The sequence below is a fragment of the Phocaeicola intestinalis genome (assembly GCF_014837065.1).
Classification (GTDB): Bacteria; Bacteroidota; Bacteroidia; order Bacteroidales; family Bacteroidaceae; genus Phocaeicola; species Phocaeicola intestinalis.
In genome coordinates, this window is record NZ_JACSPP010000025.1 from 1 (window position 1) to 47,944 (window position 47,944).

At 50.3% G+C, this 47,944-nt stretch carries 58 protein-coding genes and 1 pseudogene; 21 read left to right on the plus strand and 38 right to left on the minus strand.

Annotated elements, in window-relative coordinates; all coding sequences use genetic code 11:
• The 10 genes from H9625_RS17715 to H9625_RS09195 all read left to right on the plus strand — a co-directional run.
• Positions 1-224, plus strand: a 224-nt coding sequence (locus H9625_RS17715) for a hypothetical protein (protein WP_225226388.1), incomplete at its 5' end; no start/stop codon positions are given.
• An 848-nt stretch (positions 225-1,072) separates the two neighbouring features.
• Complete coding sequence (locus H9625_RS09155; protein ID WP_117681668.1) at positions 1,073-1,408, plus strand: molybdenum ABC transporter ATP-binding protein; 336 nt, start codon at positions 1,073-1,075, stop codon at positions 1,406-1,408.
• A 6-nt stretch (positions 1,409-1,414) separates the two neighbouring features.
• Positions 1,415-1,630: a hypothetical protein gene (locus H9625_RS09160; protein WP_117681667.1), complete on the plus strand. Its 216-nt coding sequence runs from the start codon at positions 1,415-1,417 to the stop codon at positions 1,628-1,630.
• A gap of 11 nt (positions 1,631-1,641) precedes the next feature.
• Entirely contained in the window at positions 1,642-1,863 is a 222-nt protein-coding gene (locus tag H9625_RS09165) for a hypothetical protein (protein ID WP_117681666.1), read from the plus strand.
• Between the two features lie 13 nt (positions 1,864-1,876).
• Positions 1,877-2,302 carry a PcfK-like family protein gene (locus H9625_RS09170; protein WP_117681665.1) on the plus strand — a complete coding sequence of 142 codons (426 nt, stop codon included), beginning with the start codon at positions 1,877-1,879 and terminating at the stop codon, positions 2,300-2,302.
• Positions 2,299-3,582: a PcfJ domain-containing protein gene (locus H9625_RS09175; RefSeq protein WP_117681664.1), complete on the plus strand. Its 1,284-nt coding sequence runs from the start codon at positions 2,299-2,301 to the stop codon at positions 3,580-3,582. The genes H9625_RS09170 and H9625_RS09175 overlap by 4 nt, the downstream gene beginning before the upstream one ends.
• 24 nt (positions 3,583-3,606) lie before the next feature.
• Positions 3,607-3,864, plus strand: coding sequence for a hypothetical protein (locus H9625_RS09180; RefSeq protein WP_117681663.1), 258 nt, complete (start codon positions 3,607-3,609; stop codon positions 3,862-3,864).
• A 12-nt stretch (positions 3,865-3,876) separates the two neighbouring features.
• Positions 3,877-4,107 carry a DUF3873 domain-containing protein gene (locus H9625_RS09185; protein WP_117681662.1) on the plus strand — a complete coding sequence of 77 codons (231 nt, stop codon included), beginning with the start codon at positions 3,877-3,879 and terminating at the stop codon, positions 4,105-4,107.
• Positions 4,104-4,352: a DUF6956 domain-containing protein gene (locus H9625_RS09190; protein WP_117681661.1), complete on the plus strand. Its 249-nt coding sequence runs from the start codon at positions 4,104-4,106 to the stop codon at positions 4,350-4,352. Before H9625_RS09185 ends, H9625_RS09190 begins: the two co-directional genes overlap by 4 nt.
• Positions 4,353-4,405: 53 nt before the next feature.
• On the plus strand, positions 4,406-4,714 hold the full coding sequence (locus H9625_RS09195; protein ID WP_117681660.1) for a hypothetical protein: 309 nt from the start codon (positions 4,406-4,408) through the stop codon (positions 4,712-4,714).
• A 423-nt stretch (positions 4,715-5,137) separates the two neighbouring features.
• Here the strand turns inward: H9625_RS09195 and H9625_RS09200 are convergent, their stop codons facing one another.
• The 20 genes from H9625_RS09200 to H9625_RS09295 all read right to left on the minus strand — a co-directional run bounded on the left by H9625_RS09200 (position 5,138) and on the right by H9625_RS09295 (position 19,425).
• The gene (locus tag H9625_RS09200; protein WP_191764036.1) at positions 5,138-5,665 is read right to left on the minus strand and encodes a glycoside hydrolase family protein; all 528 of its coding nucleotides are present in this window, start codon (positions 5,663-5,665) and stop codon (positions 5,138-5,140) included.
• Positions 5,662-6,168, minus strand: a complete 507-nt coding sequence (locus H9625_RS09205) for a DUF3872 domain-containing protein (protein WP_151878056.1) — start codon at positions 6,166-6,168, stop codon at positions 5,662-5,664. The genes H9625_RS09200 and H9625_RS09205 overlap by 4 nt, the downstream gene beginning before the upstream one ends.
• Positions 6,165-7,070, minus strand: coding sequence for a toprim domain-containing protein (locus H9625_RS09210; RefSeq protein WP_151878055.1), 906 nt, complete (start codon positions 7,068-7,070; stop codon positions 6,165-6,167). The genes H9625_RS09205 and H9625_RS09210 overlap by 4 nt, the downstream gene beginning before the upstream one ends.
• 8 nt (positions 7,071-7,078) lie before the next feature.
• Positions 7,079-7,654, minus strand: a complete 576-nt coding sequence (locus H9625_RS09215; RefSeq protein WP_151878054.1) for a conjugal transfer protein TraO — start codon at positions 7,652-7,654, stop codon at positions 7,079-7,081.
• Positions 7,655-7,656: 2 nt separating this feature from the next.
• Positions 7,657-8,646: a conjugative transposon protein TraN gene (traN, locus tag H9625_RS09220; protein ID WP_151878053.1), complete on the minus strand. Its 990-nt coding sequence runs from the start codon at positions 8,644-8,646 to the stop codon at positions 7,657-7,659.
• Positions 8,647-8,724: 78 nt separating this feature from the next.
• Complete coding sequence (gene traM, locus H9625_RS09225) at positions 8,725-10,083, minus strand: conjugative transposon protein TraM (RefSeq protein WP_191764038.1); 1,359 nt, start codon at positions 10,081-10,083, stop codon at positions 8,725-8,727.
• Complete coding sequence (locus tag H9625_RS09230) at positions 10,064-10,372, minus strand: TraL conjugative transposon family protein (protein WP_151878051.1); 309 nt, start codon at positions 10,370-10,372, stop codon at positions 10,064-10,066. The genes traM and H9625_RS09230 overlap by 20 nt, the downstream gene beginning before the upstream one ends.
• A gap of 5 nt (positions 10,373-10,377) precedes the next feature.
• Positions 10,378-11,001 carry a conjugative transposon protein TraK gene (gene traK, locus H9625_RS09235; RefSeq protein ID WP_151878050.1) on the minus strand — a complete coding sequence of 208 codons (624 nt, stop codon included), beginning with the start codon at positions 10,999-11,001 and terminating at the stop codon, positions 10,378-10,380.
• A 132-nt stretch (positions 11,002-11,133) separates the two neighbouring features.
• Positions 11,134-12,138, minus strand: coding sequence for a conjugative transposon protein TraJ (gene traJ, locus H9625_RS09240; RefSeq protein WP_151878049.1), 1,005 nt, complete (start codon positions 12,136-12,138; stop codon positions 11,134-11,136).
• A 3-nt stretch (positions 12,139-12,141) separates the two neighbouring features.
• On the minus strand, positions 12,142-12,771 hold the full coding sequence (locus H9625_RS09245) for a DUF4141 domain-containing protein (protein WP_151878048.1): 630 nt from the start codon (positions 12,769-12,771) through the stop codon (positions 12,142-12,144).
• Between the two features lie 32 nt (positions 12,772-12,803).
• Positions 12,804-13,187 carry a DUF3876 domain-containing protein gene (locus H9625_RS09250; RefSeq protein WP_151878047.1) on the minus strand — a complete coding sequence of 128 codons (384 nt, stop codon included), beginning with the start codon at positions 13,185-13,187 and terminating at the stop codon, positions 12,804-12,806.
• Positions 13,188-13,252: 65 nt separating this feature from the next.
• Entirely contained in the window at positions 13,253-15,757 is a 2,505-nt protein-coding gene (locus H9625_RS09255) for a TraG family conjugative transposon ATPase (protein WP_151878046.1), read from the minus strand.
• Complete coding sequence (locus H9625_RS09260) at positions 15,754-16,086, minus strand: DUF4133 domain-containing protein (RefSeq protein WP_151878045.1); 333 nt, start codon at positions 16,084-16,086, stop codon at positions 15,754-15,756. The genes H9625_RS09255 and H9625_RS09260 overlap by 4 nt, the downstream gene beginning before the upstream one ends.
• Before the next feature lie 10 nt (positions 16,087-16,096).
• Complete coding sequence (locus H9625_RS09265) at positions 16,097-16,414, minus strand: DUF4134 domain-containing protein (RefSeq protein WP_151878044.1); 318 nt, start codon at positions 16,412-16,414, stop codon at positions 16,097-16,099.
• A gap of 203 nt (positions 16,415-16,617) precedes the next feature.
• Positions 16,618-17,334 (minus strand): conjugal transfer protein TraD, encoded by a 717-nt coding sequence (locus H9625_RS09270; protein WP_151878043.1) that lies wholly within the window; start codon positions 17,332-17,334, stop codon positions 16,618-16,620.
• Entirely contained in the window at positions 17,331-17,570 is a 240-nt protein-coding gene (locus H9625_RS09275; RefSeq protein ID WP_151878042.1) for a DUF3408 domain-containing protein, read from the minus strand. Before H9625_RS09275 ends, H9625_RS09270 begins: the two co-directional genes overlap by 4 nt.
• 18 nt (positions 17,571-17,588) lie before the next feature.
• Positions 17,589-17,936 carry a DUF3408 domain-containing protein gene (locus H9625_RS09280; protein ID WP_151878041.1) on the minus strand — a complete coding sequence of 116 codons (348 nt, stop codon included), beginning with the start codon at positions 17,934-17,936 and terminating at the stop codon, positions 17,589-17,591.
• A 2-nt stretch (positions 17,937-17,938) separates the two neighbouring features.
• Positions 17,939-18,373: a DUF3408 domain-containing protein gene (locus H9625_RS09285; protein WP_151878040.1), complete on the minus strand. Its 435-nt coding sequence runs from the start codon at positions 18,371-18,373 to the stop codon at positions 17,939-17,941.
• Between the two features lie 2 nt (positions 18,374-18,375).
• Positions 18,376-19,137, minus strand: a complete 762-nt coding sequence (locus H9625_RS09290) for a ParA family protein (RefSeq protein ID WP_191764040.1) — start codon at positions 19,135-19,137, stop codon at positions 18,376-18,378.
• Between the two features lie 87 nt (positions 19,138-19,224).
• A complete protein-coding gene (locus tag H9625_RS09295; protein WP_151878038.1) occupies positions 19,225-19,425 on the minus strand; it encodes a hypothetical protein in 201 nt (66 codons plus the stop codon).
• A gap of 422 nt (positions 19,426-19,847) precedes the next feature.
• Here H9625_RS09295 and mobA point away from each other — a divergent pair, with 422 nt between their 5' ends.
• The 3 genes from mobA to mobC are packed head-to-tail and all read left to right on the plus strand — an operon-like array spanning position 19,848 to position 23,626.
• Positions 19,848-20,351, plus strand: a complete 504-nt coding sequence (mobA, locus tag H9625_RS09300; RefSeq protein WP_151878037.1) for a conjugal transfer protein MobA — start codon at positions 19,848-19,850, stop codon at positions 20,349-20,351.
• Complete coding sequence (gene mobB, locus H9625_RS09305; protein ID WP_151878036.1) at positions 20,330-21,580, plus strand: conjugal transfer protein MobB; 1,251 nt, start codon at positions 20,330-20,332, stop codon at positions 21,578-21,580. Before mobA ends, mobB begins: the two co-directional genes overlap by 22 nt.
• A gap of 36 nt (positions 21,581-21,616) precedes the next feature.
• The gene (mobC, locus tag H9625_RS09310; RefSeq protein ID WP_151878035.1) at positions 21,617-23,626 is read left to right on the plus strand and encodes a conjugal transfer protein MobC; all 2,010 of its coding nucleotides are present in this window, start codon (positions 21,617-21,619) and stop codon (positions 23,624-23,626) included.
• Positions 23,627-23,707: 81 nt separating this feature from the next.
• Here the strand turns inward: mobC and H9625_RS09315 are convergent, their stop codons facing one another.
• Both H9625_RS09315 and H9625_RS09320 read right to left on the minus strand, forming a co-directional pair.
• Entirely contained in the window at positions 23,708-24,325 is a 618-nt protein-coding gene (locus H9625_RS09315) for an RteC domain-containing protein (protein ID WP_151878034.1), read from the minus strand.
• Positions 24,326-24,564: 239 nt separating this feature from the next.
• Positions 24,565-24,987, minus strand: a complete 423-nt coding sequence (locus H9625_RS09320) for a dihydrofolate reductase family protein (protein WP_172725565.1) — start codon at positions 24,985-24,987, stop codon at positions 24,565-24,567.
• Positions 24,988-25,615: 628 nt separating this feature from the next.
• On the opposite strand from H9625_RS09320, the gene H9625_RS09325 reads away from it, so the two are divergent.
• Positions 25,616-26,839 (plus strand): site-specific integrase, encoded by a 1,224-nt coding sequence (locus H9625_RS09325; protein ID WP_151940036.1) that lies wholly within the window; start codon positions 25,616-25,618, stop codon positions 26,837-26,839.
• A gap of 20 nt (positions 26,840-26,859) precedes the next feature.
• Positions 26,860-28,185 carry a site-specific integrase gene (locus tag H9625_RS09330; protein WP_151940016.1) on the plus strand — a complete coding sequence of 442 codons (1,326 nt, stop codon included), beginning with the start codon at positions 26,860-26,862 and terminating at the stop codon, positions 28,183-28,185.
• A gap of 25 nt (positions 28,186-28,210) precedes the next feature.
• On the opposite strand, the gene H9625_RS09335 is transcribed toward H9625_RS09330, so the two are convergent.
• The 16 genes from H9625_RS09335 to H9625_RS09410 all read right to left on the minus strand — a co-directional run bounded on the left by H9625_RS09335 (position 28,211) and on the right by H9625_RS09410 (position 43,398).
• Positions 28,211-28,522, minus strand: coding sequence for a helix-turn-helix domain-containing protein (locus tag H9625_RS09335; RefSeq protein ID WP_055301262.1), 312 nt, complete (start codon positions 28,520-28,522; stop codon positions 28,211-28,213).
• Positions 28,519-28,812, minus strand: a complete 294-nt coding sequence (locus tag H9625_RS09340; RefSeq protein WP_055301264.1) for a helix-turn-helix domain-containing protein — start codon at positions 28,810-28,812, stop codon at positions 28,519-28,521. The genes H9625_RS09335 and H9625_RS09340 overlap by 4 nt, the downstream gene beginning before the upstream one ends.
• A 12-nt stretch (positions 28,813-28,824) precedes the next feature.
• The gene (locus tag H9625_RS09345) at positions 28,825-29,148 is read right to left on the minus strand and encodes a helix-turn-helix domain-containing protein (RefSeq protein WP_032944609.1); all 324 of its coding nucleotides are present in this window, start codon (positions 29,146-29,148) and stop codon (positions 28,825-28,827) included.
• 206 nt (positions 29,149-29,354) lie between these two features.
• Entirely contained in the window at positions 29,355-29,771 is a 417-nt protein-coding gene (locus tag H9625_RS09350) for a hypothetical protein (protein WP_032949291.1), read from the minus strand.
• A gap of 318 nt (positions 29,772-30,089) precedes the next feature.
• Positions 30,090-31,397, minus strand: a complete 1,308-nt coding sequence (locus H9625_RS09355; RefSeq protein ID WP_032944527.1) for a sigma-54-dependent transcriptional regulator — start codon at positions 31,395-31,397, stop codon at positions 30,090-30,092.
• Complete coding sequence (locus H9625_RS09360) at positions 31,372-33,744, minus strand: ATP-binding response regulator (RefSeq protein ID WP_070101145.1); 2,373 nt, start codon at positions 33,742-33,744, stop codon at positions 31,372-31,374. The genes H9625_RS09355 and H9625_RS09360 overlap by 26 nt, the downstream gene beginning before the upstream one ends.
• A 491-nt stretch (positions 33,745-34,235) precedes the next feature.
• On the minus strand, positions 34,236-35,024 hold the full coding sequence (locus tag H9625_RS09365; RefSeq protein WP_057281983.1) for a PRTRC system ThiF family protein: 789 nt from the start codon (positions 35,022-35,024) through the stop codon (positions 34,236-34,238).
• Complete coding sequence (locus H9625_RS09370) at positions 35,021-35,722, minus strand: prokaryotic E2 ligase family D protein (RefSeq protein WP_072544877.1); 702 nt, start codon at positions 35,720-35,722, stop codon at positions 35,021-35,023. Before H9625_RS09370 ends, H9625_RS09365 begins: the two co-directional genes overlap by 4 nt.
• 16 nt (positions 35,723-35,738) lie before the next feature.
• Positions 35,739-36,821: a hypothetical protein gene (locus H9625_RS09375; RefSeq protein WP_122119907.1), complete on the minus strand. Its 1,083-nt coding sequence runs from the start codon at positions 36,819-36,821 to the stop codon at positions 35,739-35,741.
• 37 nt (positions 36,822-36,858) lie between these two features.
• Positions 36,859-37,080, minus strand: coding sequence for a PRTRC system protein C (locus H9625_RS09380; RefSeq protein WP_055300447.1), 222 nt, complete (start codon positions 37,078-37,080; stop codon positions 36,859-36,861).
• Positions 37,081-37,083: 3 nt separating this feature from the next.
• Positions 37,084-38,094: a PRTRC system protein E gene (locus H9625_RS09385; RefSeq protein WP_191764042.1), complete on the minus strand. Its 1,011-nt coding sequence runs from the start codon at positions 38,092-38,094 to the stop codon at positions 37,084-37,086.
• Between the two features lie 33 nt (positions 38,095-38,127).
• Positions 38,128-38,343: a hypothetical protein gene (locus tag H9625_RS09390; protein ID WP_122119906.1), complete on the minus strand. Its 216-nt coding sequence runs from the start codon at positions 38,341-38,343 to the stop codon at positions 38,128-38,130.
• A 345-nt stretch (positions 38,344-38,688) separates the two neighbouring features.
• The gene (locus H9625_RS09395; protein WP_118308790.1) at positions 38,689-38,925 is read right to left on the minus strand and encodes a hypothetical protein; all 237 of its coding nucleotides are present in this window, start codon (positions 38,923-38,925) and stop codon (positions 38,689-38,691) included.
• A gap of 195 nt (positions 38,926-39,120) precedes the next feature.
• The gene (locus H9625_RS09400) at positions 39,121-41,220 is read right to left on the minus strand and encodes a type IA DNA topoisomerase (protein ID WP_191764044.1); all 2,100 of its coding nucleotides are present in this window, start codon (positions 41,218-41,220) and stop codon (positions 39,121-39,123) included.
• 94 nt (positions 41,221-41,314) lie between these two features.
• Positions 41,315-41,578: a DUF4099 domain-containing protein gene (locus H9625_RS09405; protein WP_057252920.1), complete on the minus strand. Its 264-nt coding sequence runs from the start codon at positions 41,576-41,578 to the stop codon at positions 41,315-41,317.
• A 47-nt stretch (positions 41,579-41,625) separates the two neighbouring features.
• The gene (locus H9625_RS09410; RefSeq protein ID WP_148330879.1) at positions 41,626-43,398 is read right to left on the minus strand and encodes a DUF3945 domain-containing protein; all 1,773 of its coding nucleotides are present in this window, start codon (positions 43,396-43,398) and stop codon (positions 41,626-41,628) included.
• Positions 43,399-43,559: 161 nt separating this feature from the next.
• Here H9625_RS09410 and H9625_RS09415 point away from each other — a divergent pair, with 161 nt between their 5' ends.
• The 6 genes and pseudogenes from H9625_RS09415 to H9625_RS09440 form a co-directional block, all read left to right on the plus strand.
• The gene (locus H9625_RS09415; RefSeq protein WP_191764046.1) at positions 43,560-43,712 is read left to right on the plus strand and encodes a hypothetical protein; all 153 of its coding nucleotides are present in this window, start codon (positions 43,560-43,562) and stop codon (positions 43,710-43,712) included.
• A 430-nt stretch (positions 43,713-44,142) separates the two neighbouring features.
• A complete protein-coding gene (locus tag H9625_RS09420) occupies positions 44,143-44,958 on the plus strand; it encodes a type IV toxin-antitoxin system AbiEi family antitoxin domain-containing protein (RefSeq protein WP_148330878.1) in 816 nt (271 codons plus the stop codon).
• A complete protein-coding gene (locus H9625_RS09425) occupies positions 44,955-45,749 on the plus strand; it encodes a nucleotidyl transferase AbiEii/AbiGii toxin family protein (RefSeq protein WP_148330877.1) in 795 nt (264 codons plus the stop codon). The genes H9625_RS09420 and H9625_RS09425 overlap by 4 nt, the downstream gene beginning before the upstream one ends.
• A 153-nt stretch (positions 45,750-45,902) precedes the next feature.
• Complete coding sequence (locus tag H9625_RS09430) at positions 45,903-46,271, plus strand: hypothetical protein (protein ID WP_191764048.1); 369 nt, start codon at positions 45,903-45,905, stop codon at positions 46,269-46,271.
• A 1-nt stretch (position 46,272) separates the two neighbouring features.
• Positions 46,273-46,617, plus strand: coding sequence for an IS66 family insertion sequence element accessory protein TnpB (tnpB, locus tag H9625_RS09435; RefSeq protein WP_072530987.1), 345 nt, complete (start codon positions 46,273-46,275; stop codon positions 46,615-46,617).
• Positions 46,618-46,705: 88 nt separating this feature from the next.
• Positions 46,706-47,869, plus strand: a pseudogene (locus H9625_RS09440) (IS66 family transposase); the annotation flags it as partial.
• Positions 47,870-47,944 lie beyond the last annotated feature (75 nt).

Here is a 47,944-nt window from a genome sequence, read left to right on the forward strand (position 1 = left end):
TGACTGACGAAGATATCTATCAGGCTATCATCAACAGGGAGGAAGATATGAAACATATTTGCGACATTTATAGATTAGAAGTTACCAAAAGAGTGTATTCTATTGGAAATGAGCGTGTATTAGTTGCTCATTATGGTAATAGGTTACGAATTAGTAAGTTATCTACTGCATTATTCTTCTGCGCGTTGCGTAACCTTCAAAGAACTCTTCGTATGCAAAGGTAGCGATTTTAATTGGGACTTTTGAAGTATTCCACCTGTTTTTTATTCATATTTTCCGTAAAAGCTGATTTATCCGTCGGCACACCATCGCCCAAAAGAATTTTGAACGAACGTGTGCCTACTACCGCATAAGTTGAGAAAAGGGTTTTGCCTCACGCCTAAACGACTGTTTAGACTGATGAAGCAAGGCCCATTTCTTTTGTACTTATGCCTAAGAGGTGCTTTTACGGGGTTCTGACGATTTTTCTTTTTCGATGTTCCTTTAAGCCGTAAGCGGAAAGCCGTGTCTGACCACCCGATCCATGAATGGAACAGGCCGTCACTCACGGCAGGCAAACCGGGAAGTATGGTTTTATCCATCCGACCAAACACGTTTGGCCAGACAGACAAAACCATACTTCCTTGTAGGTGGTTTGCCCGGTTTCACGCTACCGGCTATGCTCTTTCTTTTTGTCGGAGATTTCTCTTTTCACGGATTTTCTTTTCGAGATTTTCCAGTCTAATCTGCCTCTACTTCCGTTTACCTCCATTTCCGCGCCTTTCAGTGAGCCGCATCAGGCTGTCATTTCCGTTCTGGGCGCAAAGGTAATTACGGGATTGGACGGGAATGCAAGGTCAAGCCTCCTGTTTTCTGGAAAAATCTCCAGCCCTGCGGGTAGTATTTTTCCGAAAAACCTTGCAATCCCTAATCCCTACCTTGTTAAGCACCCGAAACGAAAACGACCGATGCGACAGAAAGACGCATTAAAAAAAATGTCGGATAAACAAGAGGCAGATAAGAAAGTTTGAAACTCAACTCCCTCAGCTCTTGAATCCGCATTAAAAAATAAAAAATCAAAAACAAAACGGATATGAGAACAACAATAGCAACAAAATTCGTGGCTTGGGAAGTGCCGACACTGGAAGCACTGAAAGGCAGTAAGGTTTACATTCTTCGTGAGAAACTGAACAACGGAGGACAGATGAACCGAGAGGAAAAGGATTGGCTCACCGAAAAAGTGAACAGCAACACCTATTTCAAAAGTGCAGTTCCCTTACAAGGCTGGAGGTTTGACTTCTCCGACATTCTCCGAACTTACATCGTAAAGCAGTACGGACATTGGACGGAATATAAGGCAACCGACAAGACCGCACTCCGCAGTTTCCTTTACGGCAGGATTGACAACATCGTGGAACTTGACAAATGAACGTATATGACAGCAACGGCAGACATCAGACAGACAGCGCAGTACATGGGTATTGCTATATGCACCCTAATCATGCGCACCGCCTTTGGGGTGTTCGGCATCCTTTGGAGCATCGTCAAAGAGATAGTAAACGGAGTGTTCCGAGTGGCGATAGGCATAATCGTGGCTATCCTTTCCACAATCGCCTTCTTCGGCTTCATTCTTTGGTTATTCACCCTTTAACCCTTACCGACATGGCAAAGAGAAGCAGCAGGACAGCAGCGCAGCAATGCAGATACTACGAGGTGGACAACATCTTCGAGTATATGGTGGAAACGTACATCAACGGCAACATATCCGTATTCCGTGAACTCTACCACGAACTGAACAAGGACGCACGGAAAGACTTTATGGATTTCCTGTTGAGCGAGGTAGAGCCTACCTATTGGAGAGAGATACTGAAACAGACAATCTAAAAACGAAAGCGATATGAAAGGAACAGACCATTTCAAGAGAACGATACAGATGTATTTGGAGCAACGTGCGGCGGAAGATGTGCTCTTTGCCAAGAACTACCGCAACCCAGCCAAGAACATAGACGATTGTGTTACCTACATTCTGAACTATGTGCAGAAGAGCGGTTGCAACGGCTTCACGGACGGGGAGATTTACGGACAAGCCGTACACTACTATGACGAGAACGAGATAGAGGTGGGCAAGCCTATCCAATGCCAGGTAGCCGTGAACCATGTGGTGGAACTCACCGCAGAGGAAAAGGCGGAAGCACGTCAGAAGGCTATACGGCAATACCAAGAGGAGGAAGTCCGCAGGTTGCAAAACCGCAACAAGCCGAGAACCGCCACCAAAGCGACCGCACAACCTATTCAAGAACCCTCATTATTTGATATGTTATGAAACCGAGGACACGCATACAGAAAGAGGTAGCCAAGTTAATCCGCAGACTGCCCGAACTGACCGAGAAACAGACGGCATACGCATTTGAGCATTGCTTCAAGCACTATGCCCACAGAACGAAAGGCGGCATCCTCACTTGTACCGAGTGCGGACACCGATGGAAAAGCGAACACCCGCTTGCGGAGAGCGTATGCGGTTGCACCTGCCCCCATTGCGGAAAAGAACTTGAAGTGCTTGACACCCGAAAGCGAGTGTTCAAGGATATGGAATACTTCTCCGTCATCACGACCTGCAAGCAGTTCCAAGTAATCCGTTTCTTCGCAGTACATCTTAAACGGAAGGTGTGCCAGCCTGCCAAGTATTACATCAGCGAGGTGGTCCAACGATGGATTGCACCCGACGGCAAGACGGAGACCGTGGCAAGGTTACGTTGTCAGAGCCTTTTCTACTGCGACCTATGGAACGAATGGAGCGATATGGAAATCCGTGGCAACAAGAAATTCGGGGCATACGACATAGACCCTATCTGCACTTATCCGACAACAAGGCTTATCCCCGAACTGAAGCGCAACGGCTTCAAGGGGGACTGCCACAACATCTTGCCCTATGACCTTTTCACGGCTATCCTTTCCGACAGCCGAGCCGAAACGCTTTTGAAGGCAGGACAATATCCCATGTTGCGCCACTACATCCGCAGTTCCTTTGACATGGGGCAGTATTGGAACTCCATCAAGATTTGCATCCGCAACGGCTACACCATTTCGGACGGCTCAATGTGGAAAGACACCATAGACCTTCTGCGACATTTCGGCAAGGACACCAACTGCCCGAAGTATGTTTGCCCCGCCGACCTTAAAGCGGAACACGACAAGTTGGTCGTAAGGCGCAACCGACAAAGGGAGCGTGAGAGAAGCGAGGAAGAACGGAGAAAGATGATAGAGAACGAGAAGAACTATCTGAAAGCCAAAGGAATGTTCTTCGGGCTTGTATTCTCCGACAACCTTATCCTTGTCAAAGTCATAGAGAGCGTGGAGGAAATGGAAACCGAGGGACGGCTGATGCACCATTGCGTGGGTGGCTATCACAATAAGGCAGACTCCCTTATCCTTTCCGCAACCATTGATGGCAAGCGCATAGAAACCGTGGAAGTGTCCTTGAAAACGCTGAAAGTGGTACAGAGCAGAGGGGTGTGCAACTCCAACACCGAGTACCACGACCGCATCATCCGACTTGTGGAGGATAATGCCGGACTGATACAACAACGGATGAACGTGGCATAACATCAACCTATAATACCTAACAATATGGAAGTAAGAATTGAAAGCATGGTAAGCGTATGGGACGACCAAATCCCGATGTTGCTCATCAACCTTGTGAACACAGCCGTGTTCGCAAGGAACGGGAGCGAGTTCAAGACCGCCATACGGCAGTTATCCGAAAACACGGACTTTGACAAGTTCTTCGCCTACGGCTATGGACGCAACCACTTTTGGCTGAAACAACGGCTTGCATCGGATGCAAGCAAACACATGGAGAACAGATTACTGATTGTTGAATTTTAACCCTACACGATTATGACAACAAGAATGACCATCAACGGAGTAAGCACCTGCATAGAGGCAGGAACGGAGAAGTATGAGAAATTCCAAACGGGTATCGGCAGACGCAAGCGGACGCTTGTGCAGTACGACTACCGCCACATGGACGGAGAATTGTTCGCTTGTGTGAAACCCACATTGGACGAGTGCAGAGCCGCACGGGACAAATGGTTGAATAACAAGCAAGGAAAGGAGGACAAGCGATGAATGAAGCAGGCTACCAAACGCTGATAGTCAAGTTCAGCGAACCTATTACAATTTTGGACGGCATATTTGACGATGCCGAAGCGTGGGGCGTTGATACCCTGAAAGGATGGATAGAAGACTACGAGAGCACACGTTTTACCGCCACTGACATCCATACGGCAGTCATAACGAGCGAGTACAACATGGAATGTGTGAAGGAGTGGCTGCAACGGCGGACACCCATTGCCGAAATAACGGAATATTGAATGTGTAGGCGGTGTCCGCACCGCCTACATACCATACCTAAAAGACAACGGACATGATAGCAAAGACAATTTTAGAGCAGATAGGCGGCAGACGCTTTGCCGTCATCACGGGAAGCAAGGACTTCATAGACATGGGCAACGGCTTACGCATGAGCCTTGCGAGGAACAAGACAAGCGCGAACCGCCTTGACATCATTTATGACGGAGGGGCAGACCTCTACAATATGCGTTTCTACCGCAAGACGTTCAGCAAAAAGACATTCGAGAGCAGGACAAAAGACATAGAAACGCATGAGGGGATATATTGCGATATGCTGGAGGACGTATTCACAATGGTAACGGGACTTTACACCCGATTTTAAGAGGTGGGCGGCGAAAAGCCGCCTACTTTCTTTCATGAGCATGATGGCGGGCAAAGAAAGTAGCAAAGAAACCGCTGTTTCAATCTGCGATAATGTATAAAAGAAACAGGGAGTATGCTTGCCTACTCCCTGAAGAATATTCTCTTTTTCAAAATAATGCTATGAAGCCTACAATCAAAGACAGTATGCTAATCACAAGCTACACCTTGTCATAGGGCGAAAAGGATTTTTTTGATTGAGTTTTCTTCTTTTTAGAAAACTCAATCTACAACTTAAATGAAATATCCAATTTCATGATCGCTATATTTTGAGTTTTAGACTGAATTTTTATCGTCCTCGTAGTCATTTTTGGACACTTACGATTAAACAAAAGGCGTGCCAATTTGAATATAGCACGCCTTTTGCAGTCGTTTTGTCAGTCATTTACGGTTCATACAGCAGCGCAAACTCCGCCTTTCTCCGTTTAAGCAGCATGGCGTGGCGTTTGCCCTTGTAGTTGCAGAAAGCGATATACTCGCGGTAAATGTTCCTGTCGCCCGCCTCTAACTTTCGTATCAGCGCACTTTTGTGTATCTTCTTGCTTCCTAAAAGCCGGTACGGACCGACATTGTAGGCAAGCGTGGCAAGGAGCAGACTATCTTTCCCGAATTTGCGGAACATTGCGCAGAACTTCCGAAGGTCTTTCCGCAGGAGCACGTCCGCCTCCCGCTTCGTCATGGTGCGTGCCGAATACCTTTCGCCAGGCAACAGCTTATGCCCGTATCCCACATATGGATGGTGTTTCTCCGAGTGCCAGCCCTCAAAGTATTTGGTACAGCGCACCGCCCTCTCGAATAGTGGCAGCCGATAGATAGCCGCCTGTCCGTCCGTTCCCTTATTGCGGCTGATCTGTGCGGACACAGAACAGACCACCATAAGCGAACAGAGGATAGCCATGAATACACGCATCATCGCATAATGGGTTTGAAATTCCCGATGGGAACAACCGATATAATCCCGTCGTCCTTCACGTTTCGGTTATTGAAGTCAAACTCCAGCTCATAGGAGTTGCCGAAGTTGTCCTCCACCACCACAATGAAGTTGTGAGCCTCGTTCCCCTTTGCCGTATAGTACAGTCGGAACTTCTCGTTTTCGAGCAGATAACGGTCATTGGGCAGGAAGGTGATGCCGTTGTCCATTTCCAGCGTACCGTCTCCCTCAAACTGGAAATACCGGATGGTGTAGAGCGTATTGGCGAAGTCGCCCGTCTTTTTCAGTTCACAGCGTATTTCCACCGTCTGCCCCTTCGTCACCTTGTTAGGCACGGGCATGGTTTCCACCGTAAACGGATAGGATTGCTGGATGTCCATGTCGTCATCACACGATACGACGGTGAGCGACAGGGCGGCGAACAGGCAGAGTGCCAACGCCTTGAAGATTGAGTTTTTCTTGTTTCTGTTGTTCAGTATGTTCATTGTCCTTTGATTTTTGAGTTATTGTTCAATTCTTTTTTCGTTGTCAGTTGCAGGTACTCGTTCAAGTCCTTGCAACCGTCATAGAGTGCGGAACGGTCATTGATACGTTCCTTGTAGTGTCCTTTCAGCGTTTCCAACGTGCGCCGTCCGGATTCGTCATGGTCAAGATAACAGTCGATACACCCGTAACCGTCCAGATCCCTCATTGCCTTTTCCACGTTGGCAACCGAGTTCAGCACAAGGCAGTCGCCCGTTTCCAATCCGAGCGTGGCAGCGGAGAGAAAGTCCATGAAACCCTCGAAGACGCTGCACACGTCAGTCGGAAAGCATTCCGCCTTGACCAGCGACACATCCTTCGGCGGTACGCATCCCTTGAAGAAGCGGCTGCGTATCTCATAACCGCCCGCCACGTTCGGAAAACCGACAGCAAAATACCGTTTGCCACGCACTCCGTAATTCAGTCGGCAGCAGTAGCTTGATGCGACAGCGTAAGGAATGCCCCGTTCCGCCAGATAGTCCGTCAGTGGGGATCGATGCAGTGGGACGGCTTCCACTCCCTCAAAGACAGGTTCGGAAGGTTTAGGCAGGACGGCGGGTTTTCTCACATCGGAAGCAGGCATAGGCATATTGGCGGTTTCCGCTATGAACTTCACTTGTTCCATGAAGTCCCCGCTTCCGATAAACTCCCCGGAAAGCGTGAAGATGTCGCCACCCTTGCCCAAACCGAAGTCATACCATAGTTGTTTTGCCACATTCACGCGGAAAGATGGAGTACGCTCATTGCGATAAGGGGCACAATACCACAGCTCGTTTCCGCTTCTTCGGACAGGTTCATATCCTAACCGTGCAAGAAAGTCTGCCAGGGGTATCTGCCTCATGGCTTCGATTTCCGTCCGTTCCATGCGGTGCGTCAGTTTATGATGAACTTGATACCCAAGCCCCACTGTGTATGAAACTTCTTCGTATCGCCTCCCCACAAACAACGTTCCCGGAGGTTGGCTAGCAGGGCGATACGGTCGGCCACATAAAACTCCATATCAAGCGTCACTGCACCACCATAGATGAAAGCGTCCCGGTCATGAAGCGTGGAGCCGTCATGCAGCACCTTCTCGCCCCAGTTCACCGACTCATATCCGGCAAGAGCCGAAGCACCTGCATAGACAAATACGATTTTGCGGGGGCTGGATAGCACCTTGAAGTAGTAACCACCCTCCGCCGTGAACTGCGCCACGGGTATCTTACCGTCCTTGTAGGGATTGTTCTTCAGCAGGTATTCGCCGCCGAACACCCATTTGTTCCCCTTTTTCGTGTAGGTGGAAAGAGCCGCCCCGAAGCTGTACCCGCCATTGTTGCCGCCGGGCTTGAAGCCGTCCGCCATGTTCGCCCTGACCTCGATGCCCTGCATCTTCGGCAGGCATCGCTGGGCGTGCGCCTGCCCTGCAAAGAGGGCAAGCGACGCGATGATGATTGCGATGTACTTTCTCATGGTCAGCGCACCTGAAGTTCATTGATGGTATTGGCACGTACCAAGTCCTCGTTCTCAATCACAAAAGACTGGTGGCGGCCGCCGTTCTTCTCGTTCAGTTCCACCACAAGACACTTGTCATCGGGAATGGTGAACTTCGCCATCGTGAATACCGTGCGCTCGCTCTTCTTCCCCGGCACGCAGGTGGCGTAGTTCTGCGCACGGAGCGGCAGGATGATCTGCTCCTGCACGGCGGTACGCTTCGCCACCTTCTTGTCCACTATTTTCCATGTGATGTAGTCCACATCGAAAGGCACATTGCTCTGGTTCTTGATTTCCGTGTGGAAATAGAGAAGCCCGTTGTGCGTGTAGATGCCTTTCAGCAGGTATTGGATGCCGAAACGCTTGCAGCCGATATGCTTCACCTCACGCTTGTTCTGCTTGTGGATGGACTTCATGATAAGACGTACCAGCATCGGACTTTCGCTGCCCAGTTCTTTCAGATAGATTTCCTGCGCGTTGTTCGGGCGGTTCACCTTCTCCCCGTCATGGATGAAGTCGCACATCTCCACATTGAGCAGCAACGGTTCGGCGGCATACTTCACGTTGAAGGTGTAGAAACTCCCGTCCTCCGTTATCACGGACATATTCGTTTCATTCGGGAAATTGCGCACGGTGGCCTTCACGCGGATAACATTCTCGGCACCGTCGGCTTTACCCGCAATCAGGTCGGGTGAGCCTAAATCCACGTAGCGCACCTCTGCCGGGAAGATGACATGGACAGTCTTGTCGTAGGTTACCTCCAGCCCGTGCGGGGGTATCATGCGGTCGAAAGTCAGCTTCTTTGTCAGCCCGTGATACAGGTCGCCGTCCGCTTCTTTCTGCGGATAGACTTCCTTTGTCAAGGTCGGTTGTTCCTCACTGCCGTTGTTTTCTCCAACGGTTACTTTCTCCTGCGCGTTGGCAGTTGCGATGCCCATAGCGAGGGCAAACATCATGATTTCTTTTCTCATTTTACTTTGGATTTTAGTGGTAATTGAAAATTTGATTGTGATCGATTTCTTTTGGTTGTTGATTGTCTTTATTGGTTCTCAATCTCTATCTTGGTAGAGCATGACCTTGTACCCGGCTTTTAGATGCACCTTGACCGTGCGCATCTTTTTGGCGATGTACTGGCTCGTACCCTGTATCAACCCCTTGCCCAAATCGGAGGCGAGTTGCGCCCCGGCATTGGTGGAAATATTGATACTGCTGCCCAACGAGCCGCCCATGTTGGCGGCAACCTCCCTGACTGCATTCATCTCCATCGAGTTCGGAATGAAGATGCCGGGCTGTCCGTCCGTGTCATACACCGCCAACTCCACCGGAATGATAGTGCCGTCATATTCCAACGACGTGATGCCGATGTCGAGCCGTTCATCCTGTATCTTTGCCGTGCCGACCACCACCGCGTTGCGGGGAATGATTCTGTCCGCCACTGCCATCGGCTCCAACAGGCGCAATCTGACCGCCTGCCCGTCCGTCACGCTCTGCGCTCCATAGACACACGCCGATATGGTGTTCTTGTCCGATACGGTCGTGCCGCCTATCGCCGTGTTGAAACTGCGGTTACACTCCTGCGAGAAAGATGCGACAAACTCGGCATTACTCATCGGCTGTCCGAGCGAGGACACCACCTGATGCGCCACCTGCCTGACAGGTGCAGCCCTGTTCTTCCCTGCTTTTCCCGCTTTCTGTACGGGAGAAGGCTCTGGTGACTGTACCGTTTCCGGCTTTCCGTTGTTCTGACCGCCCATATACTTCGCCGCCAGTTCGTAGGACTTCTCCATAAGAGCCACTTGGTCATCCATAGAGGACGACTTTCCTTTCTCACTTTCAAGTTCTAATTCCAATGAGGAAATACGTTCCAGCAGTTCGTCCATCTCCGCGTTGTCGTTCTTCGGCTGCTCATAGAAGTTGCCGAGCGTGGCATTGAGGTCACGGTAGGCGGCTGCGGAGGACTGTATGGCCTTCGGTACGGATTTCTCCGCTTCCTCAGTACCTCCGGGATTGGCAAGATCGAAGTCCCTGCCACCGTCCACCTCAGCCACCTCACGGTCGAACATATCGCCCAACTGCTGCATGGCACGGCTGCGGTTCTCCTTCCGTTCCTCCATCGCCCCCTGCTCGTAGGCTTTCACCTTGTCGCCGATAATCTGGCGGTTCGCCTTGTCCGCATCGGGCATCTCCATGTTGTAACCGCCCGTTCCCGGCTGTTGCTTCTTGTCGGAGGACGGTGCGAATATCAGCCACATCGCCCCGATGAACACCAGCACCATAGCGGGCAGCACTATCATCTTCTGACGTTTCAGCCGTTGGGCTTCGGTCAGCGGCTTGCGCTCCTTTTTCGGTTTTTCATTGCCGGGAGCCGCCTTGTTTTCGTTCTTTTGTTCATTCTTCGTCTGTTCCATATAAATGAGGTATTACGTTGTGATTGTTTTCCGGCTTAATGGACAGCTCCACCTGTCCGGCATGGTCTTTCACCAACTGCCTGCCGTCATTTCTGCCGATGTCATAGACGGCTTTGCCGAAGGTGTAGAGAGCAAGCATTGCGAAGGCGGCGAGCATCGTCAGCACGATGCGTTTGCGTGTTTTCGGGGGCAAGCCGTCCAGATAGCCCTTTAGCCTTGATACCAGCATTTTCTTTTTGTCATGGAGTTTCCAATAAGCACTCCAAAATGATTTCCTGATTTTCTTCATGTCCGTTATCTTTTGATGGTCTGTAAATTCTTGTTCTCGATGATGGTGAATCCCTCGATGGTGAAACCGTTGGGATTGTCGTCCGAGCGGGACGAGTTCAAGAGGCGGCACGTGGTCACGAGGCTGCGCTCGGTGACGTTGCTCTGCCGGATGATCTTCTGCGTGGCGTAGGTTGTCGCACGATACGGGTAGCCGTTGAAGTCGCACACCACGCTGTCCACCTTCAGCACTTGGTTGATGTTCCCGGCAATGATGCGGTTGTAATACCCTTTCTCGGCGAAGTCCGAATAGTAGTGGTACACGCTCTTGTCCGCCAGCAGCAACGCCCGTTTCACGTTATGCTCTATCGCGCTCTTTTCGGGCGAGAGCGTGAAGAACAGTTCGTGGAAGCGGCGCACGTGTTCCTTTGCCTCCGCCGGGCGGTTCTGCGACAAATCCTGCGAGAGCGCCAGCATCAGCGACTTGCCGTTGTCCAGCACGTAAATCTTCTCCCGCTGCTTCTCCGCGAAGCGGTAGGAACTCCACACGCTCCATACCGTTATCACGGCGCACAGCGAGAGGAAGACAATACCGAACAGACGTATCTGCCTGAACGATGATTCAATGTTTTTGAGTGATTTGAATTCCATTGTTGTTTATTCGTTTTTTATTGTCAAATATGTTGTCTTACGGATGTTCTGTCAAGGTAGCTACCTTGTGGCGGTCGAGGTAGCTACCTTCAGCCAGTCTTTGCAGCTACCTTGACAATCTCATCCGGATTGTTATTTCAGCAGCTTCCCGGCACGTCCCAGCACATTGCCTGCGGTGGCACCCGCCACGCTTCCGGCGAATCCACCCGCCTTGCCTGCTGTCTGGTTCACATTGCGCCCGTAGCTTCCCATGCCACCGGCCTGGATGATCCAACCCGCCACCGTCGGGATGGTGAAATAGCCGATGATGCCGATAATCATGAATACGATATAGACCCCGTCACTCGAATCCAGCGAGAAGTTCGGGTCTGCCTGCATACGCTCGATGTCGCTTTGCAGCATCAGCACTTGGATTTTCGCCAGTATGGTGCTGAACATGTCCGACACTGGCAGCCACAGATAGACCTGTATGTAGCGGCATATCCATTGCGTGAGCGTGCTTTGGAAACCGTCCCACACCGATATGGCGAAGGCTATCGGACCGAGTATCGCCAGCACCACGAGGAAGAAGGTGCGGATGGTGTCTATCACGAGGGCGGCGGCTTGGAACATCAGTTCCAGTATCTCGCGGAAGAAGTCGCGGATGCCCTTCTTCATGTTGTACATTCCGCGCTCGATATACATCCCCGCCATCGTCACCATATCACCCGGCGACCAGCCTAATTCGTCCAGCTGCTTGTCAAACTCCTCGTTTGACACAAGGTAGGCGGTTTCGGGATTGCGCATCATCGCCTCGTATTCGAGTTTGTCCTTTTGCTCCCGGTATCGGTTCATGTCCAGCGTTTCTGCCTCCAGCATCTTCGCCGTACCCTGCACGACAGGCGACATGATGCTGTTTATCGTACCCAATACCACCGTCGGGAAGAACATGATGCACAGGCCGATTGCGAACGGGCGTAGCATGGGGAACACGTCTATCGGTTCGGCTCTCGCCAGCGATTGCCATACCCGGTAGGCGACGTAGAACAGCGCGCCTAATCCGGCAATACCTTTCGCCACGCCCGCCATGTCCTCGCACAGCGGCATCATCTCCTCGTAGAGTGAGCGAAGTATCTGGTGAAGGTTGTCGAAATCCATAGGCTACCAGTATCTTTCGTTGGCATTCCCGTACAGCCCCATGATGCGGTCAAGGTCGTTTTTCTTCTTCGCACGCAGGTAGCTCACACTGATGTTCTTGTTGGTGTAGTAGCTCACGAGGTTGCGGTAACGCTTCATCTTGGAGTAGCAGCTCTCCACCACGTCCATACGCTCCTTGTCCGTCATGGATAGCGTGGTGATGTTCACCACGTTCTTCAGTTCCGTCAGCACGTCGTTGGATTCCTCTAATAGTTTGGTGTAGCCGAAGGCGATGGCTCCGAGTTCCTCCACCGTGAAATTGTCGTCACGCATCATCTTCTGGAAGCTGGTCACGTAGATGTCGGTGATGTCGCCCACCATCAGGATGGTCTGCTGCACCTTGCGGGCGTCCTTGACCAGATTGTTCACGGATTTCAGAGCGTCGTAATACTTCTTGCCCTGCTCGTAAATCTTCACCGTTTCCTGAAAGTTCTTCACCATATTTTGGGCGGTCGTGGAGGTGTGTACCACGTTCTTGGAGGTGTTCACGATGCTCTGCGCGATGTTGGACGGGTCCACTACCGTCCACTGTGCGCTTGCCTTGCCCGCGACAAGCAGGCAGAGGCAGATAATCATTGTCATTCTTGTTCTCATCTTTCTTTGGATTTAGTGGTTGATATTATTGGTTATTGTTCGTTTACCGGATGTTCCGGCTGCGGTTTCACCCTGATATAGTCCCCGTTGGGCGAAAAGGTCAGGATGTCCGTCGCCTCGTTGTAGGACACGTCGATGCGGAAGCCGGTGTTCATGAACAGGTTGCCGTTCTCTTCTTTCAAAAGATAGGTTTCCGGCTTGAGCTTGCGGCTAAGTCCGCCACGCTTGAAAACCGTTACTTTGTAGGCTTCGCCCTCCTTGTAGATAAGTACGTCGGGCTTTCCCTCCACGCTTTCCCAATTCCCGCACAGCATCGTGCGCGTGTCTTCCGGTTCCGTACAGGCTTGCAGCATCATACTTGCAAGTCCTATCATGCAGCTGCCCATGAGCAGCAGTTGGTTCTTTGTTATCTTCATGTTCTTTTCTTTTTTTGTTGATGAATGATTCTGTCTTACATTGTTTCGTTACATCTGTTTATCGGTTATTCTTTGTTTCTCCTTCTTTCGGCAAGCTGACGGATGGCGGCTTCGATGTCGCCGTCCAGTTGCTCCGCCAGACGGTACACCTCCACCTTTTCTGTTTCCTCGGTGGTGTACGCCAGATACTCCTCCGCGCTCACCTCGGTGGCATAGACTGCCGACTGCGTGCCGCCCAAACCTATCCACACCTCCTTGTAGAGCCTTGACGGGTTGTTAGCCATGTTGATGGAGAGTATCTGCGACTTCTCCTTCTCCGTCAGTCCGAGCAACGCCTGTATCTGGTCAAACTTGTTCATGTACTTCCGCTGGTCGAGAAGAATCTTGCAGTCGGAGTTGTTGATGATGCTCTCCTTGACCACGGGCGAGGAAATGATGTCGTCCACCTCCTGCGTCACCACGATCGCCTCACCGAAATACTTTCGGACGGTCTTGTACATGTAGCGCAGATATTCAGCCATGTTGGCCGATGACAATGCCTTCCAAGCCTCTTCCACGATCAGTTGCTTACGTACGCCTTTCAGACGGCGCATCTTGTTGATGAAGGCTTCCATGATGATGATGGTCACGACCGGGAACAGTTCGCGGTTTTCCTTGATGCTGTCAATCTCGAATACGATGAACCGTTTGCCCAGTAGGTCAATGTTCTCTTCGGAGTTGAGCAGGAAGTCGTAGCGTCCGCCCCGGTAATACTGCCGCATGGTGGTGAGCATATTGTCGATGTTGAAGTCGGACTTCTCCACCTTGATGTCTCGTTGCGCCAGTTCCTTGCGATAATCATCGCGCATATACTCGTAGAAGGTGTTGAACGATGGAACGATGCTCCGGTCCGCCTTGATACGCTCGATGTAGGCACTTACCGCACTGCCCAGTTCGCCGCTTTCCGTCTTCGTCACCTTGTCATCCTCCGACTTCCAGAGTGTCAGCAACAGTGTCTTGATGCTGTCCTTTTTCTCCACGTCAAACACGTAGTCATCAGTGTAGAAGGGGTTGAACGAAATCGGCTTCTCTTCGGTATAGGTGAAATACACGCCGTCAGCCCCGTTTGTCTTGCGCCGTATCATCTCGCACAAGCCCTGATAGGAGTTTCCAGTGTCCACCAGTACCACGTGCGTGCCCTGTTCGTAGTATTGGCGCACAAGGTGGTTCATGAAGAACGACTTGCCGCTGCCCGAAGGACCCAATACGAACTTGTTACGGTTGGTGGTGATGCCCCGCTTCATCGGCAGGTCGCTGATGTCGAGGTGCAGCGGTTTTCCCGTGAGCCTGTCCACCATCTTGATGCCGAAGGGCGAGAGTGAACTTCGGTAGTTGGTTTCCTCCGTGAACAGGCATACAGCCTGCTCGATGAAGGTGTAAAAACTCTCTTCTGCCGGGAAGTCCGCCGCGTTGCCGGGCATCGCCGCCCAGTAGAGTGTCGGGCAGTCGATGGTGTTGTGGCGCGGTACGCACTCCATGCTTGCCAGCTGGCTGCCCACGTCGTTCTTAATGTGCTTCAGTTCCTCCATATCATCGCTCCACGCCATGACGTTGAAGTGTGCCCGTACCGATGTCAGCCCGTAGGAATGGGCTTCGTTCAGGTATTGGTCTATCCACTCGCGGTTGATGCTGTTGCTCCTTGAATAGCGGGAGAGCGACTGCATGTTCCTTGCGGACTTCTCGAACTTCTGAAGGTTCTCCTCGCTGTTGTCGATAATCACATACTGGTTGTAGATGTGGTTGCAGGAGAGCAGCAGCCCCACGGGTGAGGCGAAGGAGAGGCGGCAGTCCGAGCGGTCAGTGGATAGCCGTTCATACCGGGTGTCGGTCGCCACCTTGCCGGGCAGGTCTTCCGCATCGGAGAGGGTGTGCAGGCACAGGCGGTTGTCGCCGATGCGCATTTCCCTTGCCGAGAGGTTGATGTCCTGCAAGGTCGTGTCGCCTTCGGGCATGAGCGAGAAGTAACGTTCTATCAGTCCGGCTGTCTTCTCCGTGCCGACAATCTCGTCGGTGGAGAGACGGCGCAGCCTGACAAGTCCGCTGTCGTTCATGATGCGCTCGAACTGTTCGGCCGCCTCCATGAACTTCCCGGCGGTTTCCTTGTCCAGTTCCTTCGGGATGATATGCCCCCGGCACAGCGTGCTGAAGTTGCTCTGCATCCGGTTACGCTCCTTCGTCGTCTTGGTCAGATAGAGGTAGCAGGTGTGTTTCAGGTAGGGACGCTCGTTGAAGTGACGTTCAAAAGAACGGCTCAAAAAACTCATGTCGTCTTTTTGCAGCTCAGGCTGATAGCGTTCCTTGATGAACCAGTCCTGCTTATGCACGACAGAGAAGTCGGGCAGTACCTTGATTGCCTTGCACCAGCAGCCGTGTACCGCCTCGTACTCTGCGCTTGTCACGGTGTAAAGTTCCGGCAGCTCCACCTCGAAGGCCACCGTGATGTCGGCATCTTTGGAGATGATACAGCCATGCTCCACAGCCAATAGCGGGAACTTGTTTTCCAGTGTTGTCATTTTGGATGTATTCCTCATGTCGTTTCTTCCTTTCGTTGTCGTTTGAATAATCGGGTAATTCGCCGCCGGTTGATCAGGTATCGGGGATGGCTCCGTGCCGCTCCCAACTTCATCAGCCCGTGTTCGCCGTACCGGGCGTTCAGCGCGAAGGTCTGCCATACGAGGACGGAGGACGATACAACGCCGAAGCCGATACATATCCACTGGTCGATACCGACCATGTAGAGGATGACGAACAGGATGAAGAGTGCCAGCAGACCTCCGCAGAAGATGAAGAGGTACTGTGCCTTCAGACCCTTGAACTCTACCGGACGGCCGATCCCCTTGTTTACCGGGTATTCAGCCATACATTGCGTATTAAAGGAAGAATGAGCGCAGGATAGTGGCGGCGACAATCAGAAAGATACAGGCTCCGAACCATGAGGCGGCTGTCTTGCTTGTGTCGGGATCGCCGGACGAGAACTTGCCATACACTTTTACACCTCCGATAAGACCGACCACCGCGCCGATGGCGTAGATGAGTTTCGTGCCGGGGTCAAAATAACTGGTGACCATAGAGGTGGCTTCGTTGATGCCTGCCAGTCCGTTTCCCTGCGCGAAGACGGAGGCGGTTGCGGCGATGACGAGTGCCGTTGAGAGGATTGCTCTTTTGTTTTTCAAGATGTTCTTCTTCATAAACTGTTCTTGTTTTGTGCCGTCGAAAGGGTGGATAGTCCTTTGTCGGGCGGTTGATACTTGATTACTTTACTTTGGTTTAGTGGTTTGCCTGTTTGTTTCCACGGACTCGGGCGTGTCCGTTGCGGGTTGGCTGTACCTTGTACCGCCGTGCGCCTGTGGTGATGTCATTCTACTTTTTCATTTCCTTTCTTTTTTAGTCGTTATACATAGTCGCGGATGTCGAAGTCCTCGATGTTGTCAGGTACGGTAAACTCTTTCTTCGGCTTTTTGAGTCTGACCTCAATCAGTCCCTTGATGCGGATGCTCAGTTCCGTCGAGCCTGACATCAGTTTGTCGTACAGTTCCGTTCCTTCCATATCGGAGAAAACCTTTGCCGCTTTCTCACATTCTTTCTCTGTCGCTTCCGGGTTCTTGGCTGTCCTGACCGCATTGTCAATCTCGTCAAAACTGCTGCCCGAAGCCCGTGGCGAATCCGGTTCACCCTCTTCCGGTTCATCCTCCCCGTACTCCAGTTCCGAAGGCGGAATGCTTGTGAAGGTTTCATCAAGTTTGTCTTCCGGGACTTGTGCCGGGCGTGAGGCGGTTTCCGCGTTTCCGTCGTCAAAAGTAGCGTCTTCCTCCGACAGTTCAATGCCTTTTTCCAAAGTGGCAGTTTGTGGCACCGGTATGGCAGCGGTTGTCCGGGTTGAAGCCATTTTGAAACGGCTCTTGCCGATGATGTCCTGTACTTCTTCGGGCGGCGTTTCTGTTGTCGTTTCCTGCTTTGCCACCTTGCAGTCCAATGCCCGCCACAGTCCGGCAAGATTGCGGAAGAAGCGGACAATCTTAGTGTCCATGATGCGGTCATAGAGCAGCAGGAACAGGAACCAGAGGTTACAGCCGACCGATACGGTCAGGAGAATGATGGTCATGTTCATAGTTCTTTGGGGACAGCGTTCAACATTCGGTTCAGCTCGTCACGGTGTGTACACAGGAACTCGCGTACCACGTTCTCGGTGAAGTCGGCGATTGTAACTTCCCCGTCACCCAACCAGCGGACAAGCATGGCAATCTTGTCATGGGTTTCCTTGCTGATGTACACTTGTTTTCCCTCCCTTGCCTTGAAGCCTGATTTCTTCATGAAGGCTCGATAGTCATTCTTCTTTCTTTTCATGTCTGTTTCTTTTGATGGTTAAAATACTGAATTGTAATTTTGGGCGTACAGGCTCTTTATCGCATCCTCGCATTGCTTGAAGTGATGCGCAAGCACATGGTCGATATAGGCGGACAGCGACAGCCTGTCATGCCCGATCACGCGGGTAATGCGCATGATGCGGTCGTGGAACTCCGGGCGCACATACGCCATCTTTCCCTCACGAGCCTTTACTTCGGGTTCACGGATGAACAGCCGCAGGTAGTCCTTCTCGCCGCATTTGCCGTTTACCGGAATGGGCGACAGGATTTCCACACTCGCCTGCACTTGTGCAAGCATACTCCCGCTATTTTGCTGCGGGCTTCCGTTTTCTTGTTTCTTTTCCATATTCAGATTAAATCTTCACGTTGTTTTTTGTATAATTCGTTTATTTTCTCCTTGTGCTGTTCCAGATGTTGGCGCAGCACGGTGTCCACGTAGCCGCCTACCGAGATTTCCCGTCCGGCGATGTCGTTCACGATTTTCAAGATCTTGCTGTGTACATCGCGGCTGATATAGACACACTGGCGGGTCTTTATCTCGTTGCGGCGGAGGAACATACCGGAATAGTCATCTTCCTGCCGTTTGCGGCGTCCGCTGTCTTTCGGCGGCTTCTCCCTTGACGGCACGGGGGACTGTTCCGTTTCCGGGACGCTTTCCTCTGCGTGGGCAGGTGTGGGCGGCTCCTGCGCACGGTACAGGGTCCCGTCCTGCTTGCGTCTGCCGATGGAGGCTATCAACAGTTCCTCGTCGATGCCTTCGGTGTTCACTTTCCTGCTGCCCATAGTCATTGCGGTTTGATGATGCCGGCAATCTCTTCCGAGAACTCGCGGATGCCGCTGCCTTTCATCAGGGATGCGTCCATCGGGAAGATGGTCGAGCGGAAAACACTCTTGCGCTCTTCCGAGAGGTCGCGCCGGAACTTCTTACTGTCGGGCAGGCGGGTGGACAACACCGACAGCCCCATTTCGGCAATCACATCCTCGTACAAGTCGTACAGGCCGTTCTTCTCCCTGCCGTCCACCATTGTCCAGAACAGGTACAGCCCTTTTGTTTTCGCCTGTCCCGTCGTCATGAGGTTGTCACGGAACATCACGGCGAATTGCAGGGTGCTTTCCACGACGAAGCGGTCGGCACTCATGGGCGCGAAGATGTAGTCCATCTGCGAGAGGGTCTTTACAACCCCGTTGCTTTTCAGCGTTCCCGGCATATCGAAGAACACGATGTCCGGTTTCACTTCTTCTTCGGCAAGCATCCTTTCGGCATCGTCAAGGGCGTTGAGGGCATCGCTTGCAATGACCGGATAGGCGTTCTTTCTTATTTTGCGGAAGTGGTCACACGCGAGTGCCTTGAAATAGAGGCTCTCGTCGATAAGTTTCGTTTCACGTTCACGCAGCTCATGGATGCTGTGCTGCGGGGCGTCGCAATCTATGACGGCGACATTATGACCTTGCATGTTGTGGAGGTAACTGGCGGCAAGTGCCGTGACGGTCGATTTGCCGATGCCTCCCTTTTGTGTTGCGAATGCAACGAAGATTTCATTACTCATTGTTCTATTGTTTTTAATTGTTGATGAATTGTTTTCTTGTTCCTGTACGGGAGCGGTGGCTTACATATCCGCGTCCGCAAATCATTATCAGGGCGGTTCAGCACGTATCCGCTTCAGGGGTGAAGCCCGTATCCGGATAACCGGTGAATGACGGCATTGCGTCATGAAGTCATTGAATGCTTGAATCACCGCATTGTTGTAAGACCGGGTATCCGCTGATGCGGATATTCGGTTTTGCAAACCTCCGCCGAAGCGGTTTGCCGGGTATTTGGAAGTTCCGTTTTTCATATCTTCAAATCGTTTGTTCCTTGAATCATGCTGCAAATAAACAATGATATTTTGGAACTTGTATCACTTCTCCGGCAAGTGGCAGCACGTTGCGCCGGTTGGCACCGATTGTCCGGGTCAAGCCTCTGTCCGACATCGCTTTAAGGGCGTAACTTTGCACCCGAACGGCAGGGTACGCCGCAGGTGGCGCAGCCCGGAGTTTGAAAGGCATTATCCCCAATCCGTCCCCGACGGATTTTTATGTTCACCTGAACATAGCAAGGTATGTTTTCAGCCGCTCAAAACATTTTGAGCATCCCTGAAAACGCCTTGCCCTTGCAGGGGGCGGGCTTACCCTCCGAAGTCGGGAAGCCTCTCAAACCTACGGTGTCTGTGCCATGAAGCGGCGGCTTATGCCGTTAAACCGCTAAATCCAAAGTAATATGAGTGAAAAAAGAAGAAAGAAAGGCGGGAGAAATCCCAAACTCGACCCGGCGGTGTTCCGCTACACCGTCCGTTTCAGCGAGGAGGAACACAACCGTTTCCTCGTCATGTTCGAGAAGTCGGGCGTTTACGCCAAGTCGGTTTTCCTGAAAGCGCACTTCTTCGGGCAACCGTTCAAGGTACTGAAAGTGGACAAGACGCTGGTGGATTATTACACCAGACTGTCCGATTTTCATGCGCAGTTCCGCGCGATAGGCACGAACTACAACCAAGTGGTGAAGGAACTGAGGCTGCATTTTTCCGAGAAAAAGGCGATGGCGTTGCTCTACAAGTTGGAACAACAGACCGTGGAACTCGTGAAACTGAGTCGTAAGATTGTGGAACTTTCAAGAGAACTAAAAGAGCAGCGAGAGCAGAGCCAAACTTGTTTGGACTCTGCCGAGTCGCGTTTGAAGAAGGGTGAAACTCAACTGGAGGCAAAATGGTCGCAAAAATCAGTTTAGGAATTTCATTGTACGGAGCACTTGCCTACAACGGGGAGAAGATCAACGAGGCGAAAGGGCGGCTTCTGACAACCAGCCGCATCTACAATGACGGCACGGGAACGGTGGACATCCATAGGGCGATGGAGGACTTTCTCGCTCTGATGCCCGTGCGGTCGAAGGTGGAAAAACCGGTAGTGCATATCTCGCTCAATCCCCATCCTGACGATGTGCTGACCGATACGGAGCTTCAGGACATCGCACGAGAGTATCTGGAGAAGATGGGCTTCGGTGGTCAGCCTTACCTCGTTTTCAAGCATGAGGACATCGACCGCCACCACCTTCATATCGTGACGGTACGGGTGGACGAAAGCGGCAGGAGCATTGACACCCGAAATAACTTTTACCGGAGTAAGCAGATAACCCGTGAACTGGAACGAAAATACGGACTGCACGATGCGGAACGGAAAAGCCGCCGTACTGATATGCCGCTGCATAAGGTGGATGCTTCGGCTGGCGATGTGAAGAAACAGGTGGGAAATGTGGTTAAGGAACTAAACCGCCGTTACCGCTTCCAGACGATGGGCGAATACCGCGCCCTCCTTTCCTTATATAATATGACGGTGGAGGAAGTGCGGGGCAACGTGCGCGGACGAGAATATAACGGGCTGGTCTATTCCGTTACGGACGACAGGGGCAACAAGGTCGGCAATCCTTTCAAGTCTTCGCTGTTCGGGAAGTCCGTCGGCTATGATGCCGCGCAGCGAAAGTTTGCCCGTTCAAAGGCGGAGATTAAAGACAGAAAACTTGCCGACATGACGAAACGCACCGTCCTTTCCGTGCTGCAAGACACGTATGATAAGGAGAAGTTCATTGATACGCTCAAAGAGAAAGGCATTGACACCGTGCTGCGCTGCACGGAGGAAGGGCGCATTTACGGAGCCACGTTCATCGACCACCGCACGGGATGTGTGCTGAACGGTTCGCGCATGGGCAGGGAACTTTCCGCCAACGCCTTGCAGGAACACTTCACGCTGCCATACGCCGGACAGCAGCCGATTCCGCTTTCCATTACCCCGGAAGGACATGAGGAAACGCCAAGTCTTTCTGTTTCCGAACACGGAAAGGATTGGGACGGCATGGGCTTGTTCACTACCGAAGGCCCGGCGGTGGATGCCGAGGAGGAAGCCTTCATCCGGGCTATGCAGCGCAAGAAGAAAAAGAAGAAGCGCAAAGGCTTGGGAATGTAAGCAATCAAAGTATCAACAATCAAACAATATCAATGTATGTCACAACAAGAAGACGATTTGAGGGCATTGGCGAAAATCATGGATTTTCTGCGTGCCGTGAGTATTATTTTAGTGGTAATGAACGTGTATTGGTTCTGCTATGAAGCCACACGGCTATGGGGCGTGGACATCGGCGTGGTGGACAGGATTCTGATGAACTTCAACCGCACGGCTGGATTGTTCCGTTCCATCCTCTACACGAAACTGTTTGCAGTCCTTCTGCTTGCCCTGTCCTGTTTAGGAACAAAGGGCGTGAAGGGTGAGAAAATCACTTGGGGCAAGATATGGACGGTGCTTGCCGTAGGTTTCGTGCTGTTTTTCCTCAACTGGTGGATATTGGCTCTGCCGTTGCCGGTAGAAGCGGTAACGGGGCTGTATATACTGACTATCGGGACGGGGTATGTCTGTCTGCTGATGGGTGGTCTGTGGATGAGCCGCCTCTTGAAACACAACCTCATGGACGACGTGTTCAACAACGAGAACGAGAGCTTCATGCAGGAAACAAGGCTTATTGAAAGCGAGTATTCGGTCAATCTGCCGACACGGTTCTACTACAAGAAGCGTTGGAACAACGGCTGGATAAATGTGGTGAATCCCTTTCGTGCGTCCATCGTATTAGGCACACCGGGCAGCGGCAAGTCTTACGCAGTGGTAAATAATTTCATCAAGCAGCAGATTGAAAAGGGCTTTTCCATGTATGTGTATGACTTTAAGTTCAGCGACCTTTCTACCATTGCATACAACCATCTGCTTAATCACCCGGAGGGCTACAAGGTGAAGCCGAAGTTTTATGTAATCAACTTCGATGATCCACGACGCTCACACCGTTGCAATCCCATTCATCCGGATTTCATGGAAGATATTACGGATGCCTACGAGAGTGCCTATACCATAATGCTCAATCTCAACAAAACGTGGGTGCAAAAGCAGGGCGACTTCTTTGTGGAATCCCCGATAATTCTGTTTGCCAGTATTATATGGTATCTCAAAATCTACCAAAACGGAAAGTATTGCACGTTTCCCCATGCCATTGAGTTTCTCAACCGCCGTTATGAGGATATTTTTCCCATTCTGACCTCTTACTCGGAATTGGAGAACTACCTTTCACCATTTATGGATGCGTGGCTCGGAGGGGCTGCGGAGCAGTTGATGGGACAGATTGCTTCGGCGAAAATCCCGCTTTCGAGGATGATTTCCCCGCAGCTCTATTGGGTCATGTCGGACAGCGAGTTTACACTGGACATCAACAATCCCGAAGAACCGAAGATTCTTTGCGTGGGCAACAATCCCGACCGTCAGAACATTTACGGCGCGGCACTTGGTCTGTATAACTCCCGTATCGTGAAGCTCATCAACAAGAAAGGGATGCTGAAGTCGTCTGTCATCATTGACGAGTTGCCAACAATCTACTTCAAGGGGCTGGACAACCTTATCGCCACCGCGCGAAGCAACAAGGTCGCTGTGTGTCTGGGCTTTCAGGATTTCTCGCAGTTGGTACGCGACTATGGTGATCGCGAAGCGAAGGTCGTGATGAACACCGTCGGCAATATTTTCTCCGGTCAGGTGGTGGGTGAAACTGCCAAGACGCTTTCAGAACGCTTCGGTAAGGTATTGCAGAAGCGGCAGTCTATTTCCATCAACCGGCAGGATGTTTCCACCTCCATCAACACGCAGATGGACTCGCTTATCCCACCGAGCAAGATTTCTGGCTTGACGCAGGGAATGTTTGTCGGTTCGGTGTCCGACAACTTCAACGAGCGTATCGAGCAGAAGATTTTTCATTGTGAGATTGTCGTGGATGCAGAGAAAGTGAAACGGGAGGAGAAAGCCTACAAGAAGATACCCGTCATTACCGACTTCACGGACGAGGACGGCAACGACTGCATGAAAGAAACGGTGCAGGAGAATTACAGGCGCATCAAGGAGGAGGTGAAGCAGATTGTTAAGGACGAGCTGGAACGGATTGCGAACGACGATAACCTGAAACATCTGTTGCAACAGAAATAACCGGGCAGACGGATGACAAAGGAACCGGGCGGAGCAAGTTTTGACACCTGTTCCGCCCGTTGCTTTTGAGAATTTATGTGTTTATTTTCTCATGCGCTCCAGTTCCTCATCACGTAGCATCTTCTTATTCAGTTTCTCCTGCATCCTATCAAGAAAATAGGTGCGGCTCTCATTCTTTCGGCGTTTGATGTCAATATAGAAGCGGTAACAGTCCTTTGCTTCGACACCGAATATCTTGTAAAGCAGCGGGGCAAGCTGCTTGAGTGGCATTTCACCGTTGTTGATACAGCCCATCTCGTTGATGCCGTAGATCAGTTCCACGAGGTCGATGGCGTTGCCCGTCCATTGCAGTGGTGAGGCAGAGCTTTCTGTTGTGTTCGTTGAGGATGTGTGGATAGGGATTAGTGGTGGCACTTGGGGAGCGGCAAGGAACTTCTGCATTCTCCTCACGAATGAGAGAGCCTTGCTGATATAAGTAGCAATCTCCGTTCTTTCTTCAGAAAGGTTGCGCACGGGATGGTGCTGCAACTCGATTTCTATGTAAGCCAATGCGATGATGGTACGGTTTATATCCGCGTTGCCGTTGCACAGCTCGATCACTTGGGTGGCGAAAGCCGTGTATGCCGTTTCTATGTTGCAGGCACCGGCTTCATTTATCAGACGGAAAAACTCGGTTTCCGCCAGTAGAAAATAATTCATGTCCTGTCATTTTTTGAAATTTTACACTCTGTTTTTGGTATGCGCACATGAATAGTATTGGCAAAAAGCGCGACCAAAAAGCAGAAAATCCGACACAGATTTCTGAATGTGCTGATTTTCAGAGTGATAAAATTTAATATTTTTTATCCGGCATGAATTAAGGCTATCTTAAAATGTTCTTTTTCAGAACATTGTTTCATTAAGCGGAACCTAAAATGTTTGCAGACAGAACAGTTTTGCTACCTCATGACTTCCGTAAGTGTGTAAATGTTACGGGATACCCCGTTAGGATAGCTCTTTTGCGAGGTAAGTGTCCAGCGTGTTTCGGGAAGTGCCGACTTGAAGAAATGCCGCCCTGTCCCGGATATGAAAGGAACTGTATAAAGGATAAACTCATCCACCACACGCATACGCAGCAGTCCGTTTATATAGTCTGCCGTGTCCGGTGTGGCTTCCGCGAGGTAACGGATGTTTGTGCAGTCTTTTCTCCATTCGTGCAGCATTGAAATGGAATAGTCCGGTGTCACACGGTAAAAGGCTTTCTTCCTGATTTCATCAAGACCGCAACGGTCAAGGCACAAATCCTGATGTGCTTTATCATATAACTCTGAAGAAAGACATCCGTCCATCGTCAGTACGGCGAGAATCTGAACTTTACCCATAATCGTTTCCTTTCGTTAGGCAAGGGTAAAAAAGTAGCGTGCAATTCACACTACCTTCAAGCGATGGCTCTGGTAAAGCCTTTACGGAGAGTACGTGAATGCACGCTATGCGTAAGCATAGCATAAGCATCACGCAATCGTCTCCGTAGTTCCAATTTACCAGATTTTCGCTTGAAACGCCTTGCGGTCTTATCCTATATGTTGGCGGCGAAAAGCTCCTGCCAATCGCCGTTTTTCTCAAATGTTATGCAAAGATAGAGAAACTCGCCCGATTTCGGATGGATTAAGGAAGAATAATGTAAACTATTGGGTTTTCAGGGATATATGCAGCATTATTCCACATTCGTAAAAGTGTGCTTTGAAGCCGTTTTTGAATAGTTAAGCAGAAAAATTGCTACCTATCCGTTGCCCATTCCGGTTGCATGGAGTTGTTTGAAAATCCTTCCTGTTCCGACCGTAAAGAACGCAGTTTCATCATTTTGGCTTAACGAAGGTACTTATTTTTTTTGAGATATGAAAAATATAGGTTCTGTAAGTCAATGATGATAACTTTGTCGATGTCTGACGATATTTAACATGCCGATGATCAACTCTGTCTCCATTAATTTTGCAAACAATGGAACAGGTTATGAATCAGACAGATGTAAAGGTTTCGTTCTACCTTAAAAAGAGCGAGGCGGATGCCAGGGGAAACTGTCCCGTGATGGCACGGCTTATTGTCGGCAAGCACTCTGAAACAGCATTCAGTGTCAAGTTTCGTGTGCCACAGTCATTGTGGTCATCCGGACGGGCGTGTGGAAAAAGTGTTGCGGCAAGAGACATAAACAACAGACTGGATGAAATACGAGCTGCCGCGCTCGGCATCTTTGCGGAACAATCTGCAATCCGTGAGGATGTAACAGCAGAGGATGTAAAGCATCAACTTTTGGGTATGGCTTCGGAACAGGAAACCCTATTAAGCTATTTCAGACTTTTCATTAGAAATTTCGAAAAACGTGTTGGGATCAATCGTACGGAAAAGACTTTGAGGGCTTACCGCAATTCTTACAATCATCTGGTACGTTTTTTACAGATGCAATATAAGCTGTCAGATATCCCTTTTGCCGCATTGGACCGTTCCTTCATTGAAAAATATGACTTGTACCTACGTACGGAATGTTGTCTGGCTTCAGGCACAATAGTCAATCTTACCGTCCAACTGAAAACAATTGTCGGAGAAGCTATTGCTGACGGTATAATAACAGTATTCCCGTTTGTCGGATATGAACCGGTACATCCGAAACCGGAACAGAAATATCTCACCTCCGAAGAATTGAATAGGATTATGACAACACCTCTCCATGATCAGATTCTTTATCATGTGAGAGATATGTTCCTGTTTTCCTGTTATACGGGTATTCCCTATAGCGACATGTGTCTGCTGACAAATGAAAATCTTTCTCTCGCGGAAGATGGTACCTGGTGGATCAGGAGTTCTCGCAAGAAAACCGGTGTGGATTTTGAAATACCGCTTATGGAACTGCCGTTCCATATTATTGAAAAATACCGCGATATGGCTCCTGAAGGAAAGCTTCTCCCCATGTATTCCAACAGTTCATTGAATCGTTATTTGAAACGCATCGCCGAAATTTGCGGTATAGGACGTAAGCTGGTCTTCCATGCAGCCCGTCATACCTATGCGACAGAAATTACACTTTCCCATGGCGTACCGCTTGAAACGGTCAGCAAGATGTTGGGGCACAGTCGTATTGAGACCACACAGCATTACGCAAAGGTGACAGACAATAAGATAGATACAGATACGAAAGCATTGGATAAAATAATTGCTGAGCGGTTTTCTGTAGTTATTTGATAATGGCAAAAAATAGGATTATGAAAAGAAATACTGACAATATGGAAATCAAACGTCGCAGTACATTTGCGATACTGTTTTATATAAACCGCACCAAAGTCCGTAAGGATGGAACGTGCCAGTTGCTGTGCAAGATAAGCATAGATGCCAAATGGGAACAGATAGGAACGAAAGTATCCGTCAATCCGGCCATCTGGAATCCTGAAAAAGGACGGGCTGACGGCCGCAGTGAGAATGCCATTACCGTCAATCGGGCTATTGATGATCTGACCAAAGAAATCAAGGAGCATTACAGGCGGATTAAGAACAGTCTGGGATTTATTACGGCAGAGCAGGTAAAGAATGCCGTGATGGGAGTCGGTCAGAAACCGCTAACTCTGCTGGCTCTTTTCAGAGAGCATAACGAGGAGTTTAAGAAACGTATCGGTGTGGATCGTATAAAGGAGAGTTATGATTCCTACTTACGTTCATATAAGCACCTTTCGGCTTTCGTGCAGGAAAAACGCGGCGTAGAGGATGTACTGCTACGTAGTCTTGACCGTGTGTTCTACGATGACTTTGAACTTTTTCTCAGGACGGACAGGAATTTAAGCCCGAAGAGCGTGCATGAACATCTTTACAGGCTGAAGAAGATGACCATGCGGGCTGTCAGCCAGGGAACAATCCGCCGTGATCCGTATTGTCGCCTTCATCCTGAACTGCCCAAACGGAAAAGTCGTCATCTGAAGCTGGAAGATCTGAAGACGCTGCTTACAACACCTGTCGAGAAGCCACAGCTTCAGTTTGTAAGGGATATGTTCATCTTCTCCACTTTTACCGGACTTGCCTATACGGATTTGAAAAAACTGAGGGTAAATGATATTACCCAATCTGAAGACGGTTCATGGTGGATTCATATCCACCGCCAGAAAACAGGAACACTGTCTTCTGTCCGATTGCTGGATATTCCGTTGAAGATAATAGAGAAATATCGGGAACAGAGAAAGGATGACAAGGTCTTCAATCTGTATAGTCGTACGTATTTCATTATGCTCGCCCACCAGTTGGGTGAAGTTTACGGATTTGAACTTACATTTCATAAGGCACGACACAATTTCGGAACCCATATAACCCTTTCATTGGGTGTTCCAATCGAGACAGTCGGCAAAATGATGGGGCACATGCGTATTGAGACCACGCAGCTTTATGCCAAAGTGACTGACAGGAAAGTGGACGAGGACATGAAACGGCTGAAAGCAGCCGGAATGGACCGAACTTTTGGTTTGTACGAAGAAGAGGTTATTGTCAAGAAACGGAGAAGGAAATTCGGATACCAATTGTCCGACAACAAAGAAACGACCTTGTAAAGAGGCCGTTTCTTTTACTTTTGCTTCATACCCATCGCTGTTCTTCCCTGCATCTTTTATATGCGTCGTCAAGAACTTTTTGTATGTCTGACTCTTTGTAAAGGGCTTTTCCCTGTACAAGATAGTAAGGTATCATACCGAGGGTCCGGTATTCCTGCAAGGTACGCCGGCTTACTTTCAACAGTTTTGAAAGTTCCTCGTCCGTGAGGAAATAATCACCGTGGAATGCGGGCCTTGGAGCCGTCCGTATTGCGTCTATCATGCGCTCCATGTTTTCCAGCCCTTTGAAAATAGTATCAATTCTCGGGTCTTTTCTGTTTATAAGATCGTAACTCATGGCTTTCTTTTTTGTGGGTGATAACTTGATTCCAACAGGCTTTGTACATCTTCCGGCTTATAGAAGAACTTGTTCTTGATCCGGGTGAAAGGCAACAGTCCTTTCTCGCGATATACCTGAAGTGTTCTCTTGGATATTCGGAGAATCCCGCATACCTCCTGATTGTCCATCCATTTTTTCAGTGCCGCGTCTTTGGTCTGACTACATATACCGGTGACTTTTTTCTCGATCATGCTGAGACGGACAACCAATTCGTCAAAGGTCTGTTTTTCCATACATATAATTTCCATACCGTCATTTTATTAGGGTTGAAGACCGAGTTCTTTTTTTATTCTCGCCGGCAGCACCTTCCCCTTCCTGTTCAGGAAGTCCTGGACTTCCGAAGCCTTGTAGTAGGTACGCCCGTCAATCATGTAGTATGTGACGAGCTTCTTCTGGCGGTAGCGTGCAAGGGTGCGTTTCGTAACGCCAAGGAGTTCGCACATATCCTGGTTGTCGAGCAGCTTGTCACCCTCAAGGGCGGCCGTCTGCCTGTTCATGCGGTTCAGTCTGTCATCTATCCTGTCAAACCGTTCCATTATCTGGTGGAGCATCATCTGGAATGTCTCCCTGTCTATCTGTATCATAATGAATTCTGTTTTTAGTGTAATAATTCCATTTTTTACACCGTGTTGCGCAACAGGTTTCATTATGATATAGGCCAAAACATGGACCAATGGAGCATATTGCCACATAAAAACATGGCAAGTCGCTGAATAATAGAGAAATAAAAAATCAGCCCCATAAAAACGAGACTGATGGAAGTATTGCAAATGCAAGAGCGTGCAATCTTTTATTGCAATGTTTTGCGATAAGTAAGGCGGCAGATCCCGTTTCTGAATGTTTTTGTCCTGACCAGTTCCCATTTGTCCGTGGAGATATGTTTTGATACGGGAACCGTTTCGGAACTGATTACCGGAAGAAGAAAAATGACCATCTCATCTATCAGGCGGTACAGGGACAGTCCCCGCAGCAGTTCTGCGCCGCTGTCGTCATAGATTTCAGCCAGATATATGTCAGAGGGTGCAGACTGTTCCTTGTCACAGATGAGGTCGACTAGCGGATAGCCCGGATACAACATGCGGGTGGACCGGCCCCGCCAGTAAGGGAAACCGTCATCGCTGTTTTGTATCCATTGCAGCAGGGAATCGTTCCGTGCGGGGACGAAACCGTTCAATGTCATTGCTATCAGAACCTGTAACTTTGCCATACCTTGATACTCCAAATGAAAAGCGTGAGGCTCACGCTATTTCGGATGGAGGCTCTGACAAAGCCCAATACAGAAATTTGCATGAGCTCACGCTATTAGGCATAGCATAAGCTGCACGCAAAAGCCTCTGTATTTTTGAATTTGTCAGATTCCCATCCGAGACGTCTTGCGACTTATGTATAATATCCGGCGAGGCTGTCAGCCCTGTCGGTATTTTCTTATGTTCCTGCTGGCAGTATGTATTCCATATTTTGCCAGACTTATGCAAATGTAGGCATTTTATTCCAGACTGGAAAACATCTCCGGTCTATATTGCCTTTATTTGTCGTTCAGTCCGTATTTCTTCATTTTTCTGTACAACGTAGAAGGATCAATGTGCAGCATCTCCGCCGTCCGTTTCCGGTTGCCCGTGCATATTTTCAAGGCCCTGATGATGGACTGTTTTTCCTGTGTCTCATTTTCCGGAAAAAGGAAGATTTTCTCTTTCTCATCCTCGATTCTTATGTTCAAACAAGCCGTTTCGATTATCGGCTGTTTGGACAGCAGGACGGCTCGTTTGATCTTGTTCTGCAATTCCCGTACATTTCCCGGCCAGCCGTATGAGAGCAGCTGTTGCTCTGCCTCACGGCTGAATCCGTCGGTCTGCCGTTTGAGTTCCCTGGAAAACTTTTCCCTGAAATGTTCGGCAAGCGGAAGTATGTCCTCCGGGCATTCATGCAGGGCCGGCAGGACGATTTCAAATTCCCCCAGACGGTGGTAGAGGTCTTCCCGGAAGCGTCTCTCCCTGATGGCCAGCTGAAGGTCCTCGTTGGTTGCCGCCACTATCCTTACGTCGGAGTGTTTCTCCCGGTTGCTGCCTATAGGGATATAGCTGCCTTCCTGCAAGGTACGCAGGAGCATGCTTTGTACCTCCATGGACAATGTTCCTACTTCGTCAAGGAACAGGGTCCCGCCACGGGCCGTTTCAAAGAAGCCTTCACGGTTTGTGTCCGCCCCCGTAAACGTCCCCTTCACATGCCCGAAAAAGAGCGAGGGCGCAAGCTCTTTGGGAATGACCCCGCAGTTTACTGCCAGGAACGGCTTTTCCCTGCGCTCGCTGGAATAATGGATACGTTGCGCTACGGATTCCTTGCCGGCACCGTTCGGACCAAGAATCAGTACGGAAATGTCAAATGGAGCGACCGTACGAGCTAGATTTTCCACTTCTTTCATCTGTCGGCTGTTCCTGGGAAGGATGCCCTTGTCCTTTCCGTATATGACTGAGCGAGGATGCAGGATGTTCTTTATCAGACTTTGCAGTTCATCCATCTGAACAGGCTTGGCCAGATAGTCTTTTGCCCCCATCTTGATGGCACGGACGGCATCCGACACGGAGGCATATCCGGTCATGATGATGAAGGGAACGTCTATCCGTTCTCTCTGCATCCATTCGAGCAGCGATATGCCGTCCCCCTGCGGAAGACGGACATCGGAAAGGACAAGATCGAAAGGCTCCTTTTTCAGAAGCCGCCTTGCACCGGGTTCGTCTATCGTCGTCACTGCTTCATAGCCGGATTTCTCAAACCATTTCTTTTGTTGTCCGGCCAGCAGGATATTGTCTTCAACTATGAGTATTCTGTGTTTCATCCGTATAGTTCTTTAAGTCAAGTTTTCTGATTTCCGAAAGCAGGTTCTTCGCATCGCCTACCAGCCGGTCTATTCTTCCGATGACCGTCTCTGTATATGTACTGATGGTCAGATCATCGGAAGTATCGTCATGTAGGATTCTGCTGTATGTTTCCAGTTCACAGGCCACTCCCAGCTGTTCCCAGGTGGGATACATGCGGTGCAGGGTGTTTTTCATCCGCTCCGTGTCCGTTTTCATGCTTTCAAGGGCTTTTTTCAGTTCCGTCCTGTTGTCGATCGATTCCTCAATGAAAGCATTGAGCATCCATTCCATATCCCCCGTCTCTGCGGCTAAGGCATTGAAATCCGCCTTCTGTTCCTGCCGCTGGCCCGACCTTTCCATTATGGAGGAAAGGAAAGCCTGCAGCTCGTTCATGGAGAACGGTTTCTGTATGCAGCCGGAAAAGCCGGCTTCAGTATAGCGGCTTTCGTCCACGTCGTTGCGGGCAGTCATGGCGGCAACCGGAATGGTGCGTGAATTTCCGATATTGGAATGACGCAGGAGATATAGCAAGTCAAAACCGCTGGTCCCGTGCATCTGGATGTCTGTCAGCAGTAAGTCGTAGGGTTCTTTCCGCAGTTCGCCCACCACGTCCTTCGCCCCGATGCAGGTACGGCATGATACACCGTTGCGCTCCAGCATCTCCATGACGATGCGCAGTTGTATCGGATCGTCGTCCACAAGGATGATACGCTTTGGAAGGCTGAGCCTTTTCACGGTCGGCATGACGTGGTTCTTTACCGGTTCAGTGGAAATGGCGAGGGGGATTTCCGTGTGGAACAGACTGCCTTCCCCGACATGGCTCGATACGGAAATACTGCCGCCGAGCAGGTTCACAAGTCCCTTGGTTATCGGAAGGCCGAGCCCGAAGCCTTCCGGCGAAATGTCTGGCGCCGCCCGTTCAAACGGTCTGAATATGCGTTCTATCGTTTCCTTGTCCATGCCGATGCCCGAGTCCTCCACCTCCATGGTCATTACCACGTCCTTGTGGCTTACCCGGAAACAGACTGTTCCGTTGCGGGTGAACTTGATAGCGTTAGTCAGCAGGTTGTCCGCCACCTGACGGATACGGTCCGCATCTCCGTATACCACTATGTCGGTGCCTTCTGCTTCCGTTTTGAAGACCAGCCCCTTGTCATTGGCCGCACAGGTGTATTCCTCGTTAATGTCGTCGACGAAGGCTTTCAGGTTGAAAGGTATCCTGTTCAGTGATTCCTTCGCTTCGTCCAGTCTGGAGAGGTCAAGCAGGCTGTTGGCAAGCCTTGTGATATGGCGTGAGGACTTGATGATGTTGTCAAGGTAAGTGTTGCGGCGTTTTCTTTCCCTGGTGTCAATGGCCAGTTCCGCACTGCCGCAGATGGCGTTCAATGGTCCCCTTATGTCATGGGAAAGCGTTACGATGATACGCTTTCTCATTTCGGACAGTTCCCGGTTCTGTTTGAGCGTATCCACCAGTCTGCTGCGGTCATGTTCCTTGCGCCGTATGTCCCTCTGTATGACAAGATGGGATATGATCAGCAGGACAATGGCAACGATGATGGTGGCCGCAAACAGCTTGAATGAAAGTGCCTTTGCCTCCGCAATCCTTGTTTCCCGGTTTTGGAAAGCGGCCTGGACCTGTTCGTCAAGGGCGGTGATGAAGGAGTTCAGTCTTTTGTTCAGTTTCAGGTTTTGCAAACGCAGACTGTCAATATAGAGTCCGATATGTCTGTCATGCTCTTCCTGCATGGTTATCAACTGGCGGTTGAGCTGCCGCAGTTCTGTCGTGGAAGCCGGCACCTGTACGGTTTCCTTCTTGCCAAAGAAACCTGCTATGCCGTTTTTCCGGCGGGTGACCGTGCGTGTACGGGTACTCTTGTCGATGACCTCGGGGAGATGGTTGTAGAGCAGGCTGTCTGATGTCCTCTGCTCCTGAAAAACCGTTGTAAGATGATACAGGCGGCTTTCCTTCTCTTCCAACAGTCGTCGCAATGTGTCTATCTGTTCGTGGCTTACCAGATCCAGGCCGTTGTCTTTCATCCGTTCCAGCAGGCTGTCTATGTGCAGGCGCCTGTTCTGGTATGCTGAGAAGTCCTCGCTGTCCCATCCGATGGCGGATTCCCCCAGCAATGCGATTCCGACAATGTGGCGGCGTATGGCGTTGACTTCATTCCGGATCTCACGTATTTCTGCGGTTCCGTTTGCTATGTCATGCATTTTTTTGCGCTCATGAAGCAGTATGGCAATCATGCTTCCGATGACTGCCAGCAATATCAGATAACCAGCTATGATTTTTGTCTGCAATGAAATTCCACTTAGCTTCCTCATACGCCTTATGATAAAAAAATCCCGAAAGGTTGTGGGGCGCAGTCTTCCGGGACGTGAGTAATTTGGATGTCACCCCGATGCGCTATCCAGTCGTACACAGAATGCACTCCGGCCTTTTATAACCTTGGCGGGCGACGGTTTGCCCGCATGATTCTCCCTTCTGCCGGCAGCTGTCGGCAGAAAATTCTCTGGTTCGGGTATCCAATATCTTGTCCATATTCTTTTTTTTACAGTCAGTCCATATTTCTGTTTCTCCGTATTTTCCGATGCAGGAAAAAATAAGGCCCCCTGTTATAGTCCCGTGTGGAAATGTGGATGGCCCTGTTTTCGTTTGCCTGAATTATGGAAGTTCCGGCAAGACAATACGTTGTCCTATTGTATAATATTCCAAAATACAAATATATACATTTGTTCCTAACTGCAATGAAGTTAATATATGTTTGTCTTGATTTCAAACAAGTTTTAACATGTTATAGGTCATAAAGCCGCGTTCAGACAGGTATCGGATTCATTTTCAAGGTAGAAAGGTTCAGGTACAGCCCGTAATGCTCGATCATGCCGTTGCGGAACATTTTCCACAGGATGTTGCAGCCGAGCTGTGCCAATGTGGAGTTGATGAACAGGTCCTGCTTTTCCAGGGCCTCTGCCAGTGAGCAGCTCGGTCCCGAGTCTTTCTCCTTTACTTTCGCGTATTTCACGTAGCGGGTAATCACTTTCAGTGACTCCACCGTTTCGTACAGCTTGGATTCCGGCTGCCTGATTTTTTTCGGTACGGTTCCGAGGACGACCTGTCCCGTGTCCTGTGTATTCCCAAAGTCCATCCAGTACAGGGGCGTCTCGTGGCTTCTGTATTCCGATACCGGCACGGCTTTCAGTATGTTCCACAGGTCGATACGTGACTTTATGTTGTCCGTGCAGGTGATCGTTATGTTGGCCAGATTATCCCGTCTAGCGTCCTTCAGGGCTGCCGGATAGATGTCCGGTACCGCCTTCCAGTCGTTGCCGAAGAAGTTGTTCATGCGTGTGACAAGACACTGTGCCTTGTTCAGGCCGATGTCCGAGGGGCTGAAGAGCTGTCGCCCGATGTTGGCCTCCGTCACGATGTCGGAATCATACACGGTTATAAACAGCCCGGGGTGTCCGAGTCCCCTCAGTGCCGTGTCAAGTCTGGCCAGGCAGGTAAGTACCTGCGAGCCTGTTCCTCCCGCTCCGATAAGGTTTACCGTTACCGGATGCTGCGGGTTTATGAGATAGTTGTCGATGTAATGTACTCTTTTCATTTCAGTATGTCTTTAAGTTTCATGTTGTTCAGTTGCTTCAGTTCGTCGAGGTTGAAGTCCCTGTCCCGTGCCGCCTTTGTCACCAGCACGAGGTTTGACCTTGTCGGGTTCCCGTTCCCTCCCAGGTGGGTGAATTCCGTCAGCCAGAATTTCCTTTCCCAGTACTGCAGCAGCTTCTCATAGGTCAGGTCCTTCGGCAGCTCTATCCTGGCGTTTCCCAGACATACGCTGGAACCTGTCACGTTGAAGAAGGGCGCGGCGTACAGCACGGTATCCGGTCCGGGAACATTTTCCTTGTAGGCATAGATTCTCATTCCGTGTTCTCCGGCCTCATAGATCACTCCCGGCAGGTAATATTCCGCGTTTTCTATTTTGAGCGCGGGGCTGAAGAACATCATCCTCTTGTGCGGAGGGTTGTACCACACGTATCTCTCGCTGCCCTTGCGCGGGTCGCAATACAACAGGTTGTCGGGTATCTTTCCATATGGAGTGGTGCTGTGTCTTTCCGAATATCCCTTCACGAGCGTGTTCATGAATTCCAGGGTTACCGGTCTTCCTTCCGTCATGTTTCCCCGGTCGTCAATTTCACGGATTTCAAGGAAAAAGTTCCTGTCATTCTCCGAGGCATAGGCAATCAGTGCCGCCCTGGGGTTGAGCGGCGTCTTGATTTTTCTGGTCAGTTCGTTGCTGTCTATCATATGCTTTCAGATTGGTTTATACTGTGATGTTGATGAATTTTTCCGCCCATTTGAAGAAACGTTCCGGATAGTCGTCCATGCGGAACAGTTCCTCCGTTTCCGGAGACAAGTCACAGGTAGTGACCGGAATGATGTCGTATGTCTCCTGGCTGTAGGAGTTGTAATAGTCGGTGAGATATTCCGTTATCATGTCGGTGCAGTTATAGATGACCCGGATCTGCTTGCTGAGATACATGGGCAAAAAGTCCGGTTCTTCCTCGTAGAAGGGATCGTAGCCGTATTCCATGATGCCGTGTTCAGGTGTAAGGAACTCCAGCCCCTCCTTCATGACAGAGAGCAGTGACTGTTCGTACCCGTCCTTCGGCTTATATCGGTCGATTGCCTTCGGCAGATTCTTGTAATAGGATTTGCGTTCCACCCGGCGTAACAGGGCATGTATCCTGCCTTCCTCATAGGAGTGCAGGAGCCGCCGCCTCTTTTTCCGGTCAGATGCCGTTTCACCCGAATCATCCTCAGACATCAGTGTCAGGGCATAGTCCATGTCATCCTCGTCCAGTATGGTGTTTATCCCGTTCGCCTGCATCAGGTTGTGGATGAAGGTGACGGATATGCGTCTCAGTTCCGGTCCGAGCCTTTCCATGAACTTCGTCGGGAAGTAATACAACGTGAGTTCTCCCCATTCATGACATTTCCAGAGACGGAACAGGAGTCTTTCTTCGTCCTGCTCAATGTTGACATTCATGTCATTGCCTACAAGGTTACACATCTCTTCGTGCAGTCTGGCAATGCTTTCGCCGGGCGTTCGTCCCGGTGTATGTACCGCCTCCTTCTTCATGAGGAGTGCATATCTGAAAAAGGAATCACGCAGGTACTCATAGTTTTCCTGCGTGATAAGATTGTGCGGCTTCCCGTCAGTACCGTCCGTGAACAGTTCCGATGGGGATATCGGCAAGAACGTAGCGTTCAGAAAAGAATTACGGCACCGCTGGGTGCCGCAATCCGTTTCTTTCTTTCCGTGCCGTAATGCACCTTCCTTTCTGTTTCCGCAATGATAAGTCTCGCGAGCTGTTCCGCCTGATATCCGTCCAATGGTACACATGATTTCTTCTTTTTTCTGTTGTCCTTTGCCATATCCTTTATCCTTTTGTTCCGATAGTAGTCTTGAACTCATATTCTGTCATGTCCTCCCTGATGACCGGTCCGTGAACGGTAGCCGTCGTCAGTTCCGGGTACATGTTCGAATAGTAGCTCATGACCATGTCCGGCGAGATGTTCGGATCCGGGTCCTGAAGGGTTATATACTCCGTTCCTTTCTTGAATTTGAATGAGCGTGTCATTCCTTTGATTTCGAGTGCCATGTCTTAAACTGTCTGATAAGGTGAATACTTGGGTTCCAGCATGGACTGCGGGAAATCGATGTATTCCTCGTAGTCCTTCTCACTGTATGCGGGGTGTTCCTGATCGGAGAGGTACGGTTGCTGTTCGTCCTCCTGCATGAACCGTTCTTCCTGCCAGTCCTGAATTTCAGGCTGCGGCGGATATTGAGGTTGGGAAGACTGCTGTCCTCCTGTCCGCTGGACATATTGCGCGTGCGGCTGTATCTGCGGTCTTGCCTGCGGCTGTTGTTGCGACGGCCATATTCCTGGCTGTTGCGGATGCTGCGTGTATGCCTGTTGTGGTCTCTGCGGTGCGGGCTGAGCCTGTCCCGGCATCGGTTGTGACGGTCTCCGCGTGTATGTCTGCTGCGGTGCCGGCTGTTGCGGACGTTGCGGTTGCGGATTTCTCTGTTCCGTTGCCTGTGTGTATGCCGGCTGTTGCTGCTGTACAGAAGGTCCCGGCTGTGCTTCCTGTTCCATCAGGTCGAAGAGGCTTCCCCGGTTCATTTCCGTGTCGGCCGCCTTTATCTTCTCCTCGATTTCCTTCAGCTGGGCGGCATTCGCGTGTGCTTTCGCCTGTGTAAACACGCTGACGGCTTCCCGGTGGTTTCTGGCGGCAGTCAGTTCTTCCGCCTTCTTCATCAGTTTCTCGTACTTTTCCCGTTTCTCGCGCTCCTCCTTCGTTTCCTTGGATTTGGCATCCTTGGCGGCCTTGCTGCTTGCGGCGGCTTTGTCCGCCTGAGCCTCGAACTGTGCCATGTTGGAGATCAGCCCGCAGGCTTTCTGTATCGGTCTTGTGACTGCCTGCAGGAATCCGGTGTCAAGTTCCTGCGGCGTTCCCGTAACTGTCAGCGGCACGATGTGGTTCTGGGCCTCGTCCTTGAGTCCGTTCGATTTGGGCAATGTGGAAACGGTCAGTTGTCCGTTTGTCTTGCGGATGACGATCGTGAGGTCCACGCTTTCCGTCATCATCTGGTGGATTGCTGTAAAAAACATAGTTTCAGATATTAAATGATTAGACGATAAATTTCAATATTCGCTGAAAAATTCTGCCAGCAGCCTGTCCCTGTCAGGATGCCTGCATATTTCCAGAACGGGGTTCAGCAGCTTTGAGATGTGAACCGGACCGGTGGTCCCTCTCGGTGGCAGCTTGATTGCCGGTTGCGGGACGTGTACTTTCGGTCTTCTTGTCACGGGCATCCCTATCGGGGCTGGTGACTGTCTTGTGATGATCGCTTGTTGCATATTCTTTAATTTTTAACTGTGAATACCAGGGCTTTGGCAGCCCGTTGAACTACAAGGGCCCAACGGCAAATGCTTCCGGAAAGGCAGGGTTTTCGGGAAAAATACCGGAGCGCAGCGAGGATGATTTTTTCCGAAACCGCTTGCGGCCTGACCTTGCCGTCCGACAAGAAGCGTTTGCCAACTTTGCCCTGTAGTTCTCGGTTTGCCAATGTCTGTGTTTTAGTCCATTTCCTTTTCTTCCCGTGTCATTTCCGGTTGTGACGGATACAAAAAGAGCCGCCCGCTCCCGGACAGCTCCCTTATGCTGCAATGATAAATTCCGTGCATGTTCCATATCGTCAGATTTCAGAAGACCAGAAAACTCAGTATGCACAGAATGATGGCCAGTGCCACGAGAAAACAGGCTACACGGTAGAGGAACCTGAAGAGTCCCCTGAAACAGATGATGGCCACGGCGGTCCATACAGGCGATATGCCGTGGGAATAGAGCCAGCTGAATATGATGGCTGCTGTTACGGCCAGCGCGAGTGTCCTTGCCCATCTGCTGTCCGCTATCTTTCTGATACGTTCTTTTGCTTTCATAATCTTCATTTGTTTGGCGGGAATGCCATTCCCGGTTTCAGGGGCTTTCTTGCAGTCCGCCTCCACAGGCAAGGTTTTCGGGAAAAATACCGGAGCCTCGGGCGAGGATGATTTTTCCCAGAAACCGTCAGGCCCGACCTTGCCGGTGGAAACGGGCGGGCTGCGACCTTTGCCCCGCGAATCGGGATGGCTTCATCATTTCCTTTTCCTGCCGTTCCCGTTTTTGGGGAACGAGAGTGTCAGGGTGAACCCGGCGTCAAAGGTGACCGAAGCGTCGAAGGCCACACCCTTCTTTCCCTTGAATCCCTTGATGAGCCGTGTGGAACCGGAAGAGAAAAGCTGTTCCAGATGCTGGTCCGTCAGTTCCTTGTTCAGGAATCTGCGGTACACGGTCAGTCCGCACCCTTTATTGTCACAGCGGGCACTCTTCTCCCTGACGATGATGTGTCCGGTCTTGCATTTGGGACAGGTGAATGTGCGGGCGGCTGCTGCCGGAAGGCTGAGGTTCAGGATTTCACGGGTAGCCTTGCGGGTGTAGTCCGTGATGGATGCCATGAACGTGTCCGGTCCGAGCGTGTGCCGCTCTATCTGGAGCAGGGTTTTCTCCCAGCTTCCTGTCAGGGAAACATCCGCCACGAGCATGTCCTTCACCGCATCGTAGATATGGAGTCCCTTTTCCGTGGGGACGATGCTCTTGCCGGAGCGGGCGATATAGTCACGTTTGAACAGTGTGGTGATGATGGCGGCTCTTGTGGCGGGCGTGCCGATGCCCAGCTCCTTCACGGCCTCGCGTGCCTGTTCGTCGGCTATCTCCCTGCCGCAGGTCTCCATGGCCGCCAGCAGCGTGGCTTCGGTATAGAGCGGTCTGGGCACGGTCTTCTTCTGGGCCAGTCCGAATCCTGAAACCGGAACCGTGTCCCCTTCGGCAAATACGGCCGTACCCTCGTCGGTTTCCGGCTCGTCATCCTCCCGGTCCTCTTTCCGGCCAAAGATGCCGCGCCATCCCGGGCTGACCACGGTAGAACCCTTCGAGCGGAAGTCCATCCCCTCCAGACGGCACTCCATGAGCAGCATTTCCTTCTCGCAGTAGGGCGAGAACGCCTCCAGCATACGTCCGGCTATCAGCGTATAGACGGCCTCCTCCGCCTCGGAAAGCCCTTCGGGTGCGATGCCGGTCGTGATGAGGGCATGGTGGTCCGTCACTTTCCTGTCGTCCACGCTGCGGGTGTTGAGACGCGCAAAGTCAAGGATTCCGGCACTTGTGGCGAATCCGGGCATGGCCATAATCCTTTCCAGCAGACCGGGCACACAGGCCATCACGTCGTGCGGGATGTAGCGGCTTCCCGTTCTCGGGTAGGAAATGAGCTTCTTCTCGTAGAGCGACTGGGCGATGTCCAGCGTCTTTGCCGCGGGCAGGTCGAGGTGCACGTTGCAGTCCTTCTGGAGTGCCGTCAGGTCGTAGAGCAACGGCGGCTGTTGCAGGGTTTTCCTGCGCTCCACCTTCGTGACCGTCGCCGAAGAATCGGGAGAGAGACTGCGGTAGGCGGCTTCCGCCTTCTGCCTGTCGTCAAAGGTCGCGGGATGGAAGAAGCGGCGGTGTGACGTGCCTCCATTGAGGGTGACATGCAGCTGCCAGTATGGTGTGGATACGAAACTGCGGTTCTCCTTGTAGCGGCTGCATATCATGGCGAGCGTCGGCGTCTGCACACGGCCGATTGAGTTGTTGGACGAGCCGGAGACGATGGCCAGGGCCCGGCTGGCGTTCATGCCCACCAGCCAGTCCGCCTTGGCGCGGCTGTCCGCTGCGGCGTACAGGCTGTCGTATTCCGAGCCGTCCTTCAGTTCCTCCAGACCTTTCCGTATGGCCTCGTCGGTCAGCGAGGAGATCCACAGGCGGCGGAACGGTTTCTTGCAGTCCAGGAGGGCATATATCCAGCGGAAGATAAGTTCCCCTTCGCGACCGGCATCGGTAGCCACGATGATGCTGTCACAGCGGTTGAACACGCTTTCTATGACTTTCAGCTGTTTCGAGGCGGCGATGTCCGTGACCATTCCACTGTCCGTGCGCACCTGTCGGGAGACCAGGCGGAACGGGTCCGGCAGCATCGGCAGGTCCTCCGCCGCTGTTTTCGTGTAACCGTAAGTGTCCGGCATGGCCAGCGACACGAGGTGTCCCAGTGCCCATGTTACCATATATCCGTTGCCGGAACAGTAGCCGTCATTTCTTGTATCAGCCCCGACTACACGGGCTATGTCCATGCCTACACTCGGCTTTTCTGCGATGATTGCTATCATATTGTTAGGATAAAAATTAAGCCGTTTCCCGTTTTCCGTGCGGAAGACAGGAAACGGCGGTAAGACATCGGTTTACTTGATAATTGCTCTCAGGCTATCTGCCCAGCGGTGTCACTCCCTGGATTTCCAGCAGCGGTGCCTCGCCCTTGCGGACCAGCTGCAGGGTGGCGTCCATCACCACGTCCACGCCGAGGAGCACGAGGCTCAGGGACATCACTTTCGTTTTCTCTCCCCTGAGGAGGGTGTCCATTTCGCCGGAGAGTTCCAGCTCGTCCTTCATGATACCGATACCGGAGAGTTCGTCCCAGTTCACTTCATCAGCCTTGAAAGGCATGTCGTTTCCGTTTTCCTTTTTCATATTTCTTTCTTTTTTTGATTCAACATTCATTTTTCAGTAACCTGCCATCAGGCAATGCTCGCACCTTTTGACTTGCGGTTTCCCTGTTCCTGTCGCTGGCTGTTGGCCACCACGTTTCGCTGCGAGGCGTCACGCTTGCGGTCAGGATTCTCGTTGTAGAAGTCCAGACGCCCCTGGTTGAAGTTCGCCTTGACGTACTGCGAGATGGTCTTCCCGTCATATCCCTTTATGCCTTCCACCAGCACGGCCTTTCCGCTCTGCAGGTCCGCACGCTGCTGTCTGGTCAGTTCCACGTCCCATACCTTGGTTGGAATCTTGAAATCCTCGCGCTGCTCGAAACCGTCCGGCGTACGGGAGTAGCTCAGGCGTCCCGTTTCCAAATCGGCCTTGATGAAGGAGGAGAATTCCTCTCCCTTGCGATTCACCATGTCGTTGAGGAAAATCACCTTGCCGTCACGGAGCTGCTGCTGTTCCTCCGCCGTAATCTTCACCCCGTTGATTTCGTTGGGGATATAGATTTCACGTGCGCCCTCCGGGGAGTCCGGGTTGTAGCGGGTGTATGACGGACGGCCTGTCGCCTCGTCCAGCTTCACGTAGGAGGAGAACACCTCGCCGTCCTTGCGCTGCATGCCCTCCACGAAGATGGCTTTCCCGGCGTTCAGGTCTTCAATCTGTTTCTGTGTCAGTTCCACGCCCCCGAGTGTCTGGCGGTTGAAGAGCTTGTCGTTCTCGAAAATGAACTCGACACCCCTGCGTTCGGCATTTACCTGAATGAAGGCGTTGAACTCGTTGCCGGACTTGGCGATCATGCCCTCGACATAGACCTTCTTGCCTTCACGCAGGTCATTCTGCTCCTGCTCTGTCAGTTCCACGCCCTTGATTTCCCTCGGGATGAAGGCATTCTCCGCTTTCATGGCGACCACCTCGTTGGTCAGCTTGTCGATGCTGATGAAGGAAGGGATATATTCCCCGTTGCGTCCTTTCAGTTCCACGACACGTCCCATGTTGCCCGTTTCGAGCAGGTTCTTCTTGTCCTCGTCGGAGAAGATATGTCCGAAATACGGTCGGTCAAGGTCGGGTTTCTGCCGGATACCGTGGATGCCGAGCACCACTTCGCCTGCCATGGACTGCTGGAATGACAGACGTGCGTCCGTTCTCAGTACGGCCGAGCCGAAGTTCATGCTGATGGGTACTACCTGGTTGGTCTTGTATCCCTTGAGCATCTGTTCGAGCAGTCCGCGTTCCTGGAGGTATTCACGGGAGATTCCAAAATTCTTGAGCTGTTCCCAGTTGATCATGGACTCGTTGTAACGGTACTGTGGGGACTGGGTCTGCGGCTGGCTGTCAGCTGCGGCAGCCTGCTGCTGGGTTTCATTTTTCTTTGCCATTTCTTCTTGATTTTTTTGGTTGATACTTTGGTTTTCCTTGTTGCGCGGAACAATCTCGTACTGCTTGAGAAATTCCTCCACGGCTTTTGTCTTTTTTCCTGCGGCGATGTCCTCGATGGCCTGCTGTACGGCAGGGTCGTCCAGCCTGTCTTCCTTGACGGAGAGGATTCCGAAACGTGTCGGGTCTTTCAGCTGGCTCCAGAAGTTCTTAATGAAGTTCTCGAAGGCGTCTGCATAGCGGTCAATCTTCAGGAAGGAGTTCCGGTTCTGCCTGTCGGCGGCTACCGTGTTGAATTTTCCGTCCTGTCCGATTTGCGACACCGCTTCCAGAATCAGTTCCATCTTGTCGAGGATGAACACGATGTCACTCATCTGCTCGTTTTCGGAGACCTGCGGTTTCGGGGGTTCTTCCCTTGCATTTTTCTTTGCCATAATTTTTGATTTTTAGTGTTGATAACTCATGTTGTCACCGCAAATATATAGGAGAAAAATTGATAAATAATTGATTTGCAATGTGTTAGGATATATATTACACCATGTGTCATCACATTACACCGCAGGCCGGAGAAAACGGAGTGAAAAAACGGGGTAAAATGGCAGGAAAAGGAGAAAAAACGAAAGACGGCAAAGGAAAGGGTGGAACAGGCCGGACAGACAAGGGTATGGCGGTACACGCAGCCGCACGGAAGAAAAGGAAAAACTGTAATTATGCAGAGTTGGGAGCGAGCTGCTTTTGTCCCCCTTGATGTGTCCTTTTGTGACAGGAAGCGGAATTCTGTTTACGGGAATAACCGGATGGCGTAATCCATTGGGATGGCATACGGGAGCATGGTTCTCCCGTCGGATTCTTTTTTATTTTGACCTGTATCTATGCGTCGTAGGTCGCTTCGCTTGCTAAGTCCCGGTCCTTTCCCTAACTCGGACGGCAATACCGGAGCGTTTTTTTGGGCGGAAAATTACCGCAGGGAATTTTGTGTCCCGAAAACCGGAGGCTTGAACGTGGAGGTATTCGCCCTCCGAGTTAACTTCTCTGAAGGGACTTATCAAGTGAAGCGTGGCTTATGATGCCATTTTATAGAAATATGGAGAAAAATTCCCTTTCAACACAAAAAATGCAATAAATCTGCGTAAGTAGTCAAAAAATGACTACTTTTGCAATGTCATTGCAACTAAGTTATGAAGAAGCATATAGAAACTTTGTCAGATTGGATTGAAAGCCGGGAAGTAAGGGGATATTACACCTTCACTAAAGAGGATATAGAAAAGCAATTCCCTTCAGCGGGTAAGGTATATATCAAAACCGCATTGTACCGTTTGGCCGCCAAAGCGAAGATTGTTTCTCCCTGGCGTAATTTTTATGTCATTATGCCTGTGGAATATTCGTTAAAAGGCGTAATTCCGCCTGTTTTCTATATGGATCAGCTGATGTCCTATCTTGGGAAAAGATATTATGTTGCTCTTTTGAATGCGGCTTCATTTTATGGCGCGTCACATCAAAGAGTACAGACATTTTCCCTCATGGTGGAACAACCGAGCATGAGGAATACTTCAAAGAGCGGAACATCCATATTGTTCTTTTCCAAGAAGGAAATAAGTATGGAATTTGTAAGGAAGCACAAGACGCAGACAGGTTACATCAATGTTTCTTGTCCTGAACTGACAGCTGTTGACCTGGTGGAAAACGAAAAAAGTGTAGGTGGTCTGAATCGCGTCTGCACCGTGTTGAATGAATTGGCTGAGACAATGAATCTGGACAGCCTCGATGATTCCTTTTTCAAGACATCGGCCATACCGGTCTTTCAACGTCTGGGTTATATTCTGGAACATGTATTGGAAAGAGCGGATTTGGCGGAAACCTTATATTCCAAAATGGAGGTTGCAGGACTGAGATTTAGAAAGATACCGTTTAAGATAAACAAACCGACAGAGGGTTGTGAGGTTGACAAGAAATGGAAAGTAATCATTAACCAGGAAATAGAAATAGACGAATGATACCGGAATTTGCAATCAGAGAATGGAGCGAACATGTTCCATGGACAGAGTCCGAACAGGTCGAACAGGATCTGCTGATATGCAGAGCCTTGACTGAGATATACAAGGATGAATATCTTGCTTCCCATCTGGCTTTTCGCGGAGGGACCGCATTACACAAGTTGTTTCTCTCGCCCCAACCCAGGTACAGTGAAGATATTGACTTGGTACAGATTAATGCAGAACCGATCAAAGAGACCTATGACCATATAAGAGATACACTCGCTTTTCTCGGGGAGCCGAAAGTGAAGCAGAAAAAGCACAACAACACTTTGATTTTCAGGCTGGAATCAGAATCCATACCAGTGGTCCCGATTCATCTGAAAGTGGAAATCAACTGCAAGGAACATTTCAGTGTACTGCCTATGCAACGTATGCCATTTTCAGTGGTCAACAAATGGTATAACGGAAAATGCGATGTCCTGACTTACCAGTTGGATGAACTGGTAGGTACAAAACTGCGTGCCTTGTACCAACGGAGAAAAGGACGTGATTTGTATGATTTGTACAAGGCCTTGACCACATCAGACATCAACATAGACAACGTGCTGGCTTGCTATCAGAAGTATATGGAATTTGTGGTTGACCACATTCCTACTTACAAAGAATTTATTATCAATATGGAAGACAAAATGCAGGATGATGAGTTCTTGGGTGATACCATGCAGTTGCTTCGGCCGGATGAAGAGTTCAATCCGCAGGAAGGCTATGAGGTGGTACGAACGCTCCTGTTAGACAGGTTACAAAAGTGATGAAAGCCCATTTTCTCATTTACCGGGGTAAATGGGCTTTGTAGGATTTTATCTTCAGGTGTGTATGCTCCATCGTAAGCATTCTATTTTCCGCCTTGACGCACATTATTCACAAACCTACCTTTGCGCCATAACCAAATAACAACAATGATTATGGCGAAAGAAAAAGTAAACTATCAGGAGGTATATGACCTCTACCAGTTATGCAGCGAGACCAAGGATCTTCGCGAGTTCTGTGCGGATTATGGAGTAAACTACGACAAGTTCATGAACTGGCAACGTCATCAGCTTTGGAGCGAGAAGTTAGGCAAGACAGTTCTGGTTGATCAGCCCAAGGTTGCTAAAGTCCAGATAACCGGCAAGCCTTGCAACAGTCCGACTGTAAAGATGGAGGTGAAACAGCCTGAAGGCGAACCACCAATAAAATGGGTTAAGTTACAACTGGCGTCTGGAGCGACACTGTTTCTGAGAAACACCAGCGTTCTTGATCTGAGTCTGTTGCTTAATAAAATGATAGGATGATATGCTTGGACTGAGTGCTAACCTGAACTATTACCTGTTCAACGGTAATGTGGATTTACGGAAAGGCATCTTCCGTTTGTGTGAAAGTATAAGGCAAGAGATGTCACTTGACCCTAGTGATGCGTCCAATGTATATATGTTCATGTCCCGTAACCGGAAGGTCGTCAAGATACTTCATTACGAACGCGGTTTTTATGTGCTTTACGAGAAACGTCCTGTCATGGGAAAGTTCAAGAAACCTGTGTTTGACGAGGTGTCAAAATGCTACCGGATACAGTGGTCTGACATGGCTTACCTGACGGAAAGTATCGTAGTCGACAGAATGTATGTAACTCCTAAAGAATGAATAATAAGGCGTTGATTTACAATGGAATAATACAAAAATAATCGATAAAAAGTTTGCGTAACTGCCTGATTTTTCGTACCTTTATATCATGATTGATGAAAGAGCATACGAGTTACTTTGCTGCCAGCTGGGTCTGGCGAATGAGGAAAAAGCAGGGCTTCGCAAACAGAATAAAGAACTGATTGCGAGGCTTGAGTCTATTGAAAAATCCAACAAGGAGAACTCAAAAACTCTGATTGATACAATCAATGACCTCAAAGAATCCCTCGAAAAGCAATCAACCACGGTTGAACATTACAGGAAAGAAATGGAACTTATGAGGAAGCAGCTTGAAGCAAAAGACGAGGTGAACATGATGCTTGCAAACGAGATATCCAATCTCAGACTTCAGCTTGAAGACAGCAGGAAACACCGTTTCGGCCGTACATCTGAGCAAAGAAGGCTGCTGAACAACCGTAACATTGACAAGTCTGCAATGGAGAAGTCCGAATATGACGGTTCTGACAAGAAAGGTGATGATGATAATAAGGCCAATGGTAACGAAGCTGGTGGCAATACCTCTTCCGATAACGCAACAGCACAGAACAGCAAGCCTTCAAGAAGAAAGGAAACCGCACCACGTGCGGAAAAGACCAGGCTGAAGGTGGACAAGGTAGTGGTACATGAAATAGAAGACTATTACCAACTCCCGGATGGTGCAAGGCTTATGAACCGCAACGGAATGGCTGATGTGTGGGAATACAGGTTTATAGAACATGTGCGTGCCCATAACGTGGAACATGTGTACAAGGTGGCAAGGGTAAAGCTTGCAGACGGCACTTTCACTAACACGATGGAGCATCCCTTGAAAAACCTTGGAGGAATCTTCTCTCCTGAACTGCTTGCCCGTCTGCTTTGTCTGAAATATGACTTCAGCATGCCTGAGAACAGACAGATAAGACTGCTTGCAAGAGAAGGCATCCATATAAGCAATACCACGCTGAACAGCTATATCCACAACGGAATCTCCAGGCTTAGGGAGTTTATGGAAGATGTCTTCAAGAAGTTTGTACAACAGGCAAAATACCTTATGGTTGATGAGACTACCGAACTCGTTGGAGTTGAAACACCGGAAGGTAAGGCTTACAGGAGAAAGTACTTATGGGCTTTCTTTGCAAAGCATGTCAAGTTGGTTTATTATCATTACAATAACGGCAGCAGAGCATCTGATGTGGCAAAGACCTTCCTTGATCATTTTATGGGATCTATATCCTTAATTCCGCAACACTATTACAAATATAACTTTTTAAGTACCTGAGCAACAAAAAGTTGCTCAGGATTTTGCCAT

Bases quoted from the DNA above. Each gene is read 5' to 3' on its own strand.
- traN (WP_151878053.1), bottom strand. From the start codon at position 8,646: ATGAGAAAAGAAATCATGATGTTTGCCCTCGCTATGGGCATCGCAACT.
- H9625_RS09425 (WP_148330877.1), top strand. From the start codon at position 44,955: ATGATACCGGAATTTGCAATCAGAGAATGGAGCGAACATGTTCCATGG.
- H9625_RS09180 (WP_117681663.1), top strand. From the start codon at position 3,607: ATGGAAGTAAGAATTGAAAGCATGGTAAGCGTATGGGACGACCAAATC.
- H9625_RS09410 (WP_148330879.1), bottom strand. From the start codon at position 43,398: ATGGCAAAGAAAAATGCAAGGGAAGAACCCCCGAAACCGCAGGTCTCC.
- H9625_RS09395 (WP_118308790.1), bottom strand. From the start codon at position 38,925: ATGAAAGCAAAAGAACGTATCAGAAAGATAGCGGACAGCAGATGGGCA.
- H9625_RS09420 (WP_148330878.1), top strand. From the start codon at position 44,143: ATGAAGAAGCATATAGAAACTTTGTCAGATTGGATTGAAAGCCGGGAA.
- H9625_RS09155 (WP_117681668.1), top strand. From the start codon at position 1,073: ATGAGAACAACAATAGCAACAAAATTCGTGGCTTGGGAAGTGCCGACA.
- H9625_RS09360 (WP_070101145.1), bottom strand. From the start codon at position 33,744: ATGAGGAAGCTAAGTGGAATTTCATTGCAGACAAAAATCATAGCTGGT.
- H9625_RS09315 (WP_151878034.1), bottom strand. From the start codon at position 24,325: ATGAATTATTTTCTACTGGCGGAAACCGAGTTTTTCCGTCTGATAAAT.
- H9625_RS09160 (WP_117681667.1), top strand. From the start codon at position 1,415: ATGACAGCAACGGCAGACATCAGACAGACAGCGCAGTACATGGGTATT.
- H9625_RS09185 (WP_117681662.1), top strand. From the start codon at position 3,877: ATGACAACAAGAATGACCATCAACGGAGTAAGCACCTGCATAGAGGCA.
- H9625_RS09270 (WP_151878043.1), bottom strand. From the start codon at position 17,334: ATGAACATGACCATCATTCTCCTGACCGTATCGGTCGGCTGTAACCTC.
- H9625_RS09280 (WP_151878041.1), bottom strand. From the start codon at position 17,936: ATGGAAAAGAAACAAGAAAACGGAAGCCCGCAGCAAAATAGCGGGAGT.
- traM (WP_191764038.1), bottom strand. From the start codon at position 10,083: ATGGAACAGACGAAGAATGAACAAAAGAACGAAAACAAGGCGGCTCCC.
- mobC (WP_151878035.1), top strand. From the start codon at position 21,617: ATGTCACAACAAGAAGACGATTTGAGGGCATTGGCGAAAATCATGGAT.
- H9625_RS09375 (WP_122119907.1), bottom strand. From the start codon at position 36,821: ATGTGTACCATTGGACGGATATCAGGCGGAACAGCTCGCGAGACTTAT.
- H9625_RS09190 (WP_117681661.1), top strand. From the start codon at position 4,104: ATGAATGAAGCAGGCTACCAAACGCTGATAGTCAAGTTCAGCGAACCT.
- H9625_RS09215 (WP_151878054.1), bottom strand. From the start codon at position 7,654: ATGAGAAAGTACATCGCAATCATCATCGCGTCGCTTGCCCTCTTTGCA.
- H9625_RS09405 (WP_057252920.1), bottom strand. From the start codon at position 41,578: ATGAAAAAGGAAAACGGAAACGACATGCCTTTCAAGGCTGATGAAGTG.
- H9625_RS09365 (WP_057281983.1), bottom strand. From the start codon at position 35,024: ATGAAAAGAGTACATTACATCGACAACTATCTCATAAACCCGCAGCAT.
- H9625_RS09355 (WP_032944527.1), bottom strand. From the start codon at position 31,397: ATGAAACACAGAATACTCATAGTTGAAGACAATATCCTGCTGGCCGGA.
- H9625_RS09245 (WP_151878048.1), bottom strand. From the start codon at position 12,771: ATGAGAACAAGAATGACAATGATTATCTGCCTCTGCCTGCTTGTCGCG.
- H9625_RS09285 (WP_151878040.1), bottom strand. From the start codon at position 18,373: ATGGGCAGCAGGAAAGTGAACACCGAAGGCATCGACGAGGAACTGTTG.
- H9625_RS09250 (WP_151878047.1), bottom strand. From the start codon at position 13,187: ATGAAGATAACAAAGAACCAACTGCTGCTCATGGGCAGCTGCATGATA.
- H9625_RS09195 (WP_117681660.1), top strand. From the start codon at position 4,406: ATGATAGCAAAGACAATTTTAGAGCAGATAGGCGGCAGACGCTTTGCC.
- H9625_RS09230 (WP_151878051.1), bottom strand. From the start codon at position 10,372: ATGAAGAAAATCAGGAAATCATTTTGGAGTGCTTATTGGAAACTCCAT.
- H9625_RS09415 (WP_191764046.1), top strand. From the start codon at position 43,560: ATGGCAGGAAAAGGAGAAAAAACGAAAGACGGCAAAGGAAAGGGTGGA.
- H9625_RS09330 (WP_151940016.1), top strand. From the start codon at position 26,860: ATGAAAAGAAATACTGACAATATGGAAATCAAACGTCGCAGTACATTT.
- H9625_RS09320 (WP_172725565.1), bottom strand. From the start codon at position 24,987: ATGGGTAAAGTTCAGATTCTCGCCGTACTGACGATGGACGGATGTCTT.
- H9625_RS09340 (WP_055301264.1), bottom strand. From the start codon at position 28,812: ATGGAAATTATATGTATGGAAAAACAGACCTTTGACGAATTGGTTGTC.
- H9625_RS09275 (WP_151878042.1), bottom strand. From the start codon at position 17,570: ATGAAAAGAAAGAAGAATGACTATCGAGCCTTCATGAAGAAATCAGGC.
- H9625_RS09200 (WP_191764036.1), bottom strand. From the start codon at position 5,665: ATGATGCGTGTATTCATGGCTATCCTCTGTTCGCTTATGGTGGTCTGT.
- H9625_RS09390 (WP_122119906.1), bottom strand. From the start codon at position 38,343: ATGCAACAAGCGATCATCACAAGACAGTCACCAGCCCCGATAGGGATG.
- traK (WP_151878050.1), bottom strand. From the start codon at position 11,001: ATGGAATTCAAATCACTCAAAAACATTGAATCATCGTTCAGGCAGATA.
- H9625_RS09325 (WP_151940036.1), top strand. From the start codon at position 25,616: ATGAATCAGACAGATGTAAAGGTTTCGTTCTACCTTAAAAAGAGCGAG.
- H9625_RS09295 (WP_151878038.1), bottom strand. From the start codon at position 19,425: ATGAAAAACGGAACTTCCAAATACCCGGCAAACCGCTTCGGCGGAGGT.
- H9625_RS09345 (WP_032944609.1), bottom strand. From the start codon at position 29,148: ATGATACAGATAGACAGGGAGACATTCCAGATGATGCTCCACCAGATA.
- H9625_RS09350 (WP_032949291.1), bottom strand. From the start codon at position 29,771: ATGGCAAAGTTACAGGTTCTGATAGCAATGACATTGAACGGTTTCGTC.
- H9625_RS09290 (WP_191764040.1), bottom strand. From the start codon at position 19,137: ATGAGTAATGAAATCTTCGTTGCATTCGCAACACAAAAGGGAGGCATC.
- H9625_RS09255 (WP_151878046.1), bottom strand. From the start codon at position 15,757: ATGAGGAATACATCCAAAATGACAACACTGGAAAACAAGTTCCCGCTA.
- H9625_RS09210 (WP_151878055.1), bottom strand. From the start codon at position 7,070: ATGGAACGGACGGAAATCGAAGCCATGAGGCAGATACCCCTGGCAGAC.
- H9625_RS09370 (WP_072544877.1), bottom strand. From the start codon at position 35,722: ATGATAGACAGCAACGAACTGACCAGAAAAATCAAGACGCCGCTCAAC.
- H9625_RS09165 (WP_117681666.1), top strand. From the start codon at position 1,642: ATGGCAAAGAGAAGCAGCAGGACAGCAGCGCAGCAATGCAGATACTAC.
- mobA (WP_151878037.1), top strand. From the start codon at position 19,848: ATGAGTGAAAAAAGAAGAAAGAAAGGCGGGAGAAATCCCAAACTCGAC.
- H9625_RS09380 (WP_055300447.1), bottom strand. From the start codon at position 37,080: ATGGCACTCGAAATCAAAGGAATGACACGCTCATTCAAATTCAAGAAA.
- mobB (WP_151878036.1), top strand. From the start codon at position 20,330: ATGGTCGCAAAAATCAGTTTAGGAATTTCATTGTACGGAGCACTTGCC.
- H9625_RS09260 (WP_151878045.1), bottom strand. From the start codon at position 16,086: ATGGCTGAATACCCGGTAAACAAGGGGATCGGCCGTCCGGTAGAGTTC.
- H9625_RS09205 (WP_151878056.1), bottom strand. From the start codon at position 6,168: ATGAACATACTGAACAACAGAAACAAGAAAAACTCAATCTTCAAGGCG.
- H9625_RS09335 (WP_055301262.1), bottom strand. From the start codon at position 28,522: ATGAGTTACGATCTTATAAACAGAAAAGACCCGAGAATTGATACTATT.
- H9625_RS09430 (WP_191764048.1), top strand. From the start codon at position 45,903: ATGGCGAAAGAAAAAGTAAACTATCAGGAGGTATATGACCTCTACCAG.
- tnpB (WP_072530987.1), top strand. From the start codon at position 46,273: ATGCTTGGACTGAGTGCTAACCTGAACTATTACCTGTTCAACGGTAAT.
- H9625_RS09385 (WP_191764042.1), bottom strand. From the start codon at position 38,094: ATGTTTTTTACAGCAATCCACCAGATGATGACGGAAAGCGTGGACCTC.
- H9625_RS09175 (WP_117681664.1), top strand. From the start codon at position 2,299: ATGAAACCGAGGACACGCATACAGAAAGAGGTAGCCAAGTTAATCCGC.
- traJ (WP_151878049.1), bottom strand. From the start codon at position 12,138: ATGGATTTCGACAACCTTCACCAGATACTTCGCTCACTCTACGAGGAG.
- H9625_RS09400 (WP_191764044.1), bottom strand. From the start codon at position 41,220: ATGATAGCAATCATCGCAGAAAAGCCGAGTGTAGGCATGGACATAGCC.
- H9625_RS09170 (WP_117681665.1), top strand. From the start codon at position 1,877: ATGAAAGGAACAGACCATTTCAAGAGAACGATACAGATGTATTTGGAG.
- H9625_RS09265 (WP_151878044.1), bottom strand. From the start codon at position 16,414: ATGAAGAAGAACATCTTGAAAAACAAAAGAGCAATCCTCTCAACGGCA.